The 57,671-nt window shown below is 69.2% G+C and carries 47 protein-coding genes and 5 pseudogenes (1 of these 52 running past the window's edge); 26 read left to right on the top strand and 26 right to left on the bottom strand.

Features of this window, described 5'->3' with window-relative positions; genetic code table 11:
- The 4 genes in view from ACZ52C_RS40340 to ACZ52C_RS40325 are tightly spaced (each overlapping or abutting the next) and all read right to left on the bottom strand, a layout consistent with a single transcriptional unit that may run on beyond the window.
- Positions 1–110 carry the beginning of an FGGY family carbohydrate kinase gene (locus ACZ52C_RS40340; RefSeq protein ID WP_469079528.1) on the bottom strand. 1,360 nt of this gene lie to the left of the window's left edge, so 110 of the gene's 1,470 nt are visible here — the first part of the coding sequence; its start codon is at positions 108–110; its stop codon lies beyond the left edge, outside the window.
- Positions 110–1,063, bottom strand: a complete 954-nt coding sequence (locus tag ACZ52C_RS40335) for a transketolase family protein (protein ID WP_469079514.1) — start codon at positions 1,061–1,063, stop codon at positions 110–112. The genes ACZ52C_RS40340 and ACZ52C_RS40335 overlap by 1 nt, the downstream gene beginning before the upstream one ends.
- On the bottom strand, positions 1,060–1,971 hold the full coding sequence (locus tag ACZ52C_RS40330; RefSeq protein WP_469079513.1) for a transketolase: 912 nt from the start codon (positions 1,969–1,971) through the stop codon (positions 1,060–1,062). Before ACZ52C_RS40330 ends, ACZ52C_RS40335 begins: the two co-directional genes overlap by 4 nt.
- Positions 1,968–2,999 (bottom strand): sugar phosphate isomerase/epimerase family protein, encoded by a 1,032-nt coding sequence (locus tag ACZ52C_RS40325; RefSeq protein ID WP_469079512.1) that lies wholly within the window; start codon positions 2,997–2,999, stop codon positions 1,968–1,970. The genes ACZ52C_RS40330 and ACZ52C_RS40325 overlap by 4 nt, the downstream gene beginning before the upstream one ends.
- A gap of 63 nt (positions 3,000–3,062) precedes the next feature.
- Here ACZ52C_RS40325 and ACZ52C_RS40320 point away from each other — a divergent pair.
- Together ACZ52C_RS40320 and ACZ52C_RS40315 are read left to right on the top strand one after the other, a co-directional pair.
- Positions 3,063–3,191: pseudogene (locus tag ACZ52C_RS40320) on the top strand (hypothetical protein); the annotation flags it as partial.
- Entirely contained in the window at positions 3,146–3,490 is a 345-nt protein-coding gene (locus tag ACZ52C_RS40315; protein ID WP_469079527.1) for an alpha-L-rhamnosidase C-terminal domain-containing protein, read from the top strand. The pseudogene ACZ52C_RS40320 and the gene ACZ52C_RS40315, both read left to right, overlap by 46 nt.
- Positions 3,491–3,515: 25 nt before the next feature.
- Here the strand turns inward: ACZ52C_RS40315 and ACZ52C_RS40310 are convergent, their stop codons facing one another.
- From ACZ52C_RS40310 to ACZ52C_RS40275, 8 genes are all read right to left on the bottom strand, one after another.
- Positions 3,516–5,621, bottom strand: a complete 2,106-nt coding sequence (locus ACZ52C_RS40310) for a beta-galactosidase (protein WP_469079511.1) — start codon at positions 5,619–5,621, stop codon at positions 3,516–3,518.
- Positions 5,618–7,372, bottom strand: a complete 1,755-nt coding sequence (locus ACZ52C_RS40305; RefSeq protein ID WP_469079510.1) for a DUF5605 domain-containing protein — start codon at positions 7,370–7,372, stop codon at positions 5,618–5,620. The genes ACZ52C_RS40310 and ACZ52C_RS40305 overlap by 4 nt, the downstream gene beginning before the upstream one ends.
- Positions 7,373–7,596: 224 nt before the next feature.
- Positions 7,597–9,456, bottom strand: a complete 1,860-nt coding sequence (locus ACZ52C_RS40300; protein WP_469079509.1) for a PKD domain-containing protein — start codon at positions 9,454–9,456, stop codon at positions 7,597–7,599.
- A 230-nt stretch (positions 9,457–9,686) separates the two neighbouring features.
- On the bottom strand, positions 9,687–10,529 hold the full coding sequence (locus tag ACZ52C_RS40295) for an ABC transporter ATP-binding protein (protein WP_469079508.1): 843 nt from the start codon (positions 10,527–10,529) through the stop codon (positions 9,687–9,689).
- A gap of 1 nt (position 10,530) precedes the next feature.
- Positions 10,531–12,303 (bottom strand): dipeptide/oligopeptide/nickel ABC transporter permease/ATP-binding protein, encoded by a 1,773-nt coding sequence (locus ACZ52C_RS40290; RefSeq protein ID WP_469079507.1) that lies wholly within the window; start codon positions 12,301–12,303, stop codon positions 10,531–10,533.
- Positions 12,300–13,226: an ABC transporter permease gene (locus ACZ52C_RS40285; protein ID WP_469079506.1), complete on the bottom strand. Its 927-nt coding sequence runs from the start codon at positions 13,224–13,226 to the stop codon at positions 12,300–12,302. Before ACZ52C_RS40285 ends, ACZ52C_RS40290 begins: the two co-directional genes overlap by 4 nt.
- Before the next feature lie 43 nt (positions 13,227–13,269).
- Positions 13,270–14,757: an ABC transporter substrate-binding protein gene (locus ACZ52C_RS40280; RefSeq protein WP_469079505.1), complete on the bottom strand. Its 1,488-nt coding sequence runs from the start codon at positions 14,755–14,757 to the stop codon at positions 13,270–13,272.
- 430 nt (positions 14,758–15,187) lie between these two features.
- Positions 15,188–16,339: a LacI family DNA-binding transcriptional regulator gene (locus tag ACZ52C_RS40275; protein ID WP_469079504.1), complete on the bottom strand. Its 1,152-nt coding sequence runs from the start codon at positions 16,337–16,339 to the stop codon at positions 15,188–15,190.
- 211 nt (positions 16,340–16,550) lie between these two features.
- On the opposite strand from ACZ52C_RS40275, the gene ACZ52C_RS40270 reads away from it, so the two are divergent.
- From ACZ52C_RS40270 to ACZ52C_RS40240, 7 genes and pseudogenes are all read left to right on the top strand, one after another.
- The gene (locus tag ACZ52C_RS40270; protein ID WP_469079503.1) at positions 16,551–19,382 is read left to right on the top strand and encodes a family 78 glycoside hydrolase catalytic domain; all 2,832 of its coding nucleotides are present in this window, start codon (positions 16,551–16,553) and stop codon (positions 19,380–19,382) included.
- A 172-nt stretch (positions 19,383–19,554) separates the two neighbouring features.
- Positions 19,555–21,960, top strand: coding sequence for a glycoside hydrolase family 3 N-terminal domain-containing protein (locus ACZ52C_RS40265; RefSeq protein ID WP_469079502.1), 2,406 nt, complete (start codon positions 19,555–19,557; stop codon positions 21,958–21,960).
- Positions 21,953–23,476, top strand: coding sequence for a glycoside hydrolase family 43 protein (locus tag ACZ52C_RS40260; RefSeq protein WP_469079501.1), 1,524 nt, complete (start codon positions 21,953–21,955; stop codon positions 23,474–23,476). Before ACZ52C_RS40265 ends, ACZ52C_RS40260 begins: the two co-directional genes overlap by 8 nt.
- Entirely contained in the window at positions 23,473–24,552 is a 1,080-nt protein-coding gene (locus tag ACZ52C_RS40255) for a family 43 glycosylhydrolase (RefSeq protein ID WP_469079500.1), read from the top strand. The genes ACZ52C_RS40260 and ACZ52C_RS40255 overlap by 4 nt, the downstream gene beginning before the upstream one ends.
- Before the next feature lie 100 nt (positions 24,553–24,652).
- The gene (locus ACZ52C_RS40250; protein ID WP_469079499.1) at positions 24,653–25,828 is read left to right on the top strand and encodes an MFS transporter; all 1,176 of its coding nucleotides are present in this window, start codon (positions 24,653–24,655) and stop codon (positions 25,826–25,828) included.
- A 47-nt stretch (positions 25,829–25,875) separates the two neighbouring features.
- Positions 25,876–26,016 carry a hypothetical protein gene (locus tag ACZ52C_RS40245; RefSeq protein WP_469079498.1) on the top strand — a complete coding sequence of 47 codons (141 nt, stop codon included), beginning with the start codon at positions 25,876–25,878 and terminating at the stop codon, positions 26,014–26,016.
- Positions 26,013–26,330, top strand: a pseudogene (locus ACZ52C_RS40240) (DUF5060 domain-containing protein); the annotation flags it as partial. The gene ACZ52C_RS40245 and the pseudogene ACZ52C_RS40240, both read left to right, overlap by 4 nt.
- Positions 26,331–26,332: 2 nt before the next feature.
- Here ACZ52C_RS40240 and ACZ52C_RS40235 read toward each other — a convergent pair.
- The 6 genes from ACZ52C_RS40235 to ACZ52C_RS40210 form a co-directional block, all read right to left on the bottom strand.
- Positions 26,333–26,491, bottom strand: coding sequence for a hypothetical protein (locus ACZ52C_RS40235; protein ID WP_469079497.1), 159 nt, complete (start codon positions 26,489–26,491; stop codon positions 26,333–26,335).
- 219 nt (positions 26,492–26,710) lie between these two features.
- Positions 26,711–28,654: a GMC family oxidoreductase N-terminal domain-containing protein gene (locus tag ACZ52C_RS40230; protein ID WP_469079496.1), complete on the bottom strand. Its 1,944-nt coding sequence runs from the start codon at positions 28,652–28,654 to the stop codon at positions 26,711–26,713.
- A gap of 19 nt (positions 28,655–28,673) precedes the next feature.
- Positions 28,674–30,269, bottom strand: a complete 1,596-nt coding sequence (locus ACZ52C_RS40225; protein ID WP_469079495.1) for a succinic semialdehyde dehydrogenase — start codon at positions 30,267–30,269, stop codon at positions 28,674–28,676.
- Positions 30,270–30,409: 140 nt separating this feature from the next.
- Positions 30,410–31,123 carry an NADPH-dependent F420 reductase gene (gene npdG / locus ACZ52C_RS40220; RefSeq protein WP_469079494.1) on the bottom strand — a complete coding sequence of 238 codons (714 nt, stop codon included), beginning with the start codon at positions 31,121–31,123 and terminating at the stop codon, positions 30,410–30,412.
- On the bottom strand, positions 31,120–32,739 hold the full coding sequence (locus ACZ52C_RS40215) for an AMP-binding protein (RefSeq protein ID WP_469079493.1): 1,620 nt from the start codon (positions 32,737–32,739) through the stop codon (positions 31,120–31,122). Before ACZ52C_RS40215 ends, npdG begins: the two co-directional genes overlap by 4 nt.
- Positions 32,736–33,932 (bottom strand): acyl-CoA dehydrogenase family protein, encoded by a 1,197-nt coding sequence (locus ACZ52C_RS40210; protein WP_469079492.1) that lies wholly within the window; start codon positions 33,930–33,932, stop codon positions 32,736–32,738. Before ACZ52C_RS40210 ends, ACZ52C_RS40215 begins: the two co-directional genes overlap by 4 nt.
- Positions 33,933–34,042: 110 nt before the next feature.
- Between ACZ52C_RS40210 and ACZ52C_RS40205 the strand changes: the two genes are divergently transcribed.
- Complete coding sequence (locus tag ACZ52C_RS40205) at positions 34,043–34,567, top strand: winged helix-turn-helix transcriptional regulator (protein ID WP_469079491.1); 525 nt, start codon at positions 34,043–34,045, stop codon at positions 34,565–34,567.
- Here ACZ52C_RS40205 and ACZ52C_RS40200 read toward each other — a convergent pair.
- Positions 34,559–35,362 carry an alpha/beta fold hydrolase gene (locus tag ACZ52C_RS40200; RefSeq protein ID WP_469079490.1) on the bottom strand — a complete coding sequence of 268 codons (804 nt, stop codon included), beginning with the start codon at positions 35,360–35,362 and terminating at the stop codon, positions 34,559–34,561. The genes ACZ52C_RS40205 and ACZ52C_RS40200 overlap by 9 nt on opposite strands.
- Positions 35,363–35,532: 170 nt before the next feature.
- On the opposite strand from ACZ52C_RS40200, the gene ACZ52C_RS40195 reads away from it, so the two are divergent.
- Genes ACZ52C_RS40195 through ACZ52C_RS40170 form a run of 6 tightly spaced genes read left to right on the top strand, consistent with a single transcriptional unit; the run spans position 35,533 to position 42,391 of the window.
- Positions 35,533–36,576, top strand: a complete 1,044-nt coding sequence (locus tag ACZ52C_RS40195; RefSeq protein ID WP_469079489.1) for an acyl-CoA dehydrogenase family protein — start codon at positions 35,533–35,535, stop codon at positions 36,574–36,576.
- Between the two features lie 24 nt (positions 36,577–36,600).
- Positions 36,601–37,671: an LLM class F420-dependent oxidoreductase gene (locus ACZ52C_RS40190; protein ID WP_469079488.1), complete on the top strand. Its 1,071-nt coding sequence runs from the start codon at positions 36,601–36,603 to the stop codon at positions 37,669–37,671.
- Between the two features lie 4 nt (positions 37,672–37,675).
- Positions 37,676–40,231: a bifunctional FO biosynthesis protein CofGH gene (locus ACZ52C_RS40185; RefSeq protein ID WP_469079487.1), complete on the top strand. Its 2,556-nt coding sequence runs from the start codon at positions 37,676–37,678 to the stop codon at positions 40,229–40,231.
- Position 40,232: 1 nt separating this feature from the next.
- Entirely contained in the window at positions 40,233–40,757 is a 525-nt protein-coding gene (locus tag ACZ52C_RS40180) for an NTP transferase domain-containing protein (protein ID WP_469079486.1), read from the top strand.
- A gap of 51 nt (positions 40,758–40,808) precedes the next feature.
- On the top strand, positions 40,809–41,333 hold the full coding sequence (locus tag ACZ52C_RS40175) for an SRPBCC family protein (RefSeq protein WP_469079485.1): 525 nt from the start codon (positions 40,809–40,811) through the stop codon (positions 41,331–41,333).
- Positions 41,333–42,391 carry an LLM class flavin-dependent oxidoreductase gene (locus tag ACZ52C_RS40170; RefSeq protein ID WP_469079526.1) on the top strand — a complete coding sequence of 353 codons (1,059 nt, stop codon included), beginning with the start codon at positions 41,333–41,335 and terminating at the stop codon, positions 42,389–42,391. Before ACZ52C_RS40175 ends, ACZ52C_RS40170 begins: the two co-directional genes overlap by 1 nt.
- Before the next feature lie 279 nt (positions 42,392–42,670).
- Here ACZ52C_RS40170 and ACZ52C_RS40165 read toward each other — a convergent pair.
- Positions 42,671–42,856: pseudogene (locus ACZ52C_RS40165) on the bottom strand (DNA helicase); the annotation flags it as partial.
- Positions 42,857–43,068: 212 nt separating this feature from the next.
- Here ACZ52C_RS40165 and ACZ52C_RS40160 point away from each other — a divergent pair.
- From ACZ52C_RS40160 to ACZ52C_RS40145, 4 genes are all read left to right on the top strand, one after another.
- On the top strand, positions 43,069–43,617 hold the full coding sequence (locus ACZ52C_RS40160; protein WP_469079484.1) for a replication-relaxation family protein: 549 nt from the start codon (positions 43,069–43,071) through the stop codon (positions 43,615–43,617).
- Positions 43,618–43,875: 258 nt separating this feature from the next.
- Positions 43,876–44,304, top strand: coding sequence for a hypothetical protein (locus ACZ52C_RS40155; protein WP_469079483.1), 429 nt, complete (start codon positions 43,876–43,878; stop codon positions 44,302–44,304).
- Between the two features lie 87 nt (positions 44,305–44,391).
- The gene (locus tag ACZ52C_RS40150; protein ID WP_469079482.1) at positions 44,392–45,450 is read left to right on the top strand and encodes a PIN domain-containing protein; all 1,059 of its coding nucleotides are present in this window, start codon (positions 44,392–44,394) and stop codon (positions 45,448–45,450) included.
- Positions 45,451–45,628: 178 nt separating this feature from the next.
- Positions 45,629–47,224: an ISL3 family transposase gene (locus ACZ52C_RS40145; RefSeq protein WP_469079481.1), complete on the top strand. Its 1,596-nt coding sequence runs from the start codon at positions 45,629–45,631 to the stop codon at positions 47,222–47,224.
- 26 nt (positions 47,225–47,250) lie between these two features.
- Here ACZ52C_RS40145 and ACZ52C_RS40140 read toward each other — a convergent pair whose 3' ends face one another.
- Entirely contained in the window at positions 47,251–47,823 is a 573-nt protein-coding gene (locus ACZ52C_RS40140) for a DUF4240 domain-containing protein (protein WP_469079480.1), read from the bottom strand.
- A gap of 225 nt (positions 47,824–48,048) precedes the next feature.
- The gene (locus ACZ52C_RS40135; protein ID WP_469079479.1) at positions 48,049–48,645 is read right to left on the bottom strand and encodes a TetR/AcrR family transcriptional regulator; all 597 of its coding nucleotides are present in this window, start codon (positions 48,643–48,645) and stop codon (positions 48,049–48,051) included.
- A 97-nt stretch (positions 48,646–48,742) separates the two neighbouring features.
- Between ACZ52C_RS40135 and ACZ52C_RS40130 the strand changes: the two genes are divergently transcribed.
- The 5 genes from ACZ52C_RS40130 (at position 48,743) to ACZ52C_RS40110 (ending at position 54,459) form a co-directional block, all read left to right on the top strand.
- Positions 48,743–49,786: an NAD(P)-dependent alcohol dehydrogenase gene (locus tag ACZ52C_RS40130; protein WP_469079478.1), complete on the top strand. Its 1,044-nt coding sequence runs from the start codon at positions 48,743–48,745 to the stop codon at positions 49,784–49,786.
- 662 nt (positions 49,787–50,448) lie between these two features.
- Positions 50,449–50,604, top strand: a complete 156-nt coding sequence (locus ACZ52C_RS40125; protein WP_469079477.1) for a hypothetical protein — start codon at positions 50,449–50,451, stop codon at positions 50,602–50,604.
- A gap of 371 nt (positions 50,605–50,975) precedes the next feature.
- Positions 50,976–51,530, top strand: a complete 555-nt coding sequence (locus ACZ52C_RS40120; protein WP_469079476.1) for a SigE family RNA polymerase sigma factor — start codon at positions 50,976–50,978, stop codon at positions 51,528–51,530.
- Positions 51,527–52,900, top strand: coding sequence for an outer membrane protein assembly factor BamB family protein (locus tag ACZ52C_RS40115; protein WP_469079475.1), 1,374 nt, complete (start codon positions 51,527–51,529; stop codon positions 52,898–52,900). Before ACZ52C_RS40120 ends, ACZ52C_RS40115 begins: the two co-directional genes overlap by 4 nt.
- Before the next feature lie 758 nt (positions 52,901–53,658).
- A complete protein-coding gene (locus ACZ52C_RS40110; RefSeq protein WP_469079474.1) occupies positions 53,659–54,459 on the top strand; it encodes a restriction endonuclease in 801 nt (266 codons plus the stop codon).
- 11 nt (positions 54,460–54,470) lie between these two features.
- Here the strand turns inward: ACZ52C_RS40110 and ACZ52C_RS40105 are convergent.
- The 4 genes and pseudogenes from ACZ52C_RS40105 to ACZ52C_RS40090 form a co-directional block, all read right to left on the bottom strand.
- Positions 54,471–54,566, bottom strand: a pseudogene (locus tag ACZ52C_RS40105) (VOC family protein); the annotation flags it as partial.
- A 118-nt stretch (positions 54,567–54,684) separates the two neighbouring features.
- Positions 54,685–55,023 (bottom strand): DUF6420 family protein, encoded by a 339-nt coding sequence (locus ACZ52C_RS40100; protein WP_469079473.1) that lies wholly within the window; start codon positions 55,021–55,023, stop codon positions 54,685–54,687.
- 87 nt (positions 55,024–55,110) lie between these two features.
- Positions 55,111–55,758: a hypothetical protein gene (locus ACZ52C_RS40095; RefSeq protein WP_469079472.1), complete on the bottom strand. Its 648-nt coding sequence runs from the start codon at positions 55,756–55,758 to the stop codon at positions 55,111–55,113.
- A 64-nt stretch (positions 55,759–55,822) separates the two neighbouring features.
- Entirely contained in the window at positions 55,823–57,118 is a 1,296-nt protein-coding gene (locus ACZ52C_RS40090; protein ID WP_469079471.1) for a hypothetical protein, read from the bottom strand.
- An 88-nt stretch (positions 57,119–57,206) separates the two neighbouring features.
- Between ACZ52C_RS40090 and ACZ52C_RS40085 the strand changes: the two are divergent.
- Positions 57,207–57,572: pseudogene (locus ACZ52C_RS40085) on the top strand (transposase); the annotation flags it as partial.
- Between the last annotated feature and the right edge of the window lie 99 nt (positions 57,573–57,671).

The following is a 57,671-nucleotide window of genomic DNA, read 5'->3' as shown; positions in this document are numbered from 1 at the left end:
GATTGGGTCAGGGGAACCTCAGCCCGGGCGACCACCTCACCGTAGGCGTCCATCAGCAGGGCCTTGGTGGAGCTGGTGCCCTGGTCGATCGCGAGCACGTGCGGCTTCATCACGGCCGGCCCAGGGCCTTGCGGGCGGCGGCGGCGACACCCTCGGCGTTCAGACCGAAGTGGTCCAGCAGGAAGGACGTGCTGCCGGTCGGGGCGAAGGAGGGCACGCCCAGCATGCGCACGGGGACGGGATGATGCTCGGCCACCACCTTGGCCACGGCGGCTCCCAGTCCGCCCGACACCAGTCCCTCCTCGGCGGTGACGATGGCACAGGTCTCCCGGGCGGCGGACACAACCGCGGACACGTCCAGCGGTTCGACGAACGTCATGTTCAGCACGCGGGCGGAGATGCCGTCCTGCGCGAGGAGGCCGGCCGCGTCCAGGGCGCGGGAGACCATCGTGCCCACCGCGATCAGGGTGACGTCGGCGCCGTCGGCCAGCCGGACGGCACGGCCGATCTCGAAGGACGCGTCGTCGGGGGTGACGGAGGGCACCTTGAACCGTGGCACACGCAGGTAGGTCGGTTCGCCCGAGACCGCGGCCCAGCGTACGGCGGCGCGGGTCTGGGCCGGGTCCGCGGGCACGATGATCTTCAGGCCGGGCACCGCGCGCATCCAGGACAGATCCTCGATGGAGTGGTGGGTGGGCCCGAGCTCCCCGTACGCCATGCCGGGGCTCTGGCCGCACAGCACGACGTGGCGGTGGGAGTAGGCGATGTCGGCCTTGATCTGCTCCAGGGCACGGCCGGTCAGGAAGGGCGCCGCGGCGGAGACGAACGGGATGAACCCGGCGTTGGCCAGCCCGGCCGACACGCCGACCATGTCCTGCTCGGCGATGCCGACGTTGATGAGCCGGTCGGGGAACTCCTCGCGGAACTTCACCAGATTGCTGGAGCCCACCGAGTCGTTGCACACCGCGACGATCCGCTCGTCGGCGCGGGCCAGCGCGATGAGTTCGTCGGCGAAGTCCGCCCGGCAGTCGAAGGTGGGGGCCTGGGTGGCCAGGGTGCTCATCGGTTCAGCTCCTCGAGCGCGAGACGGACCTGTTCGTCGGTGGGCACCTTGTGGTGCCATTCGACGCGGTCTTCCATGAACGACACGCCCTTCCCCTTGACGGTGTCGGCGATCACCGCGACCGGGCGTCCGGTGGTCGACGGCGCGTACGCCTCCTTGATCGCCCGATGGTCGTGGCCGTCGATCACGCGGACCTCCCACCCGAAGCTCGCCCACTTGGCGTCCAGCGGCTCCACGGCCGTGGTGTCCTGGGTACGGGCGCCCTGCTGCAGCCGGTTGCGGTCCACCACAGCCGTGATGTTGGCCAGCTCGTAGTGGGCCGCGGTCATGGCGGCCTCCCAGTTGCTGCCCTCCTGCATCTCCCCGTCGCCCAGCACGACGATGGTCCGCCACGGCTCACCACGCAGCTTCGCCCCGAGCGCGCAGCCGGTGGCGACGGGGAAGCCATGCCCGAGCGGGCCCGTGTTGGTCTCCACGCCGGGCACCTTCAGCCGGGCGGGGTGGCCGTTGAGCGGGGACAGCGGCGCCATGAACTCGCGCAGCCGCTCGCGCGCGAAGAAGCCGCAGGAGGCCAGCGTCGAGTACAGGGCCGCGGCGCAGTGCCCCTTGCTGAGGACGAACCGGTCGCGCTGCGGATGCTCCGGCTCACCCGGATGCAGCCGCAAGGTGCCCCACAGCGCGGTGACCATCAGGTCGGTGACCGACAGGTCACCGCCCACGTGACCCATGCCGGCCGACTGGATGGTGGTGAGGATGTCGCGCCGGACGGCGGTGGAGATCTCGGCGAGTTCCGCGGCGGCAGCGGCCGGCGAAGCACCGCGCAGGAGGGCGCTGCGCTGGTCGTACTGCCGGACGGCGGCCTCGTCGGCCTGCAGGGGAGCGGGGGTCTCCACGAGGGCGGTGGTCACGCGGACTCACTCTCTGCCAGGGCACGGAACAGCGCCCGCTTGGCGATGCTCTGTGCCCCCAGGGCATCCTGCGCCGCCTGGGCGGCGGCCAGTTCGTCCCGGTCGAGGTAGGCGAGCGCCTGGTGAAAGGCGCGCATGGTCCTGATCCCGGTACGGGCGGCCTCGACCGGGTCCTCGCGGAAGGGGAACTGGTCCAGCTGCCAGACGCCCTGCCAGCCGGCGTCGTCGAGTGCGAAGAAGAACTCGAAGGTCTCCAGCAGATGCACCGAGCCGACGACCATGTCGTCGTCCCAGCCACGGAAGTTGTCGTTGACGTCGATCGCGAACAGCTTGTCGCGGGCGATCGCCATCCGCGCCGCCTCGGCCGGGGTCTCACCCCCGTACAGGGAGTGCCCGAAGTCCAGCAGCACGCCGACGTTGTCCACCCCCATGTCCTGGATCGCCAGCAGGGTGCGGGCGACCGAGGAGAAGACCATCCGGTTGCGCGGCTCGCGCGGCTTGTACTCGATTGCGAACTTCAGATCGGGGAAGGCCCGGGCGAGTTCGCGCAGAGCATCGACCGACTTGGCCCACAGGTCGGTGTAGTCGGCCTGGAACGGATAGTCGTAGCCGTCCTGCCCGGGCCACACCTTGACATAGTCCACGCCGAGCTCGCGCCCGACCTCCGCAGAGGCGGCGACCAGGTCGACGGCCTGGCGGCGCACGGCCGGGTCGGGGTTGGTGAAACCGCCCTTGGCGAACTTCCCGGTGTAGATCTCCGGCGTCACGGCAATGGCCCGCAGGTTCTGCTCGGCGAGGGCGGCGCGCACCTCGGCGGTGCTGATGTCGCCGGGCGGGAACGGCCAGTTCAGGTCGAGGACGGACAGGTCACCGACGGCTCCGGCGAGCTTGATCGCATCGAGGATGGTGCGCGGTTCGCCGTATCCGTCCGTGGCGTAGCGGTCGACGTAGGTGGCGAAGTGCCAGACGCCGGCGCCGTAGACCGGCTCGCTCGATTTCTGAATGTCTATTCGTTGTTGACTTGACATGCAGCCAACGTACGAGCGAGGTTCGAGCCCGTCAACCCCTCGCGGCTGCCGAGGGTTCGCGGTGTGGTTGCGAGGGATCGGGGGCGTGTGCCTGGTCGGAGGCATGCCAAAGGCCGCCCGGTCGCCGAAGGCGGTCGATCCACCGTGTGGGAGCACTGGGACGGAGTCTCCGCCGACGGCAAGGCCACCGCGTCCCTGAACCACTACTCCAAGGGCGCGGTCATCTCCTTCCTGCACCGCCACGTGACCGGCCTACGGCTGGTCGAGCCCGGTTATCGGCGCTTCCTCGTACAACCCCGCCCTGCGGCGGGCTCACCTGGGCGGAGACCGTCCACGAGTCCCCGTACGGCCGGATCGAGGCGGCATGGCCACCCGAAGGCGTCCGCCTGCACCTGCGGCTGGTCGTACCGCCGGGCACCGAGACGGCTGTCGTCCTGCCCAGTGGCCGCAGGACGACCGCAGGTCCTGGCATCCACGACTACGTCGACTGAGACTCTGTCTGACGCGGCTTCGTGATCACGTCTCCCGTAGGACCCGGACATCCCAGGGGCCGAGCGGCACCTGGGTACCCGGCTCGTAACCGGCTCCGTCCAGAACGTCGCTCACCGGGACGGGGACGGTCACCGCCGTCTCCTGCCATGACCAGTTGTGCAGGAAACGGACCCGACGGCCGTCCTGCGCAGTCGCGCCGGTGGCAGTGACACTGGCGGGGAGCGACTTCCACGGTCCGGTGTCCGGCAGCAGCCACCGGAACAGGCTCTCGCCGAGAGCAGCGTTGGGGACGGTGCCCACGTATGTGATCCGGCCCTTGCCGTGCGCCTTCGTGGTGATGGCGGCGAACTGCCCGAAGTGCGGGTGGTCGTAGCGGGCGAGCACGGTGGCGGTGTCCGCGTGGAGTCCGTCCGCCCAATGGGTGCCGGCCGCGCCCTCGGGCAGCGGGACGGGCGAATCGTCCCCTGCCCGGACCGCCAAGTCGGCGTCGAGTGTGCAGAATTCGTCGTACCAGGCTCCGGCCGCATCCGCGAGACGGGCGGGCTGGATGTCGCGCCTGGCACGAGCTTCGTGGTCGGCGTAGCACGAGCGCGGACCGAGGACCAGGTGGCCACCGGCATCGGCGTACGAGTGCAGCCAGTCCAGCGTGGCGTCGTCGGCGATATAGAGCCCGGCGGCCACAAGCACCGGATGCTTCCCGGCCAGCTCAGCCGGATTCTCGTCGGTGGCCTGCCCGGCGTGCAGCACCCGGGTTTGCAGGCCGGCGTCGAACGCGCTCCGGTAGAAGGCGCCGAAGATGGTCTCGTACGAGCGTGGTTCCGGACCGCCGTCCGGCGCGCTGATGGCCGGCTGGGCGGTCATGGCCCACTTGCTGGGGTGCGAGTACAGCATCGCGACGTCGGCGTCCGGGACGAGGTTGGCGACCAGACTCCCTGCGCGCTCCAGCTCGGCGCCGATGCGGGCGACCTCCCGATAGGTGCGGCCGGGGCGGCCGTTGTGCGGCAGCACGCCCGCCCAGTACGTCTCGATGCCGAAGGTCAGCGTCCGCCAGTGCCAGTACTCGATCATCGATGCGCCCCGGGCGACCAGGGCCCAGGCGGCCTGGCGCCACTGGCCGTCGTAGGCGGGCTGGTTGAACCAGGACGGGCCGATGGCCTGGGCGTTGGTCTCGGTGACGAGGAACGGCTCCTGGCGGGAGGAGTACATCCGGTCCGCGGTTCGGTAGAACTCCCAGACATCCTGCGCCGTCCAGGTCTGCCCCTCGCCGCGCCGGGGCCGCGCCGGCAGGGACAGACCGTCCTGCATCACGTAGTACGCGTTGCCGGCGGTGACGTCGAGACGCCGGGTCAGGTCGTCGTCGGCGACGGCAGGCCGGCTGTAGTCGATGCAGGTGGTGACGAACTGGTCGGGGCGGGTGTACTCGCGGACGATGTCGGCCTGCCAGCCGATGAACTCGCCGACCTGGTCAGCCTGGAACCGCCGCCAGGCCTGCTCGTACTGCGGCTGGGCATTGTTGTCCGGGGTCCACAGATCGGCCCAGTCCGTGAGCCGGTGCGACCAGTAGACCAGGCCCCACTCCTCGTTGAGCTTGTCGATGTCGCCGTACTGTGCGCGCAGCCGGTTCACGAAGCGCTGGAAGACACCGTGGTTGTGCAGCAGGTGCAGGCCCGGCTCGTTGTCGACCTGGAATCCGATCACGGCTGGGTGGTCGGCGTAGCGTGCGACGACCTTGCGGATGACGCGCTCGGCGTGGAAGCGGAACGCCGCGTGGGTGAAGTCCATCTCCTGGCGGGCGCCCCAGCCCATGCGCCGGCCGCTTTCCAACTCCCCGGCGATCTCCGGATAGAGGCGGACGAGCCAGGGCGGTGCGGCGTAGGTGGGGGTGCCGAGGATGACGCCGATTCCGCGCTCGTGGGCACCGTCGAGCGTCGGCTGCAGCCAGTCGAGGTCGAAGTGGCCGTCGTCGGGCTCCCAGGTGGACCAGACGGATTCGCCGACCCGGATGACGGAGAAGCGTGCCTCGGCCATCAGGTCGAGATCCGTCTTCCTCAGCTCGGCGGGATGGTATTCGGGGTAGTAGGCCGCGCCGAACAGCACGCGTGCCGAAGCGATTCCCTGGCCGGGCGTCATCGGCCCTCCACTGCACGCAGGCGGATAGCGAGGTACGGCCGACCGGGCAGGGACACGGTGCATGTGCCCTCGTAGAGGTCGGGGAGTTCGGTGACGGTCATGTTCCAGGTGTCGATGATGTCGGCCCGGAAGCGGCTTCCCTGCGGAAGATGGAAGGTGCGCAGGCGCGGCTGCATGATGCCGAAGTAGGCCAGGTAGTAGCGCCCCTCGACACCGCCCACCGGGACGTCGAAGTCGGACGGCAGCGGATCGATGCCCGCCGCGTCCGACGGGATGTCCTCCATGATGGTCCGCAGGAACTCCAGCCGGGACGTGCTCTCGCCCTTGAGGACCCCGCCCTTCGCCCACCACAGCACGTCGTCGTCCGCCAGGAAGCACTCGCCGTGGGTGACGTATCCGCCGCGGACGACGCCCTCCCAGCAGCGGCGCACCATCTCCTGAGGGTGGAGGTTGCCCCAGCCCCACTCGATGTCCCCCTCGTAGCCCAGCTCGTCGACGGCGACGGGCTTGCCCCAGCGCTCGCGCCATTCGCGGGTGCCTTCGGGCGTGCGCTGAATGCTGGCGTGCGTGACCCAGTCGGCGTCGTTGTCCCACAGCTCCACCCAGTTGTGCACGCTGATCAGGTGGCCGTGCGGGTCGTGGTCGCCGATCACCGCGGCGATCCGATGCCAGTCGTCGGTCGACTTGGACCACAGCAGGTCGTATTCGTTGGCCAGGGACCACCACACGTTGGGGTAGGCGGCGAGCCGGGCGACCACATAGCGCAGATAGCGGTCGTCCTCGGCCGGGGACATGGTGGAGAAGCCCCAGCGGTCGTACGGGTGCAAGAGGATGAGATCGGCCTGGATGCCGAGGGCGCCGAGCTGGGCGATCTGCTCCTCCAGGTGCTGGAAGTACACGGGGTTGGGCCGCTGGAAGTCCCAGCCCTCCTCAACGGAACCCGCGAAGGGGTAGCGGGGCGGCTCGGTCTCGTTGTGGACGAACCACTTCGGGAAGACGCACATCCGGACCTTGTTGAACGGGCTGCCCGCGAGCGTGGCGAGGGTCTGCTTCTCCAGCTCCGTACCCTGGTGGGTCCAGGCGTACAGGGTGGTGCCCAGCGGGAGGAAGCGCGTGCCGTCGGCGTGCTGGAAGTGGGCGCCCGCGTGGACACGGACCGGACCGTGGTCCTCCGGGTCGGCCGGGCCGCAGTGGAAGGTGCCGGTGACCGAGTCCAGGGAACGGGCGTTGCTGGTCGTCCGGAACGACCACTCACCCTCCGCGTCCGGCAGGAACCGGACGCGGTACACGCCTTCGCCGTCGTAGAAGCCGTGCGCCGTCACCGAGCGGTCACCGTTGCGGAACTCGGCCCGCAGCGTGACGGCGGTGAAGGGGTTGCCGTGCGCCGGGCCGTGCAGTTCCAGCTCGAAGGTCCGCCACAGGGTGCCGTGCGAGGCGGCGACCAGCCGAGCGCTGCCGGAGGGCACGTCTTCTGACTCGTAGTCCGCGGCCGGGATGATCTCCTCGTCGCGGGGCGAAGCCGCCTCATCGTCAGGCTCTACGAGGGTGGCCAGCTCGGCGTAGAGGGCCTCGCGGGCCGCGGGGTCGGTCCGTACCCCCTGCAGCATCGTGGTCACCTGCGCGAGCGTGCCGTACCGCATCTGGACACTCTCGATCTCCTTGTCGAGATGGGGCGCGTACTTGCGGACCACCGCCTCGGCCTGTTTGTTGCGCAGTACCTCACCTAGAACGGACGAGGGGCCGTAAGCCATGACAGACTCCATTGATCTATCGGACATTGGGGTACAAGCGGGCCACGGCTCGCAGACGAGCACGGCGAGAAGAGCGGCCGCACATGCCACGGCCAGCGAGGCGCGGGCGCCGAACTCGGTGATCAGGAAGCCGCTGAGCGCGGTCCCGAGAGCGTTGCCGGCGGCGACCGCACTGTGCCTCCAGCCGAACGCCTCCGTCGCCGACTGGAGGCGAAAGGGGATCTCTAGTGGACGACGACGCGCACCCGGCCGAGGTTCGCCACCTGGGCGAAGGGGGTTGCGGTGTCGCCTTGCCGTTGCGCCGCCACCCTCAGCACCGGGAAGTACGTGCCCGGTTTCGAGTAGGTGAACGTCTGGCTCACCTCGACGGTTCGGCGAGACAGCCCGAAGGACTTGGGCGTGAACGTGCCGGTGCCGGCGAAGTCCCATTCCGTCGTCACAATGCGGCCGGCGGCGGGCGGGACCTCGATCCTGGCCTTGAAGGTGACGGACCGGCCGACGGCCACATCGATCCTGTCGGTGCCGTCGACGGTCAGATCGACGACGGGCTGGATTCCCCGGCGAGCCGTGGCATTTCCTGGCACCTCGACCTGGCTGTCCTCCACGTCATAGGGAGTCGAGCGCGCCGGTGCCACACCCTTCTCCACCCAGCTACTCAGGTCGCGTAGCGCTTGCTGCAGGATGCCGGTGAACTCGACGAGCCGGACCGCGCGGGCGCCGGTGACGGGGCCTTCGAGGTGGTCGGCGTTGTCGTTGAACCAGAGGCGGAAGCTGTCCTCGTATCCCTCGCCGAGGGCTTCCTTGACCCGCGCGCGGTACCAGTCGGCGGGCCAGGGGTAGGCGTCGGTGTCGAGGAGGTTGGCGACGACGATGACCTTGCCGTTGATCCTGCCCGTGTGCGTGCCGCCGCCGCTGGTGGACGCGGAGATGGCGGGGCCGACTTGGACTTTGCGCTGCGGGTAGAGGGGCTGCCCGTCGGGTCCCCGGTATTGGTCCCAGGCGTAGAAGCCGGGACGGGGCGGAACCTGGTAGCGGTGGTAGGCGCGGAAGGCGAGGGACCATCGGTTGCCCATGTGCAGCTTGTCGCCGGTACCGAGGGCGGCCAGCACCCCGGCGTTGTTCCCGCTGTCGAGGGTGAGGACCCGTGTGGTCGGGTCGAGTGAGCCCGAGAGTGTTCCGATGACCGTCGTGCCGTCGCTTTCGTAGGCGGTGAAATCCAGTCCCGTCGTGTCCGGTTGGGAAGGCGCGGTGCCGAGGACAAGGCTCGTCGGCTTGTTCTGGGTGTCCCGGTTGATCTGCTTGACCGTGGTCTGATGGTCGATTCGCGCGGCTCGGATCAGATCGCCGAGGGGTGACTGCTCGGTGCCGAGGTAGCCCGGCGTGCCCCAGAAATCGTCCGCGTAGGTGGGATCCATACTGCGCACGAGGGCCGTGAACCCGAGGAGGCCGTCGGGGGCGGTCAGCCCCAGCACGTAGCGATAGTCCTCCCAGGCCCGGAGCGGAACACCCATTCGCGTGGCTTCTCGCAGCATGGCCCGCTCCACCTGGTTGAGGTGTGCGTACGGGTCGCCGCTGCCCCCAGGTGCAACCGCGTCGGCGATCAGAGGTGCCTTGTCGCGCAGGACGAGCCGGGCCAGGGCGCGGACGGTGAAGCTGTTGGGGACGGCGGTCGGCGTGCCGGGGATGAAGGGCACCGCGCCGTCCCAGACGCCCGAGGTGTTCTCGATGGCGCCGATGGTCTGGTAGGAGCCGCCGCTGCCGCCGTAGACGTAGCCGTAGATCCGTTTCTTCGAGCCGTAGTACCGCGCCGCGTACGTCCGGGAGAACTTGGCCGTGGCCGCGTCCACGCGGTAGCCGATGCCGCCGTTCGTCTGCACGACGTAGGCGCCGCTGTCCACGCCGAAGGCGACGTCGTCGGCGGATGGGTTCTCGTCCTGCAGCGGATACACCTTGTGGAAGAAGCGGCCCTGCCACTGCCTCTTCGAGGGGAGGCAGAGGGTGAACTTCTTGTCAGTGCCCGCGAAGTGGCCCGAGACCTTGCGGTGCGGTACCGGTGTGGTGAGGTCCGTTTCGCTGTCGATCACAGGTTGGTTGTACAGGGGGTCGTCGCAGTCGGGTGTGACCCATACCGGCCCGCCGTTCACGCGCGCCGTGCACTGCGGCCGGGATGCGGCCGCGGCGCGGGGGGCCTGGATCGACGACGCGCCCAGCACCACCACGGCGCCGGCGGTCGCGTTGCGGACGAAATGGCGTCTTGACCATGCCCCTGCCGGGGAACCGTGCGACCTGTCGTCACCGGCCGTTCCGTGTGTCTTCATGAGTTCCCCTTGAGGTCGGAAAGCTCTGCAGTGTCGAGTTGCAGCCGCTTGGCGCGCCGGATGCGTTGTTTCTTCGGATCCGCGACGGGAGCCGCCATCTGCAACTTGCGGGTGTAGGGGTGCTGTGGGTTCGTCGCGACGTCGTGTGCCTTGCCGATCTCCGCGATGCGCCCCTGGTGGAGGACGGCGATCCGGTCGCTCACCTCGTTCACGACGCCCAGGTCGTGGCTGATGAACAGGTAGGCCACGCCCGTCCGGCGCTGGATGTCCTGCAGGAGCGTGAGGACGCGGGCCTGAGTGGTCACGTCCAGAGCGCTGGTGGGTTCGTCGCAGATGATGACCGAGGGATCGAGGGCGAGCGCGCGAGCGATCGCGATCCGTTGCCGCTGCCCGCCGGAGAACTCCCGCGGATACCTCCCGCCGGAGTCGGCCGGAAGACCGACGGCGTCCAGCAGTTCCCGTACGCGTGTCCGGCCGGCCTCGGCCCCGGCTGCGACGAGGGGTTCGACGAGGATGTCCTCGACCTGCATGGACGGGTTGAGTGACGAGTAGGGGTCCTGGAAGATGACCTGGATGTCGCGGGCGACCTTGCGTCGGCGGGCCCGGGAGATGTTGCTGATGGTCTCGCCGCGGAAGGTGATCGAGCCTGCCGTGACCGGCGCGAGCCCGAGGACCGCACGGCCGATGGTCGTCTTGCCCGAACCGGACTCGCCGACCAGGCTCAGTGTCTCCCCGGCGCGCAGATCGAAGGAGACGTCGTCGATCACCGTAGTCCCGGCACTCTTCCGGCCGCCGTAGCGGACGACGAGGTTGTCGACCTTCAGTACCGGCTCTGGCACCTCATACCTCCGCGATCTCGACACGGCGTGCCGACGAGAGCAGTTCCCGGGTGTAGTCCTCGGCAGGGGACTCGAAGAGCGCGTCCACGTCGCTGCGTTCCACGATGCGGCCGTCGCGCATGACGCTGACCGTGTCGCAGATGTCCGCGACGACACCGAGGTTGTGGGTCACGAGGATCACGGCGAGACCGCGTTCGTCGCGCAGTTCGCGCAGCAGCTCCAGTACCTCGGCCTGCACGGTCACATCCAGGGCCGTGGTGGGCTCGTCGGCCACGATCAGGTCGGGGTTCGAGGCCACCGCGCCGCAGATGAGCACGCGCTGTGCCATGCCGCCGGAGATCTCGTGCGGATACTGGCGGAAGACCCGTTCGGGATCCTTGATGCCGACCCGTGCGAGCAGTCTCAGCAGCTCCCTTTCCGCTTCCTGCTTGGACATCTTCTTCACCGCGCGCAGGCCGTGGGTGAGTTGCGCGCCGACCGTGAAGCAGGGGTCGAGGTTCGACATGGGTTCCTGCGGCACGTAGGCGATGCGCCGGCCGCGTGCCGCGCGCAGCTGCTGGTCGTCGGCCAGCAGGTCCTTGCCGTCCAGCACGATGCTGCCGCCGAGGACGACCGCCTCGCGGGGCAGGATGCCCAGGGTCGAGAAGGCGATCTGGGACTTGCCGGAGCCTGACTCGCCCACCAGGCCGTGGATCTCGCCCCGCCGTACGTCCAGGTCGACGCCGTGCACGACCTCGCAGACGCTGTTCTCGCCGTCCGGGTAGCCGATGCGCAGGCCGCGGATCGACAGGACCGCTTCGGCCGGTGCGGCTGCGGGGTCCGCGGTGGTCGACTGGCGTTGCTCCTGTGCCTGCCGGGTCAGTTCGCGGCGCCGGCGCGGGGACAGCGTCCTGCTGTGGGCCGACGACTGGAGCACATCGCGCAGGGCGTTGCCGAGCAGGACGAGCGCCAGGACGGTCAGACTGATGAGGAGGGCCGGCCACAGGACACCGGCCTTGTTGTTGTAGATGTTGCCGAACGCCTCCTGCAGGACGCCGCCCCAGGATGCCTTGGCGGGGTTGCTCAGACCGAGGAAGCCCAGGCCGGCTTCCATCGCGATCCCGGCCGCGAGGACGAACGAACTCTGGATGACGACGGGCGCGCGAACGGCCCACAGTACGTGGCGGCCGACGATCCTCCGATCGGAGAGCCCGACCACCTTGGCCGCGTCCACATACAGCTCGCTGCGGACTCCGAGGACGACGGACCGGACCAGCCGGAAGTACGACGGTGCCACGATGAGGCCGTAGACGGCCATGGCCGCGACGATGTTCGACCCGGTCCGGGCATACAGCGCGATGAGCAGGATGACGCCGGGCGTCGACATGACAACGTCGGAAACCCAGTTCAGCACCGCGTCGACCCTGCCGCGGTAGAAGCCGGCAGCGAGGCCGCTGGTCACTCCGAGTACGACGGAGACGACGAGTACCACCACACAGGCGAGCAGCGTCTGGCGGGCTCCCCACATCAGCCGGGACAGGATGTCCCGCCCCGTCGAGTCCGCCCCGAGGAGGTGCCCGGAACTGAACGCAGACGCGTCCACGGCGCTGAGGTCTGTCACGTTCGGGCCGTGCGGGGCCAGCCAGGAGCAGGACAGGCCCAGGAACACCACAAAGAGCAGGAAGACCAGGCAGACCGCGCCCTGCGGATTGGTGAGCAGTCGCCGGAAGAGAGACCGCCTCTTCGCGGCCGCCTGCACAAGAACGGCCGTCTCCAGCGGGGGAGTGGTGGTCATCGCGTCCTCGCTTTCGGGTTGACCGCTGCCGTGACGAGGTCGCCCAGCAGGTTGACGACGAGCACGACCACGATCGTCACCAGCACGCACCCCATCACCAGCGGCACGTCGCCCTTCTGCGCCGAGGTGTTGCTCAGGTCGCCCAGGCCGGGCAGGGCGAACACCTGCTCGATGACCACCGCCCCGCCGATGAGGCCGAGGGTCTGCAGGCTCAGGGCGGTGAGACCGGGACCGGCGGCATTGCGCAGCACATGCCGGAAGACGACCTGCGATTCCGGGATCCCCCGCGCTCGCAGCGTCCGTACGAAGTCCTGGGAGAGCGTGTCCAGGACCGCTCCGCGGAACTGCGCGGCGGCGTTGGCGATGGATCCCACAAGGAGGGCGATGACCGGGAGGGTGACCGACTTGAGCCATCCACTGAGGCTCTGGTCCGGTGAGACGTACCCCGTCGCCGGGAGCAGCCGGACCGAGACGGCGAAGGCGAAAACGAGCCCGATCGCGATGATGAAGGCCGGCACGGCCGCTCCCAGCACGGACAGGAACTGCACCACTCGGTCCAACCACCCGCCGCGGACGGCGGCGGCGACGCCCAGGAGGACGCTCGCCACCGCTGTCAGCAGGAGCGACAGGACGATCAGGGTGAGGGTCACCGGTACCCGGGAGGAGAGGGCCGAGGTCACGGACTGGCCCGTGAAGAACGAGTCGCCGAGGTTGCCCGTGACGACGCCCTTGAGCCACTCGCCATACTGCACCAGGAGGGGCTTGTCCAGACCGAGTCTGACCACCTCCGCCCGGACGTCGGCCTCGCTGGCCCGCGTGCCCAGGACGGCCCGCGCGATCCCCGGCCCGTTGCCGTACATCAGGACGAACGTCGCGAAGCTGACCACGAGCAGCACCGCCAGTGAGCGGACCAGCTTCTTCATCACAGAACCCAACACCTGTCACTCCAATCGTTCATGCGTGGGGCTACTGGAAGTCCCAAAGGAGCGGGTGCAGGCCGGACGGGTCGGTGGACTTCCGGACCTTGAGCTTGGAGTTGTAGGCGTAGATGGTGCCCGTGGACACCATCGGGACGAACCAGGCCTGGTCGACGACGTAGCGGTTGATGGCCTGCTGATCCTTGGCCGACTGCTGCGGGTTGTCGGTCACGATCTTTTCCCAGAGCCTGGCCACTGTCGGGTCGGTCTGGTGCATGACGTTCCAGATGCCGTCGGGCAGGATGTAGTCGGCGATGTCCAGCCGCGACTCGCCGTAGTTCCCGAGCACCCACATGGGGATGGGGTACTTGCCGCTGAGCAGTTCACTGATGGCGTTCGGGCCGGACAGGGTGACCTGCTTGACCTTGATGTTCAGCAGGCTCAGCTGCTGCTTGACGACCGGCATCAACGCGTCCAGGTTCTGCCCCTGCAGGTACGGGATCTCGATGCTGAAGCCGTTCGCATATCCCGCCTTCTTCATCAGGGCCTTCGCGGCCTCGACGTCGTAGGGGTAGGGGTCCTTGAGGTCCTTGATGTACGCCGCGGAGCCGGGACGGAAGATCTGCGGGGTCGGGGTGGCCAGCCCTCGGAAGAGGTTCTTCGCGATGGCGTCCTTGTCGAACACCATGTTCATGGCGCGGCGGACGTCCACGTCGCCCAAAGCGGGGATCTTCTTGCCCAGGTGGTCGGTCAGCAGGAGCCGGGCCACCTCGCTCGGCTGCATCTGGATCTTCAGTCCGGATGACTTGGCCTGGCTGTACGTCGCCTGCGTGATGAGGGAGCCGTCGATCTGCCCGGTCTTGAGCGCGTTGATCGTCGCTGTCTCGCTGGTGATGACCTTCAGCACGAGCTTCTTGTACGGGAACGACTTGGCGTCCCAGTACGCGTCGTTCTTGACGAAGGTGTAGACCGAGCCACCGGTCGTTGCCGATGCGTCGAGGGTGTACGGGCCCGAGCCGACCGGAGCCTTGTTCCGGTTGCCCGAGGCCAGGTACTTCGGACTGGCTATCGAGAGGTCACACAGGCGTGCGGTGAGCAGCGGGTTCGCCTTCGTGGAGATCGCGGCGGTCAGCTTGTCCGGCGTGGAGACCTTCATGCCGGCGAAGCGGGCTGTGCTGGCGCCGTGTGTCGCCGCGTACTCGACCGACGCCTTGACCGCCGCCGAATTGACCGGGGTTCCGTCGGAGAACTTCATGCCCGGACGTAGGTGCATTGTCACGCCGGTGTTGTCCGACTTGAATTTCCAGGTCTTCGCGGCGGCCGGCTGGGGCTTGCCCAGAGCGTCACACCGGAAAAGCTTGTCGTACACCGCCGAGGCGCCCCAGCCCTGGTAGCTGGGCTGGTTGACCGGATCCCAGCCCTGGATGTCCTGGGTCATGCCGAGCGTGAGTGTGCCCTTGCCGCCGGCGTTCCCCGAGGTGGAACTCGCGTCGGTACAGCCGCTCACGGCGACGAGTGCGGCCAGGGCTGTGGTCATCGTGACTGCCGTGGCGGCAGGTCGGGTGGTGCGCCGCATAATGGACTCCTTCGGACGCGAATGAAGTTGCGGCCTGTTTACATGCGGGCCGACGCAGATCTGTCCAGCGCTCGGTGAGAGACAGCGCGAACTGGACGATGTGATGTGTACAACGTTCTACGCGGCAAGTTACGGAGACGGCCAGAACGAGTCAAGAGATCGCGCCAACCCCGCCGTGTAACAGTTCGGCAACGCGCCAGTAGCGCGATCTTCATTCTCCGATGCCACATCACCACCACCAGCCAAGTCTCGCCCTGACTGACCTTTCCGGCCCCTGCGGCAGCGGGCGTGGGCCGATGTGTCGCGGGTCGCGGCAGTCCACCGGGTCAGCGAGAAGAGTGCACCGATGCACAAGGTGACGAGGGATGTACTGACAGGAACACGGGACGCGCTAGGAGGAGCGCGCCGCTCGTGCGGCGCGGCCGCGCGCCGGAGCCGCGCTCGTCCCGCGGGGCACGAGCCGGGGCGCCACGACGTAGTGGACCGGCTGGGTGCGGCCATTGACCCGCTCCAGGAGAAGCCGTGTGCTCATCTGGCCCGTGAGGTGGCCCGACTGGTCCACCGTCGTGAGCGAGACCCGGCCGATCGAGGAGGCGTTGACGTTGTCGTAGCCGGTCACCGTCAAATCTTCCGGTACCCGCAGACCGCGTTCCTCCGCTGCCCGCAGGGCGCCCAGCGCGGCGATGTCGGCGCCCGCGAAGATCGCGGTCGGCGGTGTCGGCCTGGACAGTGCCTCGGTGGCGGCCCGGTAGCCGCCCTCCTCCGTGTAGCTCGTCTCGATGACGTCAGGCTCGAGGCCGTGGCGCTGCATGGCCCTGATGTACCCGTCGCACCGTGCGGTGTGCGCGAGGACATGCGGGCGTTCCAGGACCCCCGTCGGATGGGTGGTATGCGCGATGCGTCGGTGGCCGAGACTCACCAGGTGGTCGACCATGAGGCGCGCACCCCCCTGGTCGTCGTCGACAACGGTGTCGAAGGAGGTGGCGCCACCATGGCGCGCGACCACCACCGTGGGCAGACTCGCCCCGAGCCGTTCGAGCCAGGCCGTGCTCATCTCCGGCGCGATGATGACGAGCCCGTCGACCTGGCGGTCGACGAGGGCCTCGATGCTGCGTTGCTGGCGCTCGGCCGCGAGGCCGCCGGTGATGAGTATCTCCTGGTAGGGCGTCGGCTCCAGTTCGTCCGTGACACCCTCGACGATCTCGGGCTGGAAGGGATGGGACAGCGCCACGAGCATGACTCCGACGGTGTAGGAGCGGCCCCGCATGGCGCGCGCGCCGGCCTGCGGCCGGTAGCCCAGCTTCTCGATCGCGGCGGTGACCTTGATCCGCATCTCCGGGCTGACGCCGTAGGCGTCGCGCAGCACCTTGGACACGGCCGACACCGAGACCTGCGCTTCCCGGGCCACGTCCTGGATCGTCACGCGGCGCACTCCGGAGGACTGCGCGGTGCCATCGCCGCGCGAGCGGACGGGCCGCTTGTCTGCGTTGCGTGGAGCCGTCATGCCGCCCCGCAGATCGGCGTCAGCAGCGCTGTTGTCCATTCGCGCCATGCTACAAGCGCCCGTTCCGATCGGTACCCCATGGATCGGTCCCTTCCGTTGCCTTGACATGAATTCAGGCAGCTCTCTACGCTCCCTGACGTAGAACGTTATACAACGCCGGCCCCCTCAGGTGGTCCCTTCCCCTGTGTGTGAGGGCGTTCCTGAGCGGAGCCACCCAATGCCCGCCTCGGGCCCGGTCACCCAACGCTCGATGAGTCTGGAGACTTACATGGTCGTGGCTGCCGCTCCCTGCGCCCCCCGGTTCGAGCACCTCACCGATCCCTCACCGGCCCGCGGTGTCGGCACGGGCTCTCCCCGTCTGTCGTGGTCGGTCCCGCAGGCGGACGCGGACTACCGCCAGACCGCCTACGAGATCGAGGTCCTGCGGGGCGGCACCACCGAGACGTTCCGGGCCGACAGCGCCGAGCAGCTCCTGGTGCCCTGGCCGGCCCGACCGCTGGCCTCGCGGGAGTACGCCGCCGTGCGGGTCCGCGTCGCCTGCCGGGACCGGTGGAGCGAATGGAGCGAACGAGCTGTCGTGGAGGCCGGCCTCCTTGACGCGGCCGACTGGACAGCGGATTTCATCAGTCCGGTCGGCATCGCCGGCACGCGTATGCCCGCTCCGGTGCTGAGCGGATCGTTCGAGGTGCCGGGAGAAGTGCGCACAGCCCGCCTCTACGCCACCGCGCACGGCCTGTACGTCGCCACGCTCAACGGCCGGCGCGTCGGCGACCTCGTGCTCGCCCCGGGCTGGACGGCCTACGAGCACCGGCTGCGCTACCAGACGTACGACGTGACGGAACTGGTCCGCAGCGGGGAGAACGTGCTGGAGGTCCTTCTCGGCAACGGCTGGTATCGCGGCCGACTGGGCTTCAACGGCGAGCGTGCCCTGTACGGCGACCGGCTGGCGCTGCTGGCCCAGCTGGAGGTCACCACCACCGATGGACAGGTGCATGTGCTCGCCACGGACGGCACATGGACGGCGCGGGAGAGCGAGGTGCTGGCCGACGACCTCTACGACGGCCAGCGCACCGACCTGCGTCGCCGCGGCCCCGGCTGGCGCCCGGCAGCCGGCGCGGTCGAGGTGGTGGCGGGCGACCTCACCCGCCTCGTTGCCCCGGAAGGACCGCCCGTCCGGGTCAGCTGCGTCCTTTCGGCCGAGAAGGTGTGGACGTCGCCGTCGGGCCGGACTCTGGTCGACTTCGGACAGAACGCCGTGGGATGGGTACGGCTGCGGGTGCGCGGCCTGGCATCCGGCGCCGAGGTCGTCGTCCGCCATGCCGAAGTCTTGGAGGACGGCGAGCTCGGCACCCGTCCGCTGCGCGCGGCCGAAGCCACCGACACGTACCTCGTCGCGGGCACGGGCGAGGAGATCCTCGAACCGTCCCTCACCTTCCACGGCTTCCGCTACGCGGAGATCTCGGGCGTGCCAGGCCTGCGTGCCGAGGACGTCGAGACCGTGGTGATCGGGTCGGACCTGCGCCGCACCGGCTGGTTCACCTCCTCCCACACACTGCTCAACCGCTTCCACGAGAACGTGGTGTGGGGCATGCGCGGCAACTTCGTCGACGTACCCACCGACTGCCCGCAGCGTGACGAACGCCTCGGCTGGACCGGCGACATCCAGGTGTTCGCCCCGACGGCGACCTTCCTCTTCGACAGCGCGGGGTTCCTCAGGTCGTGGCTGGCGGACCTGGCGGCCGAACAGCAACCCGACGGATCGGTGCCCTACGTCGTGCCGGACGTGCTGCGCGACCGCGCGCCGACCGCGGCAGCCTGGGGCGACGCCGCGACGATCGTGCCCTGGGCGCTGTATCAGCGCTCAGGCGACCGTCAAGTCCTGGAGCGGCAGTGGCCGAGCATGCGCGCCTGGGTGGACCGGCTCGCGGACCTTGCCGGCCCGGACCGGCTGTGGTCGGGCGGATTCCAGTTCGGTGACTGGCTCGACCCCACGGCTCCGCCGGAGGCCCCCTCCCGGGCCAAGGCCGACCCCGACGTGGTGGCCACCGCGCACTTCGCACGCTCCGCGGAAATCGTGGCCGAGGCCGCGCGAGTGCTGGGGCGCGAGAACGAGGCTAAGCGGTACGGCGCCCTGGCGGCCGAGGTGCGTGCGGCGTTCGCCCGCGCCTACGTCACCCCGGCCGGCCGGGTCCTCTCGGACGCGCAGACGGTCTACGCCCTGGCCATCGAGTGGGCGCTGCTGCCGGGCGCCGAACAGCGCGAGCGGGCCGGCCGGCGCCTGGCGGACCTCGTACGCGCGAGCGGCTTCCGCATCAGCACCGGGTTCGTCGGTACGCCCCTGGTGACCGACGCCCTGACCTCGACCGGACACGCCCAGGTCGCCTACCGGCTGCTGCTGCAGACCGGCTGCCCGTCCTGGCTGTACCCGGTCACCATGGGAGCGACCACCATCTGGGAGCGCTGGGACAGCATGCTCCCCGACGGCAGTATCAACCCCGGTGACATGACGTCGTTCAACCACTACGCGCTCGGCGCCGTCGCGGACTGGCTGCACCGCACCGTCGCCGGCCTCGCACCCGCCGCCCCCGGCTACCGCGAGATCCTCGTCCACCCGCGACCGTCTGCCGACCTCACGTCCGCCTCGGCGCGCCACCTCACCCCCTACGGCGAGGCCGGTGTCGCCTGGGAGCGGGCCGGCGGGACGTTCCGGCTCGATGTCCGCGTTCCGGTGGGGGCCACCGCGCTGGTGCACCTGCCCGGGACGGCCGAGCCGAAGGCCGTCGGTCACGGTGAGCACCAGTGGGAGGTTCCCGATCCGATGGCAGTCGGTGCCACCCAGCACGCGACGGCCACCGTCCGCGATGTGCTCGACGACCCGGACACTTGGGCCGCCGTCGTTGCAGCCGCCGTCGAGACAGGCGTCGTTCCCGGAGGGGAGGCGCAGGTCGCCGGCCAGCTCGCCGCGTATCTCGACGCACCCGCCGCCGAACTGGTCCTGGCGCTGACACCGCAGGAGTCGCTGGCGGGCTTGGCCTCCCTGGAGCGACGGCTGGAGGCGATCCTCGGTCTGCGCCCTGCCTGACGGCGCTCCTGCGCGAGCCCCGCCCCCGAATCACCCGACGACCAGGAAAGCAGCCGGTCATGAAACACGGCACCCAGCAGGGCAGCAGTTCCTTCAGGCCCGGCCAGGTACGCCGCGACATCCCGGCCGGACTCCCGGCAGCTTCCGGGTACCCCACCGCGAGGAACGAACGTTGAGCAAGCCGACCGACAACCACCGTGACCCCTGCCTGCCCGCCGCCACGCGAGCCGAGCTGCTGCTGCGGGAGATGACCCTTGAGGAGAAGTGCCACCAGCTCGTCTCCGTCATGCCCTGGACCCTGGTCCGCGCCGACGGGTCGGACTCCGGCGAGCTCGAGGAATGGCTCGGGCACCCGCCGGGCCATGTGGCCGGACTGATCGTGGACACCCCGGCCAAGCTGGCACAGTTGGTCGGCAGCATCCAACGGCAGGCAGTCGAACGCACCCGGCTCGGCATCCCCGTGCTGTTCCACCAGGAGGCCCTCAGCGGATTCCTGGCCGGCGGCCACATGGCCTTCCCGACCGGTACCGGGCTCGCGGCCACCTGGAGCCCGGACCTCGTCCAGGACATGACCGAGCTGATCCGCGCCCAGATGATCCGCACGGGTGTCCGCCACGCGCTGTCGCCCGTCATGGACGTCGCGCTCGACCCGAGGTGGGGACGGGTACACGAAACCTACGGCGAGGACCCCTACCTGTCCGCCGCGCTCAGCGTCGCCTTCACGCGCGGCCTGCAGGGCGACGACCTCGCCCGGGGCGTCATCGCGACCGGCAAGCACTTCCTCGGCTACGCCCTCCCGATCGGCGGTTCCAACACCTCGGCGTACGAGGCAGGTGCGCGCTGGACCCGGGACCTGTTCGCCTACCCGTTCGAGGCCGCCATCCAGCTCGCCGGCCTGCGCTCGGTGATGAACTCGTACGCGGACGTGGACGGCATCCCCGTGGGCGTCTCGCGGGAGGTGCTCACCGACCTGCTGCGCGGGGTCCTCGGGTTCGACGGGTTCATCTCGTCGGACTACACGACCCTGGAACAGGTGGTCGACCGCCAGCGCGTTGCGGCCGACGCAGGAGAGGCGGCGTGCCTCGCGATCTCCGCCGGCCTCGATGTGGAGATGCCCAAGCCGTACGCCTACGGCCAGGTGCTCGCCCAACAGGTCGAGCAGGGCAAGGCGGACGTCCGCGACGTCGACACGAGCGTCCTGCGCGTTCTGAAGGCCAAGTTCGAGCTGGGCCTGTTCGAGAATCCCTATCCGGCCGAGCACATCGACGTGACCGCGGTCGCGGCCGAGGGCACGGACCTCTCGCATGAGCTGGCCCGGCGCTCCGTGGTGCTCGCCAAGAACGACGGCATCCTCCCCCTGACCCCCGGGACGCTGAACGTCGCCGTGATCGGGCCGCACGCCAATGCGGCCAGACTCCAATTCCCCACATACACCTATGCCTCATGGCGGGAAGCGACCGACGCCGTCACACGCGGCGAACTCGGCAACATGCTCGGCGCGGAAGACGTCACGACCTCCTGGTACAAGGCGATGTTCGACCCCGTCGACCCGGAGGCGTTTGTCCACGAACGGTTCGGGGCCCGCTCGATCTCGGAGGAGATCGCCGGATTCGCCCAGCAGGTGCGCAGCGAACAGGGATCCACGCTGACCCGCCCGCTGGAGCAGGAGGCCATCGACCGGGCTGTTGACATCGCACGGGAATCCGACATGGTGGTGCTCGCCCTCGGCGGCGGAAGTCTGTGGTTCACCGGAGAACGCACCGAGGGCGAGGCCAGCGATACCGCCGACATCTCCCTGCCGGCCGCACAGACCCGTATCGCCGAGGCGGTGGCAGCCACCGGCAAGCGCCTGGTCGTCGTGCTCGTGCAGGGACGTCCGTACGCACTGCCCGAGGTGGTACAGAACGCCTCGGCGATCGTGATGGCGCCCTACGGCGGACCGTTCGGTCCGAAGGCGATCGCAGAGGTCCTCTTCGGAGTCACCAACCCCAGCGGCAAGCTGCCCTACAGCATCCCCCGCCACTCCGGGCAGGTCCCCGTCTACCACCACCAGAAGGCCGGCTCCGGCTACCGCAACCCGCTGCCCCCGAACGTCACCCAGCACTATCTCGACCTGGAGGCCACACCGTTCCTCCCGTTCGCGCACGGTCTGAGCTACACCGACTTCGACCTCGGCGGCCTGTCCCACGACACCCGGATCGACACCGACGGGACCGCACGGATCACCGTCACCGTTACCAACACCGGCCCTGTGACGGGCGCGACCGTCGTCCAGCTCTACGTCCGGGTCAACACCAAGGGCCTCACCCGGCCCGCGCAGCAGCTGGCCGGCTTCAGCCGCATCGAACTGCCCCGAGGCGAATCCCGCCGGATCACCTTCCGCCTCGCCGCAGCCCAGCTCGGCTACACCAACCTCGCCCGAGACTTCGCTGTCGAGCCCGCGCGCGTGGACTTCTTCCTCGGCTTCGACTCCGACGACCGGCGGGTCGAAGGAGCCTTCGACCTGGCGGGCAAGCCCCGTGTCCTCACGAGCGCCGACCGCGCCTTCCTGTCCGACGTGGAGATCGAGAATGTCTGAGCTGCCCAACCCGCTGATCCCCGGCTTCAACCCTGACCCGAGCTGCATCCTCGTCGACGGGACGTACTACCTGGTGACGTCCACATTCGAGTACCTGCCCGCCCTCCCCGTCTACCGGAGCACGGACTTCGTCACCTGGGAGCACATCGGCAACGTCGCGACCAGGGAGGAACAGGTCGGCGTCGCTCAGGCCACCTCGGCCGCCGGCGTATGGGCCCCGACGATCCGTCACCACGACGGACTGTTCCACGTCATCGTCTCGGTGACCGACAGTCCGCGCGGATGCGTCGTGTTCACCGCCGAAGACCCGGCCGGGCCCTGGAGCGACGGCATCACCATCGCCGGCATCACCGGAATCGACCCCGACCTCGCCTGGGACGAGTCCGGCGCCGCCTACGTCACCTACAGCGCCCTGCACCTCGACGGCAGCGAGCATGTGGCCTTCAACGGCATCCAGCAGGCACGGGTCGACCTCGAAACGGGCAAGACCCTGGAAGAGCCGCGGCCGATGTGGTCCGGCACCGGCCTGATCGCCCCGGAGGCCCCTCACCTCTACCAGCGCGAGGGCTACTGGTACCTGCTCATCGCGGAAGGCGGCACCAGCCAGGGCCACGCCGTGAGCGTCGCGCGCAGCCGCTCCATCGAGGGCCCGTTCGAAGGTGCGCCGCACAACCCCGTGCTGCGCGAGGCGGGTTGGAACCACCCGGTCGAATGCACGGGCCACGCAGACCTCGTCCCAGGCCCGGACGGCGACGATCTCCTCGTCCTGCTCGGCACACGCCGCGCCGGCCACGGCTCGCCACTGGGCAGGGAAACCTATGTCACCGCCGTGGAGTGGCGCGACGGCTGGCCGCAGCCCGCGCACGTTGACCTCAACCTGCGTCCGGAACCGGTGGAGGAGTACTTCGACTTCGCGGACGGCTCCGCCCTGACCGACCCCGGCTGGCTCGCCGTCGGTCGGCCGCCCGCCGAGCTCGCCTCTGTCGGCGAGCAGCCCGGTCGGCTCACGATCCGCGCCGCCGCCGACGGCGGCCTCGACGCCTTCCGCCCCGCCTTCGTCGGGCGCCGCCAGCGCCATATGAACAGCGCCTTCGAGACCCGGATCGACCCGGGAGACGGTCGCGGCGGCCTCGGCCTGCGCTTCGTCGAGGACTTCACCCTCTGCCTCGTCGCAGAGCGCGCCCCCTCGGGAACCGGCACGAAGATCACGGCACGGGCGAGCATCCCGACCCTCAGCCAGTCCTGGAGCACCGAGGTCGCAGGCGACCAGGTCACGCTCCGCCTCACCACGCAGGTACCTCCGCGAGGGCGAGCCTCGTGGTTTCCCCCCGGTGACCGCATCCGGCTGATCGTCGTGGACGACACCGGCGCCGAGACCCAACTGGCCGAAGTGGACGGTCGGTTCTGGTCGGTCGAGACCTCCGCGACGTTCACCGGCCGTGTCACCGGCATGTTCGCCGAGGAAGGCACCGTCCACTTCGCCGACTTCCGCTACCACGGCGAGGGCGGCTCATGACCACCGGATCCACGGGCACACCCAAGGGAACCACCATGTACGACTCCTTCCGGCCCGGCCAGACGTGGCTGGACACGAACGGCCACCGCATCCACGCACACGGCGGGTCCGTGCTGTTCGAGGGCGGCGTCTACTACTGGTACGGCGAGAACAAGGAGCACTCGAAGCCGGGGAGCGGCATCTGGACCTGGGGCATCCGCTGCTACACCTCCACCGACCTCTACAACTGGCAGGACCGCGGATTGATCATCCCGCCGGTCCTCGACGACCGCACGTCGCCCCTGCACCCGTCCCAGATGATCGACCGCCCGCACATCATCCACAACCCGCGCACGGGAACGTACGTCTGCTGGCTCAAGATCATGGGTGCCGGAGGCGAACAGCTCTGCACGGTTCTGACGGCGGACTCGCTCCTCGGCCCCTACGAGATCGTCCGTACGGGGCTCAGCCCGCTCGGCATGTCAGCAGGCGATTTCGACCTGGTCGTCGATCCGGCCGACGGCAAGGCGTACTACTACTTCGAGCGGGTGCACAGCGAGCTGATCTGCGCCGAACTCAACGATGACTACACGGATCTGACGGGGACGCACTCGACTCACTTCCCCCGCCCGCACCCCCCGCTGGTACGTGAAGCGCCCGCCTACTTCCGGCGCGGGGACAAGCACTACCTGATCACTTCGGGTACGACGTGGTACTTCCCGAACCCATCGGAAGCGGCTGTGGCCGACACGTACCACGGCCCGTTCACCGTGCTCGGCGACCCGCACCCCAGAGACCCGAGCGGCACCTCGTTCCGGTCGCAGATCAGCTCCGTCTTCCAGCACCCGGACCACGACGACCTCTACATCGCGATCGCGGACCGGTGGCTGCCCCAACTGTCGGAGGAGGAGTCGAACTGGGGCGAAGCCTTCCAACGGCACTACTCGGCGAAGGCGGAGGGGCGAGAGGCTCCTTCCCTCGTACTGCCCGAGGCCGATACATCGGTCGCGGACCACGTGTGGCTTCCCATCCGGTTCGACGGTGAGATGCCAGTGATCGAATGGCACGACGAGTGGCGTATCGAGGACGCCAAGTGACGGTCACCTGGATGGACTTGGCCCCCAGGGGCTTGCTCGAAGTCACGGGCGGTTGACGATGCCGGCATCCGCCTACCGGGACCTGCTGCGCACGCCGTCGGTGCCCTGGCTGCTCGCGACCTCGGTCATCGGCCGTCTCAACCAGGGCATGACCGGTCTGGCTCTGCTGATGCTCACGACCGAGCATGCGACCTACGCCGTGGCCGGCGTGGTGTCGACGGCCGGTGTGGTGGGAGGCTTCATCGCCGGGCCGGTCCTCAGCCGGTGGGCCGATGCCCGTGGCCGCCGCCGAGTGCTCACTGTCACCGCGGTTCTCAACGCGTTCACCATGGGCGCGCTGGTCCTGGCACCGCCGCAACCGGCCCTGCTGACCGGTCTCTCGTTCCTGTGCGGGCTGTGCACACCTCCGATGACGGCGTCGGTGAGAGCGGCGCTGCCCGCACTCGTCGGCGAGGACCGGCGCCGCACCGTCTTCGCCCTCGAGTCGACGTTGCAGGAACTGATCTTCGTACTCGGCCCGCCCGCCACCGCGATGCTCGCGGTGCTCGGCGGGCCCCGACTTGCGGTGGGGGCCTGCGGGGCGCTCGTGTTCCTCGGAACCCTGGGATACGTGCGCGACCGCAACGCTGAAGCGGGCCGCACCGCAAGAACCCACGCCAAGGGTCGCCGCTCCGTCCTGCGCGCCCCCGGTGTCCTGCGCATCCTCCTGTCCGGAGCCCTGCTGTACGGGGCGCTCGGCTGCCAGGCCATCGGCACGGTCGCGCTGGCGAGCGGCTCGCAGGTGTCCACGGACGCCGGGTTCGTCCTGGCGGCAGGGAGTCTCGGTTCGCTCCTCGGGGGCCTGATCTATGGGTCGCTGACACGCCATCGTGCGGGCCTTCGGCACCTGATGGTGTTCGTGGCCGCGGGTCTGGCCACGTTGCTGCTCGCATCCGATGAGCGCGTGCTGACCGTGCTGGTGTTCTGCTGGGGATGCACGCTGGCCCCGGCGATGTCCCGGCTGTTCGAACGGCTGTCGTCACTGGCACCGTCCGAGTCCGCGACTGAGGCGTTCGGCTGGATGAACAGTTCAGTCGCCGCCGGTAACGCTCTTGGCACCGTACTCAGCGGCATTCTGGTCACTGCGTACGGTGCCCGGGCACCGTTGGTGGTGGCATGTGCCGCGGCCCTTCTCGCAGCTCTGCTCTGCGAGCCGTGGCCCGTGTTCAGCCGCCGATCACGTCGATCCACGGAGCCGGAAGCGGTCGACCACACCGACACCAGAAACTCCTCCTGAGTCGCTCCTCCCGTTCACTTCCACTCCCCGATCTCCTGGAGTCCCTCATGCCATATGGCCCTTCCTCCGTCCTCGGTGAGGTGCTGCGCGATCAGCGGGCCGCCGCAGTGGTCCGCACGTACCTGCCCGGGCTGGACGACGACCCCGTACGCGTGCCGGCACCCACCACCAGGTCACGTCCTTCATGACGGGGATCCGGAGTGACCCCCGCAGCCCGGGAGCGCTCTTCGCCGAACTGGCCACCCTCGAGGAGGCGACGCTTGCCCCGTTGCCTGTCGCAGACGTGGAGGTCGTTCCGGCTGCGGATTACGAGGCGGATGACGTCCCGGTCGGCAGCGCGCGCTCAGTGGCCGAGGAGACCGCCACACGATGGTCGGCCTATGAGCTGGAGCTTCACGGCCCGGGCCACGGCAACCCCTTCACGGACGTTGCCGTGCGGGCCGAATTCACCTGTGGCGAGCGCAGGTTGACCGCGCACGGCTTCTACGACGGCGAGGGTGTCTATCACATCCGGCTCCTGCCGAACGAGGAAGGGGTCTGGACATTCCGTACGTTCAGCAACGCCCGCTCACTGGACTCGATCACCGGCACTTCCACTGCGGGCCCGCCGGCCCCGGCGACCACGGCCCGGTCCGCGTCCACGAAGGTGCCCACTTCCGCCACGCTGACGGCACCCGGTTCCTGCCACTGGGAACCACCGCGTACGCCTGGACACATCAGGGTGACGCGGTGGAGGAACAGACTCTCCGCTCCCTCGCGGGCAGCCCTTCAACAAGATGGACGCGGCGGCGGAGTTCCCGCAGCAGCGGGCCCGGTTCGACCTGTGGGCCGAGGGCCGGGAGAAGCGCACCCCTTCCGCAGAGAACCGGTCGTGACGGCAACTCAGGCCAGCTTCGCGGCCAGCCGTTGCGCGTTCATGTAAGCGATCGACTCGATCGAGATCATCGGGTTCACTCCCGACGCGGTCGGGAAGCAGGATGCGTCCGCGACCACGAGGTTCTTCACGTCCCAGGTCTCGCCGTCCGGGTTCAGTGCGGACATGTCCGGCGCTCCGCCCATCCGAGCGCTGCCCATGATGTGCAGCGAGGCGAGGGACAGGCTCGCCGGGGCCGCTCCCCGCTTTCGGGCCTCCCCAATGAACGAGTCGATACTTCTGCCCCTGCCGGGCTCGTAGCTCAGCGTCCGGTGGTGCGTGGTGAACAGCTTCGTCGCGCCCGCTGCTTCGGCGATCCGGGCGGCGCCCTCGAACCCCTTCATCAGTAGTTCGGTGTCGCCGCGGGAGAGGACGTATCTGGCGACCGGCTCGCCATCCTTGCCGATCTTCACGGTGCCACCGGGTCCCTTGTCCCGAACGATGATGGCGACGCAGAGCATGTTCTTGAGCTCCTGCATGCGCTCGAGGTGCTGGGCTCCACTGCGCCAGTTCACGAACCCGGAGCTGAATGCCGGAGTCATCGGAACGGTCTCGAAGAGAACGCCGTAGCCGTCCCCGTCCAGGTCGGTCCATTCGTCCACGTATCGGGCCTGCATCGCGCCTTCCCATGGGTTCACCAGTTCGGGCATCCGGGCCCAGAGCCCGGTGGCGGGGTGCAGCCGCAGGTGCCTGCCTATGTTCGGGTTGCCGAGGCCGGATCGCTTGAGCAGCGCCGGGGTCTGGATCGCACCCGCCGAGACGACGACTGCGCGGGACTTCACTGTGAGCACATTGCCGCCGGGCGAGATCGCGGTGACGCCGACGGCCTTGCCGTGCTCGATGGTGACCTTCGTTGCCTTCGCGCCGACGTAGATACGAGCACCAGCCTCGGCAGCGTCGGCGAGCCAGGTCTTGGTGACCGATTGCTTCGCACCGATGCGGCAGCCCATGCCGCAGCGCCCGCATTCGATGCCCTGGGAACAGCCCATGACATTGCGCGGCATGGCTCCGCGACTCCAGCCGATCTTCTCGGCACCCCGGTCAAGCAGTTGGTCGCGGATCCCGGCTTCGTTGTGGTCGGTGTTCACTCCGAGGCGGGCACTGACTGCTGCGATTGCGTCGTCGTACTCCGAGGTCGCGAACTGCGGTGTGCCGAGCCTGGCCCATTCGGCCCGGACGTGATCGGGCGTCGGCAAGGACGTCGTGAAGTTGACGACCGTGCCGCCGCCGAGGCCGCGGCCGGCGACCAGGGCCACCTGGCCCTCCGAGGTGATGCCGGGTGAGCCGGCGTAGAGATGGGAGAAGCCAGTGCGCTCACTGCCGTCGAAGTCGCGGTCGTCGTGGTAGTCGCCGGCTTCGAGGATGACCACGTCCAGGCCGGCCTCGGCGAGCGCCCCCGCTGCCGTCCCGCCGCCTGCACCGGAGCCGACGACGACCACGTCGCAGACGATCGTCTCGGTCCGGGTCACCCGCTCGGGCTTGAGCGTCGGGTCTGGTGCGTCCTCGAGTACACCCAGAGGGCCCGGATATCCCATCGAGTCCCACAGGGCCGGGCCGCCGGTGATGTAGTACGGCGCCAGGGACGCGCCCTTGAGGGCACCGAACAGTGCGCGCTTGGCCGCAAGACGGGAGTCCGAGAGTGAGAGCAGCGCCCGCTCACGGCCGGACCTGTCGAGGTCGGAGAACTTCCGTGGACGCCCCGTCAGCAGGAGCCCGAGCAGCCGGGTGTCCCAGAGCCGCAACAGCGTCCTGAGCTGCTTGAGCTCGGCCTCGCGCGGGTTGGTGCCGGCAAACTCGAGCGCGAACTCCGGGGCACCGACGGCGCTGGCAGCAGGGACCCCGGCGCCGTCGCCAGGAGCGAAGGTGTCGCTGATCAGGCGCAGCGCGGCGAGGTGCTGTTCGGTGAACGTCATGACGGGGACACCTCTGTGGTCACTTGACGAACGGGAGTCGGCGAAGACCCCGCTGCATCGTCGTCAACATGGCGGAGTACTTCTCCTCGCTGACGCCTGGAGGCGCAGCCATCGGCGCCAGCCGCTGCACACTGATGGTCTGGGACTCCGCGTACTTGGCAATGCCGTGGTGGCCATTCCGGCGGCCGATGCCGGATGCCTTGAAACCACCCATCGGGGCATCGATGGACGATGCAGCTGCGATCCAGCCTTCATTGACGTTGACCATGCCGGTCTGCAGCTGCGCGGCCACCCTGTATCCGCGACGACCGCTGCCGCTCCACACCGAGGCGCTGAGTCCGTAATCTGAGTCATTTGCCCTCGAGATCGCCTCGTCGATCGTGGCGACCCGCTCAACTGCGACGACCGGTCCGAAGATCTCCTCGCGCGCGCAGGACGCGGTTTCCGGAAGCCCCGTCAGCACCGTCGGCTCGTAGAACGCCGGCCCGATGTCAGGGCGAGCGCGTCCACCCGCTTCGATGCGTGCGCCACGGTGAACAGCGTCATCGACGTACGCGGCCACCATCTCGCAGTGGGCCGGGCTGATGAGCGAGCCCATGTCAGCTGTCCAGTCGAGCTGCCCGTGCATCACCAGGCGCTTGGTGCGTTCGGCGAGACGTTCGACGAATTCGTCGTACACGCGGTCGTGGACGTAGGCGCGCTCGACGGAGAGGCAGAGCTGGCCGGCGTTTGCGAAGCACGCTCGGATCGCACCCTCCGCGGCCTTGTCGACGTCGGCGTCGTCGAGCACGATCATCGCGTTCTTCCCGCCGAGCTCCATCGAGCAATCGATCAGCCTGGCCGACGCGCGGGCCGCCACCTCGCGTCCTGTCTTCGAGCTGCCGGTGAACTGGACGAAGTCGGATTCGTCGACAATCGCCGACCCGACGACAGAGCCCCGACCGGTGACGACTTGGACGAGATCCCGCGGCATTCCGGCTTCGCGCAGCAACTCCACGGCCCAGAGGGCGCACAGTGGCGTCTGGGAGTCAGGCTTGAGTATGGCGGCGTTCCCAGCGGCGATCGCAGGGAGGATGTCGGCGATGGTGAGGATCATCGGATAGTTCCACGGGCCGATGAAGCCGATCAGACCGCGAGCTGGGTGGCGCTCGATCGTCTTCGTCAGGATCGGAACTGCTCCGCGTCGCCGCACGTCGCGAAGGTGGTGCGCCGCGGTATTGGCGTAGTAGCGGGCGGCGTTCGAGGTGCCGAGAACCTCCTCGAAGGCGTGCTTGCGAGCCTTGCCGGCTTCGAGCTGCATCAAGTCCAGCACCTCGTCCTGACGGGCAAGCAGCAGATCGTGGAACCGACGCAACACCCGTGCCCGACCGCGGAAGCCCAGGGCCTCCCAACCGGGCTGGGCACGGCGGGCGCGCGCAGCGGCGGCTGCCACGTCCTCGACACCACACGACGGAACGACCGTGAGTGGCTCACCGGTGAAGGCAACGCGGACAACCATGGTCTCCTGGGGCGCTTCTTGGCGAGCAACCGTTTTGACCAGGTCTTCGAGGCGCGCGTCGGTGGCCCATCCACGTGGGTGGCCGAGGTTGGTGCTGGTGTGTGATTCCGCGGTCATCGTTCACTGCTTCCTGAAGAAGTGCGGGCGAAAAGTTGAGGCGTTGCGATCCGGCGTCGTTGTCACGGGCCGATGGCCCGTCGAGGGTGGAGTTGCCGCGGGTGCCCGTGGCACCTGTGACTGAGCGAGGCGAAGGGTGACTACCTGGCCGCGGGCACCGCCGGCCGGACCGGAGGTGCCGCCGGGACATCGACGGCGTGGTCAAGGCCCGCCACGGAGATGCCCGAGCGCACCTTGTAGCGCCTGTTGATGGAGATGAGCACGGCGGTCAGCGGCTCAAGCTGCCGGGCCATACGCAATGCTCCGGCATCGATGCCAGGTCGGCCGGTGATGGTGGCGGCGAGCTCGATCACCGCGGCCTTCGCGTCGGAGTCGTGCCCGCACACGAGCACGTCCTCGTGGTCCAGCAGGTCCGCACTCCCGTTGAGGGAGACAGCCGAGAGATGGTGGAATGCGCCGATCACCCTTGACTCGGGCAGCAGCCGCTGCGCCTCCTCGGCGGCCGAGGTCGGCCCGAGGTCGAGTCCGTACGGTCCGCGCTTGTCGAAGCCGATGGGGTTCACGCAGCTGATCACCACCTTGCCCGCGAGATGGGGGGCGAGGTCGGCGACCAGGGCGTCGTGGCCGTCGTAGGGGACCGCCAGCAGCACGAGGTCGGCGACCTGGGCGGCCTCGTCGTTCCGGGCGCCGCGCACTGTCGCGGAACCGACGCGCTCGCTGAGTTCCGCTGCCGCGGCGACGGCGCGCTCCTGGTCGCGAGACCCGAGCACGATCTCGTGTCCGCCTCGTGCGAAGCGGTAGGCCAGGCCCTTGCCCTGGGGTCCGGTGCCGCCGATGACTGCGATGACGCTCATGTGAGTTCCTCGGTGGGTGGGAGTGCGGGAGAGGCCTCTCGGCTGCGAAGGGCCCTGCGCAGGATCTTGCCGGCGGGCGACTTGGGGATCTGTTCGAGGAACTCGACGTGCCGGATCTTCTTGTAGTGCGCGACCCGGGCGGCCACGAATTCCTTGACGTCATCGGCATCGAGGTCGGGGTGCGAGTCGTGTCGGACCACGAACGCCTTGGGGGACTCGCCGCTGTCGGCATCGCTCACGCCGATGACGGCGGCGTCGGCGATGCCCGGGTGCGTGAGGAGTACAGCCTCCAGCTCGGCGGGCGCGACCTGGTAGCCCTTGTACTTGATGAGTTCCTTGAGCCGGTCGACGACCCGGAAGACCCCGTCGGCGTCGACCGTCACGATGTCGCCGGTGTGCAGGAAGCCGTCCTGGTCCACGGCGGTCGCGGTCGCGGTCGGGTTGTTCAGATAGCCACGCATGATGTTGGGGCCGCGGCACCAGAGCTCGCCGCGTTCGCCCGGTGCGACGTCGTCGCCTGTGACTGGGTCGACGATCCGCGCCTGGACGCCGGGCATCAGCACGCCGATGGTGCCGCGGTCGATGTCGGGCCGCTCCACGGGGATCCCGTGGGTGCAGGGGCTGGACTCGGTGAGCCCGTAGGCCTGGATGACGGTGGCGCCGAGGCGCTCCTGGAGCCGCTCTGCCAGGCTGGTGTCCAGGGGGGCGGCGACGCAGTCGATCAGCTCGAGGCTGCTCAGGTCGAAGGAGTCGACCAGGGGGCTGTTCAGCAAGGCGACTGCAATCGGCGGAACGATGACGGTGTAAGCGATCCGGAACTGCTCGATCGCCGTCAGGAACGCCTCGATCTGGAACCGAGGGAGGGTGACCAGGCTCCCGCGCTTGTACAGTCCGAGGTTCATGATGCCGTTCAGGCCGGCGATGTGAAAGAACGGAATGGCCGCCAGCATGTTGGGGTTGTCGGTGCGCGGGGCGAGTGGCTCCATCTGCAGCAGGTTGGCGCCGAGGTTGCCGTGGGTGAGCATCACGCCCTTGGGCACCCCCGTAGTCCCTGACGAGTAGGGCAGGACTGCCAGGTCGTCCGCACAGACGCGAGCAGCTCCGGCGGCGGGCGTCGTGGACAGCAGGTTGTCGTAGGGCGTCTCGCGGACGGTCCCCTCCTGCGGGTCTGCGGGGCCGAGGACGACGATCTCCTCCACCTGCACGCCCGGCTCCGTCGCAGCGGCGCGGACGGCTGCGAGCCCCATCGGTGCGACGAAGACGAAGCGTGTGCGGGAGTCGCGGAACTGATGCGCGAGCTCTCGGGCGCCGTAGAGCGGGTTGGCCGGGGTGAGGACGCCTCCGGAACGCAGCACGCCGTGGAAGACGGCGGGGTAGTCGGCGGAGTTGGGTGCGACGAGTGCGGCCACGTCGCCCCGCTTCATGCCCCGCGCGGCCAGAGCGTTCGCGATGCTGCCGGCGGCCGACACGAGTTCGCCGTAGCTGTAGTGGTGCCCGTTGGCAGCGTCGATGGTCGCGGTCTGCGCGAGCTCGGCAGGAGTGAGCCCGCCGAACAACAGATCAGGCAGGGACTCGCGGGGGGGCACCACGTCGGGGTAGGGGCTGCGGAGGATCATCGACGGGGCTCCTTGGGAAGGCCGAGCACCATCTCGCCGATGATGTTCCGCTGGACCTGCGACGACCCGGCGTAGATGGTGCCGGCGCGCGAGTTGAGGTAGACGCTCGTCCACGAGGCCGAGGAGTTCGGCGCCCCGGGGTCGTCGGTGTGGTACCAGTTGGGCGAGGGGCGCCCGCTCGGCGCCAGGCCCTCGAGGCCCAGGACGTCGAGGGCGAGCTCGGTCACCACGCGGTGGTACTCGCTCCACAACAGCTTGAAGGCGGCAGCCCCGGGACCGGGCTCATCTCCCTGGATCAGTTGCGCCGCGATGCGCCGGCCGTGGCAGCGCAGCTGCTCGACCTGGACGTGACACCACGCGAACGCGCGCCGGATGCCAGGGTCACCGACGAGTCCTTGATCGCGGATCAGATCGGCCAGCCGGCTCAGCTCGTTGCGGAACCTGATCGGGGCGTGCAGTGCCGTTTCTCCCCGCTCGAAGCCGAGCAGGGTCATCGCGACCGACCAGCCCCGGTTGATCGGACCGACGACGAGCTCGGCCTGTGTGGTCGCGTCGTCGAAGAAGACCTCGTTGAAGTCGGTTTCGCCGGTGAGGTTCCGGATCGGGCGGATCTCCACACCGGGCTGGTCAAGTGGGACGAGCAGCATGCTGATGCCGCGGTGCGGAGCCGCCTCGCGGTCGGTCCGGGCCAGCACGAACATCCAGTTCGCCACGTGGGCACCCGAGGACCACAGCTTCTGTCCGTTCAACACCCAGCGGTCCCCGTCGAGTTCCGCGCGCAGTGCAAGGGACGCCAGGTCGGAGCCGGCACCGGGCTCGGAGAAACCCTGGGCGAAGACGTACTCGGCCGGCTCGGACCACTGCAGCATCGTGTTGCCGAGCATGCTGATGCCGAAGGAGTCGTTGTCCGAGCCGAAGGGGACGCCGGCGCCGGTCAGCTCCTCGACGAGTACGACGAGCTCGGCGGCGCTGAGCCCGGCGCCGCCGTACTCCTTTGGCCAGGACGGTGCGAGCCAACCGCGCGCGGCGAGCTCGGAGCGGATCCGGCCGCGGAAGGCGTCGTACTCCGCGCCGTCGAGGGTGCCGATGCCGCGCGCGTCAGCGGTCAACTGGCCGGCGACGAACTCCCGCACCTCGGTGCGAAACGACTCGACCTCTGCGCCGAGCCGGGGGCGGGTGAGCTGTGGTTCCACGCTGTGGTCCTCCTAGCGGCCTGCCATTGCGCTGCCGCCCACAAGGTTGCGTAGATAGACTGACCCCGTCAAGTGCTAAGTCTTATTTAGATATCCGCTACGATGGCGTCATGAGGAGAACGTCATTCGCGAACTGGCCGTGCTCGATCGCGCGCACGATGGACCTGCTGGGCGACTGGTGGACGCCGCTCGTGCTCCGTGAGGCGTACTACGGCATCCGCAGGTTCGACGAGTTCCAGCAGGAGTTGGGCGTCGCCCGAAACACCCTTTCGGACCGCCTGCGCAGGCTGGTCGACGAAGGACTGCTGGAGAAGGAGCTCTACAGCACCGAGCCGAAGCGCTACGAATACCTGCTCACCGAGAAAGGACGGGACTTCTTCGGCGTGATCGCGGCGATGTCGCGCTGGGGTGACACCTGGCTGGCGGGGGAGGCGGGCCCGCCGATGGTCTTCCATCACGAGTCGTGCGGCAACGACACGCACGCCGAGGTGGTCTGCGCCGAGTGTCAGGAGGCCTTGCGCTCCGAGGACGTCACGATGCAGATGGGGCCCGGCTATCCGGAGCGGCTCAGGGAGCGACCCGACGTCCAGCGTCGGTTCGCGCGTCAGGCTGGAGCATCTCGGGCGTCAGAATGATCCAAGCTCAGTTTGATCGTCGGCGTCGTCGACGGAGGCCGTCAGTTCGAGGACGGTCCTGACCACAAGCTCCGGATCGTCGTACATGGGCACGTGTCCGACTCCCGGCAGCGTGACCCACTCGGCATCCGGCACCAGCTCGGGGAATCGGGCGCCGTAGGGCCGGCGAGGGATCATGGCGTCCTCCTCGGCCCACGCGATGCGAACCGGGCAATCGACAGCGCCCATCGTGTGCTCGGTTGTCAGGAGCCACTCCTTCAGGGGCTGCCAGATCGTGCACTCGGACATGTCATGGGCGAAGGCGAGAGCAGCCTCGGCCGACATCCGGTCGCCATGAGCGACGGCGAGCTTCAGGCCGATCCTCCGGCCGAATCCGGAACGAAAGAGCACCGGCAGCAGGGGAGCGCCCGCCAGTCGACGTGCCATGGCGAATTTCAGATTCAGCGTCCGAAGGTGCGCGCCTTCGGGCTCCCATCCCAGCGCGGGCGAGATGGCGGTGACCGACAGGGCCCGCCCGCGGGCGGCCAGTTCCAGGGCCAGCCATCCACCCAGGGAGTTGCCGACGAGGTGGGCGCGGTCCACGCCCGCGGCATCGAGGTCCCGCTCCAGCTGGTCCGCCAGGGCCCCAGCTGTCGGCCGGACTCCTGGCTGTAGCGGTGTCCCGCCTGCATGGCCCGCGAGACGAGCCACGTGCACGCGGTGCCGGCGTTGCAGTTCAGGCACCACGGGGTCCCAGTTTCGCCAGCTGGCCGTATAGCCGTGAATGCACAGGAGATCAGAAAAAGCGGGCGGCATCCGGCTACCTCGTCGGGTGGGTGGATTCTGTTGCGGATCGAAGGGTTGCGTAGATAGACGGACTCCGTCAAGACCCGGGACCCTTCTGAACTCAACGGTTGCATATTAAGACGCACTCTGGTCATGATGGCGCCCTCCCTGTTCGGAGATGTCGTCAGAGGAGGACGTCCATGCAACTGTCCGAGGAGCACCACCAGCTGGCCCTCAGCGCCCGCGGGGTGCTCGGCGCTGCGGCTCGCGTCGATCCGGTGCCGCCGACATGGGAAGACCGCGCGGCCGGACTGAACCGGGAGCTGTGGCGGTCACTGGCAGACCTGGGCCTCTTGGGCGTCGGCGTGGCCGAGGAACGCGGCGGATCCGGCGGCGGCATGCGCGAGCTGTGCCTCCTCGCCGAAGAGGTGGGGTCCGCGGTGCCGCGCATCCCGTTCTCCGGGACAGCCGCCGTGCTCGCGGCTACCCGCATCGATGTGTCGGACGTCGTCGACGGGTCGGCGGTGACGGTGCCGGCCTGGGAGACCTTCCCGACCGGACTCGTCCCGCGATCGCGCGCAGACGCGCTGAGACTCCACGGCGACACCGTGGACGGCACTCTCCTGAGCGTCGCCTTCGGCATGGACGCCGAGCGACTCCTCGCGTTCGCCGGCACTGTGCCGGTGATAGTGGACCTTCAGGCGCCCGGCGTTCGCCGGACTCCCGTCGACTCCTTCGACGTCACAGAGCCGTCCGCGGCCATCGAGCTCGCCGGGGTGACGGCCGCGCTTGTGGAGCCGGTCGCGAGCCTGGACCGGGTCCGGGCGGTGCTCGCCGCGGAGCTGATCGGTACGGGCCAACGGGCCCTGAGCGGCGCGGTCGAGTTCGCCGGGCAGCGCCATCAGTTCGGTCGTGCGATCGGATCCTTCCAGGCGATCAAGCACCTGCTGGCGGACCGGCACGTCCAGCTGGACGCCGCACGACTCCTCGTCGAGTGGGCTGCGGCCGCCCTCGACGACGAGCGACCGGACGCAACGGCCGCCGCGCAGACCGCCCTTGCCGCGGCCGTCGACGCCGCCGACTGCGCGACCCGTGATGCCCTGCAGGTGCACGGCGGCATCGGGTTCACCTGGGAGCACCCCTCGCACGTCTACCTCAAGCGCGCACGGGCACGTCGTTCCCTGCTCGGATCGGTCGCGGCCCAGCTCGACGCCCTCGCCGATCAGGTCCTCGCAGCGCACTGACCGCCTGATCTCAAGGAGAACACCATGCAACTCGGCATCAACCTGGGCTACTTCGGCCTCGGAAACACCACCGACGGGTTTGCCGTCGCCCAGGAGGCCGACCGGCTCGGCTACTCCTCCTGCTGGGCCGCCGAGGTGTACGGCTCCGACGCCGCCACTGTCCTGGCCTACGTGGCGTCCAGGACAGAGCGCATCGACATCGGCTCCGCGATCTTCCAGATCCCGTCGCGCACCCCCGCCATGACCGCGATGACCGCCGCGACCCTCGACATGCTCTCCGGAGGCCGCTTCCGCCTGGGCCTGGGCGTTTCCGGCCCCCAGGTCTCCGAGGGCTGGTACGGCGCGCGGTTCGACAAGCCGCTCGCCCGCACCCGCGAGTTCGTCGGAATCGTCCGCAAGGCGCTGGCGCGCGAGCGGCTGGCCTACTCCGGGGAGCATTGGACACTGCCGCTGCCGGACGGCCCCGGCAAGGCGCTGAAGCTCACCATCGGCCCGGTCCGCAACCCGCTCCCGATCTACATCGCCGCCATCGGTCCCAAGAACCTCGAGCAGACCGGCCGGATCGCCGACGGCTGGCTCGGCATCTTCTTCGCGCCGGAACACGCCGAGGTCTCGCTCGCCCCGCTCCGTGAAGGGCGCGGCGGCAGCCTCGAAGGGTTCGACGTCGCTCCAACCGTGCCGGTCACCTTCACCAGGACCGACAGCGAGTCCGACCTCCGCGCCGCGGCAGACGCCCAGCGGGCGTACACCGCGCTGTACGTCGGCGGAATGGGCAGCCGGTCCCAGAACTTCTACAACCAGCTCGCCTGCCGCATGGGCTACGAAGACGCGGCCGCCGAGATCCAGGAGAAGTACCTGGCCGGCGACACGGCCGGAGCACTGGCCGCAGTGCCGCACGACCTGATCGACGCGACCACGCTGATCGGCACCAAGAAACGCGTGGCCGACCGGCTCCAGGCCTACGCGGACGCCGGGGTGACGACCCTGATCGCCTCGCACGGCGGCGCTGCCCCGGGCGGTGTCGGACCAACCCTGGAGGAACGCATGGTCACGTTGAGGACACTCGCCGAGGCGGCCGAGCTGGCCGGCGTCTGATCCGATGGAAGCCACTGGGGTCAGGCCGGCCGAGGTGCGCCGCGCGCTCGCTCGAGCCGAGCGTGGTGCCGCGATCGACGAGAACGAGGCCACCGCGCTGCTGGCCGCGACCGGCCCCGAGCTCGACCGGCTGTGCACGGTGGCAGCCCGCGTCCGTGATGCTGGGCTGGTCGCGGCCGGCCGTGCGGGGGTGGTGACGTACTCGCCGAAGGTGTTCATCCCGGTGACCCGGCTGTGCCGGGACCGGTGCCACTACTGCACGTTCGTGGAGACTCCCGCCCATGGGGCCCGTGACGGCCGGGCGCCGTACCTGTCTCCCGACGAGATCCTCGACATCGCCCGCCAGGGCGCGGAGCTGGGCTGCCTGGAGGCGCTGTTCACCCTCGGTGACCGTCCCGAGGACCGGTGGCCGCAGGCGCGCGCCTGGCTCGACGAACAGGGCTATGATTCCACGCTGGCCTACCTGCGGGCGATGGCGGTGCGAGTCCTGGAGGAGACCGGGCTGCTGCCGCACCTCAACCCCGGGGTGATGTCGTGGACGGAGATGAACCGGCTCAAGCCGGTTTCGCCATCGATGGGCATGATGCTCGAGACGACATCGCGGCGGCTGTTCGAGATCAGGGGCGAAGCGCACTACGGCTCACCGGACAAGGACCCCGACGTGCGGCTCCGGGTGCTTCAGGACGCCGGCCGCCTGTCGCTGCCGTTCACCACGGGACTGCTTGTCGGCATCGGCGAGACGCTCCGCGAGCGGGCGGCGACGATCTTCGCGCTGCGGCGTACCTCGCGCGCCTTCGGCGCTGTCCAGGAAGTGATCGTCCAGAACTTCCGCGCCAAGCCGGACACCGCGATGCGGCACGTCGACGACCTCGGCCTCGAGGACTACCGCGCCGCGATCGCGGTCACCCGTCTCGTGCTCGGTCCGAAGGTGCGGGTCCAAGCGCCTCCCAACCTGGTCGACCTTGGCGAGTGCCGTCTCCTGCTCGAGGCCGGCATCGATGACTGGGGCGGAGTGTCGCCGCTGACCCCCGACCACGTGAATCCCGAGCGGCCGTGGCCGTCACTGGACGGGCTGCGCTCGCTCACCGCTGACGCCGGTCTGGAACTGCGGGCGCGACTGACGTTGCACCCGGAGTACGTCATCGGCTCCCTGCATCGAGGCGAGCCGTGGCTGGACCCCCGGCTCATGTCGCACGTCGCGGCGCTGGCTGGGGAGGACGGCCTGGCTCTCCCGGGCGTGCGGCCCACTGGCCTGCCCTGGCAGGAGCCGGATCCAGCACTGAAGGACCACGGGCGCACCGACCTGCACAGCGACATCGACACGACGGGACGCGCCCACGACCGACGAACCGACTTCGACACCGTGTACGGCGACTGGGAGGCGCTGCGAGAGCAGCTCGCCGGTCGCCAGGCCGGACAGGGCGCGCCGCGGAAGCTGCCGCCCGACGGCAGAGCGGCGCTGGCCGCTGCCGAGTGCAACCCCGCCGGGCTGACCGATGTGCAGGCCCTGACGCTGATGACCGCCGACGACGAGCTGCTCGACCAGATCTGCGGCCTGGCAGATGACCTGCGGCGGGACGTCGTCGGTGACGAGGTCACCTACGTGGTCAACCGGAATATCAACTTCACCAATGTCTGCTACGTCGGGTGCCGGTTCTGTGCGTTCGCCCAGCGGCGTTCCGACGCCGACTCCTACTCGCTCTCGCTGGAGCAGGTGGCCGATCGGGCCGAGGAAGCCTGGAGGCTGGGCGCGACCGAGGTCTGCATGCAGGGCGGGATCGACCCGGAGTTGCCCGGCACGGCGTACTTCGACCTCGCCGCGGCTGTGAAACAACGCGTGCCGCAGATGCACGTCCATGCGTTCTCTCCGATGGAGATCGTGAACGGGTCCTCGCGCACGGGCCTGAGCTTCGAGGACTTCCTGATCCAGGCCCGCGAGGCTGGACTCGACACGATCCCGGGTACCGCAGCGGAGATCCTCGACGACGAGGTGCGCTGGATCCTGACCAAGGGCAAACTCCCCACTGCCACGTGGATCGAGGTCGTCAGCACTGCCCACAAGGTCGGCCTGCGGTCGAGCTCCACGATGATGTACGGCCACGTCGACGATCCCCGCCACTGGGTCAGCCATCTGCGCGTGCTCGGCCGGATCCAGGACGAGACCGGCGGGTTCACCGAGTTCGTACCGCTGCCGTTCGTGCACACCAGCTCACCGATCTACCTCGCCGGCCTCGCCCGCCCGGGCCCCACCATGCGCGACAACCGGGCCGTTCATGCCATGGCCCGGATCATGCTGCACGGGCGGATCGACAACATCCAGGCCTCCTGGGTCAAGCTCGGTGTCGAGGGCACCCAAGCAATGCTCCGAGCGGGTGCCAGCGACGTCGGCGGCACACTGATGGAGGAGACCATCTCCCGGATGGCCGGCTCCGAGCACGGCTCGGCCAAGACGGTCAGCGAGCTCACCGACATTGCGGCGGGCGTCGGGCGAACCGTCCGCCAGCGGACAACGGCCTACGGCTTCGTCGCTGCGGACGGCCACCATCGGCTCTCGGACTGACGTGAACGGCCATCCCTGGCGAGTGGTGATCTGTGCGCGCCGGCTCGATGTCGCCAAGAGCCGGCTCCGGCCGCTGGGCGAGGCAGCGCGCCGAGGCCTGGCGCTGGCAGGGCTCGGCCTGAATGGGGCCTTCTTGCACGGCATGGGCGCCGGCAGGTCAGGCGACACCTGGACGGCGACGTTGATGGCAGACCTGCCGTGCCTGACCTCCCACGTTCTGCAGCGTGTGCTGGACGCCGCAGCCCGGCACCGCACCGCAGTGGTCGCTGACCGTGGGGGCATGGGATCGACCCTGTTCACCACTGCGCCCGACTGCCCCGCGCGGCCCCGGTTCGGAGACGGTTCCCTCCGTCAGCACGTTGCGGCCGGTGCCACGCCGGTCGCCGCGGACGAGCCCCGTGCTCGATGCGACGTGGACACCCAGGCGGATCTTGGCATCGCGCTCGGCCTCGGAGTGGGGACACACACGACGCGAGCTGTCGAGGACTTCGGCCTTGACAGAGATGGTCTTAATAAGCAACTTTAGAGGTCATAGCCTCAGTTCGGCTGTTCTGACGTCTAGAAGGAGGCTCTGCTTGTGGAGTGGACGGGCGCGCGTTATGCGGACAAACCGACGGTCGAGGTGCCGATCTGGATCGATGCCCCGCCGGAGCGGGTGTGGCAGCTGGTCTCGGACGTCGGACTGATGCCGGCCATGAGCGCGGAGCTTCAGTCGGTGGAGTGGCTCGACGGGGTCACCGGGCCCGCCATCGGCCACAGGTTCATCGGTCGCAGCAAGCACGAGTCGCTGGGCGAGTGGCAGACCACGTCGTATGTCGTCGAGTACGAACCGCCGCGGGTTTTCGCCTGGGCGGTCGAGGACCCCGAACTCCCCTCCGCGATCTGGCGCTTCACGGTCGAACCGCAGGACGGCGGGACGCTGCTGCGGGAGTGGATGCAGATGGGGCCGGGCCGCTCGGGTCTTTCCTTCGCCATCGACCGTATGCCGGAGAAGGAGCAGAAGATCGTCTTCGTGCGCATGCGTGAGTTCGAGACCAACATCACCACCACTCTCGAAGGAATCAAGAAGTTGATCGAAGAACCCGGAAAGGCGCGTGGATGATGCGTACGGCGACCACGATCGAGGCGTCCACGAACTGGCCGGAGACGGTGGACTTCGTCACTGAGGCGGAAAAGCTCGGCATGGACATCTGCTGGGTGGCGGAAGCCTGGGGCGCTGAGGCGCCCTCACCGCTGGGCTACCTCGCCGCGCGCACGGAGCGCATGCTTCTCGGCTCCGCGATCATCCAGCTCGCCACGCGCACCCCCATGGCCATCGCCCGCGCCGCGATCACCCTCTCGAACATCTCCGAAGGCCGCTTCCTGCTGGGACTGGGCCCGTCCGGACCCCAGGTGATCGAAGGCCTGCACGGCGTCCCCTTCGCCCGGCCCCTGTCGCGCATGCGGGAGACGGTCGAGATCGTGCGGCAGGCCGCCACGGGAGAGAAGGTCTCCTACGCCGGGCGGGAGTTCCAGATCCCCCTGCCCGACGGGGAAGGCAGGCCGATGCGCCTGTCGATGCGCGCCGAACACGACATCCCGATCTACCTGGCCACCCTCTCGCCGAAGATGCTGCACCTGACCGGGCAGATCGCCGATGGCTGGCTGGGCACCAGCTTCGTTCCTGAGGGCGCCAAGGAGGCGTACTTCGACCACCTGGACGCAGGGCTTGCCGCGTCCGGTCGTACCCGCGCCGACTTCGACATCTGCCAGGGCGCGGAGGTGGCCTTCGCCGAGGACGAGGACGCGTTGCGCGCGATGGTGGCCGGCCGGAAGAAGGAGCTGGCCTTCAGCCTCGGCGGTATGGGTTCGGAGCGTACGAATTTCTACAACAACGCCTACAGCCGCCAGGGTTGGGCGGAGATCGCGGCGGAGGTCCGTGAGCGCTGGCAGGCCGGCGACAGGGACGGCGCGGCCGGTCTGATCACCGACGAGATGGTGCTGGCCACCACGCTGATCGGCACCGAGGACATGGTGCGGCAGCGGCTGCGGGTGTGGCGCGACGCCGGAGTCGATATTGCCCGCTTCTACCCCGCCGGCGACACGCTGGACGCCCGGCTCACCAACCTCGGCCGGGCCATCGACCTGGTCCGCGAAATGGAGCGTGACGCCGACCGGTGACCAGCCGCGGACCCACAGGTCACGCCTGGGACAAGGGCCATGGGCCTGACCCCGCACGCGGAATCCGAGTGACGGCCAGGGAGCCTCGACCACTGACTTCGTGGTAATTCCGGCGGATGGGTCAGCGTCGAGCCAGGCCTTCGCGCCGGGCGGCGGCCGCCATGGCCTCAGCGACCGCGGGGGCCACCGGCGGGTCTAAGGGGAGGGGATGATGTGGTCGGGACGGAGTTCATCAACGCTCACGGGGGCGAGGGCGTCCGCTGCGGCGGGTTTCATGCCGGGGGTGATGCGGGAGGCGGTCAACCGGATGGGGGCCTCGGCGAGTTCGAGCCAGCGGTTGGCCTGTTCGGCGAGGAGGGGGCCGAAGCGGAAGGAGCGGGTGAGGGTGAGTGCGGTGGCGTCGGTGAAGTCGGTCATCACGTCCCGGGAGCCGCGCCAGCCGTAGATGGCCTGTGCGGAGTCGCCACCGGTGGCAGTACGCCTCCGGCTGCCCGCCCCGGCCGCGCAACCAGCCGGGCACCGGCAGCAGCGGCCGGGCCCCGGCCCACTCCGCGTCCGTCATGTCCGTGGGATACCGCCGAACACGTTCCGGGCGATCGGCCGCATTCCCCAACAGGTGAGCGACGCAATCACACGTCGGCTCCACCGGCGTAAGCGCGTACAACTGCGGCAATAGGGTGAAGGCCGGGTTCGGTCCGCACGGCGTCGCGGTGACGGACATGATCCTGGCCTTCGGCGGCCGCGAGCATCTGACCGGCTGGCAGGTGGAGGTCAACCACGCCATCAAGGAGACCGGCCTGACCTTCAACACCGACGCAGTCCTGGCCCTGCCGACGAAGACCAGCGAGGTGCGCCTCTTCGAGCTCGACAACGGCACCATGTCCCAGGCCCGGCTCGCCAAGGAGGTCTGGGACTACGAGCGATACGCCGGGCACCGCGTCTGGGAGGGCGCCCGCGGCACGATCGGCGGGACGTTCCCGTTCTGGCAGCGCCACCGCTACACCCGCTCCCAGACCTTCCCGCGGCTGCACGTCGTGCTGGCGGGCAAGGAGGAGCACCTGCTCGACAACCGCCTCCAGGCGCTCACCGACGACGTGAAGGGCATCGCCGTCGCGGTGTGGGTGAACACCCTGCCCCGGCTCCAGCGGGGCGAGCCCTGGTACGAGATCGGCGTCGACGACCCGGGACGGCGCCGCGACCGCTACCCGGAGCCTGTAGGCCGCTGAAGGGGCGGAGCAGGCCCGCCGGAGACGACGATGCTCCCTCACCAACAGCCGTAGGGAGCGTCGTTCTGCGGGCCTGCTCTACCGAAGCCTGACGGCGGCGCGGCCCGGCCCGGTTCGCCCGGAGTCCCCATCACAGCCGATCAGGGGCCGATAGGGTTTCCAACGCCGCAGACCCCGTGGGCGATTCGTGTGAGGCCGCGCAGCTGCACCACCAGCGGTGCCAGGACCTGTGACTCGGCTGTTCTGAAGGAGATTCTGGTGACCGAGGTCCCCCGAGAGGAACGCTGCCCGTACTTCGCCTGCACCGCGTGCGGGCTGATCGGGGAGCCGGATTCCGCGGACTACGTCCTCACGGGCGACCGAGGACACGTCGACTGGACCCGGCCGGTGACCGTGGGTTGCGGCTTCTGCCGTACACACACCCAGATCACCAGCAGCGACATCCTGGACCGCGACACCGAGCATGCCTGCTCCCGGTGCGGAACCCGCACCGCCTGCCCGGCAGACGCCGATCGGGTCATCTGTTGGGGCTGCGGCCTCAACGAACCCGGAGCCGCGTCTGTGGGAGCCCGCGCCACCTACCGGCAGGACGTTGAGCGCGGCGCCGATCAGTGGGCCACCGCCCGTGTCCGCGTCGCCAAGGAGGATGCACGCGCCCGTGGGGCACTGCCCGGCTGGGCTTCGTAGCCTCCGCCGTTTACAGCCGCCCGAGCGCACTGGCACCCGGCCCGAAAAATCTGCCTCAATGTCAGTGGCGGCGGCCACACTTGATCCATGACGTTCGATCGTGCCGACGCGGCACCGCCGCTGCTGATCCCCTCCGGATCGGCGATCAACCCGATGGTGCTGGACCGGCCGATGCTGCTGCCCATCCTCGACGCCAACGCCCTCCTGGTCGAAGCCTGCGCACTGGCCAAGAACGACGGCCGACGCAACAGCGTCACCGGGCTGGCCGCGACCGGCCGCGCCACCCCGTACATTGCCGCGCACGTTCCTGGCGAGGTCGACGAACACCTCGCCAAGATGGCCGCCCACTTCGAGGTGCCCGAACGCCAGGCGCGGCACGTGCTCAACCGGCAGATCCTGCCCGCCCTCCGAGTGGTCGACCTGGAGATCCGCGACCACCTGTCCCCGCGGACCCGGCACATCCTGCACGTCGACCCGGACATGCCGCGCAAGTACAGAGGCGATCCGGACGACGCGCCCACGATGGCGCTCGCAGAGTTCCTCGGACCGTGCGTCATCGTCACCCAGGACAGCGTCTTCCACCACTTCGGGTTCGCCGTCATCGACTGGATCCCGGTCGTCCAGAGCATGATGCGGGTGGCAGGTCTGGAGGCCACCGCCGCGAACGCGCTGACCGTCATCGACTGGGCATCGCGGCTGTCCGGCGCGGGCGCGCACCGCCTGGTCGTCCTCGCCGGACGCAACCCGCTGCTCGCGACGGCCGCTGTGGCCGGGCTGCTGGGGTGGTGCTACCGAAACGGCTACCTGACCCGCGACAACTGGCGACGGCGCCTTGCGCGGGCCGGGGAGGCGACGGTGCCCCTGCTGGAGTTGGCCGACGCGGCGATGACCGAGTACCGGGCGCTCAGCGACTCGCTCCTGGTGGTGGAGCCCCCGGCCTATCCCACCCGCGAGCAGCTGGCCGCCCGGCACCTCGCGCGCTGCGGACGGCCCCTGACGCCCGGCGATCTGCGCGACGCGCTCGCTCGGCGCGGCCACATCATCTCCGCCGCACAGCTGAAGCGGGACATGCAGACCCACGGCGCGTTCGTCCGCGCTCCTGGCGACCTGTGGACCATCGGCCGTCCGGTGCGACAGCAGACCTGACCCGGGCACCCCGAGACGCAGCCGCAGGACCGCCTGGCGGGACAGCTCTCGAAGTCGGGACGCCACTGCCCGGGACAGAAGATGATGAGGATCTCTGGAATCGGCTCTGTCCGCAGTTTCGTGAATCCCCAGGTCAGGGAGGTGAGCAAGGGATCGTTTCGGCAGAGTATGTCCCGGCATGGCAAGCAAGACGGTCGAGGCTGTGCTGTTTCCCGGGATCGATGTGCGAGTGGAGAGCGTCAGCGACTTCTCCGGCGTCCTCGTGGTGGAGGCCGTGTCCACCGCTCGCCCGGGCCGATGCCCGGACTGCCGGAAACAGGCGAGGCGCATACATAGTACGTATCAACGAACCCTGGATGAAAGGCCATTGGGGTCTCACCGGGTCATAGTCCGGCTGCGGGTCCGCCGGTACTTCTGTGACCGGAGGAACTGTTCCCGTAAGACGTTCGTCGAGCAGGTGCCGGGCCTGTCCGAGCGGCACCGCCGCTCCAGCACCGGGCTGACAGGCTGGCTGCGGTCGATCGCGATCGAGCTCGGCGGCCGTCCGGCCGCGCGGTTGTGCCGCCGCCTGCGGCTGGTCGCAGGTCGGACCCGGCTGCTCAGGCTGCTGACGGCGCCGACGGTGCCGGACCGTGCGCCGCGGGTGCTGGGGGTGGACGAGTTCGCCTTCCGCAAGGGCTGCACCTACGGCACCGTGCTGGTCGACGTCGAGGCCGGCCGGGTCGTGGACGTGCTGTCCGACCGCACCTCGGAAACGTTCGCGGCCTGGCTCACCGAGCATCCTGGAGCCGAGATCATCTGCAGGGACCGGGCCACCGCCTATACCAAGGCGGTCAAGGAAGCCGCCCCTCATGCCCTGGAAGTCGCTGATCGCTGGCACCTGTTGCAGAACCTATCCGCCGCGGTGGAGAAGACCTGTCGCCAGCACCGCGACTGCCTGCGCAAACGTGCCGAGGAGGAGACGGTGACCGAGGCGTCGGAGCGGTCCCCAATGCTGTTACCGCCCGCGGAACTGCCCCGCACCCAGATCATCGAACGCACCCGCCACCGCTACGAGGACATCCACCGCCTGCTGGAGAAACGCTGGACGATCAGCGCCATCGCCCGCCGTCAGAACCTCGACCGCAAGACCGTGCGCCGCTTCCGCGACACCGACCTCGACGAGTTGCTGGCCTCCGCGCGTGAGCGCCGCCCCAACGGCGTCCTGGAGCCGTTCAAGCCGTATCTCAACGCCCGCTTCACCGAGGCACAAGGCCAGGTCAGCGGCACCCGACTGTTCCTGGAGATCCAGGCTCGCGGCTACCGCGGCAGCCGCCAGGTCGTCCGCAAACACCTCGCCACCCTCCGCGCGGGCACCGCCGAACCGGTCCGGGCCGACATCCCGAGCCCTCGCAAGATCACCTCGTGGATCATGCGGCCCCGGGAAACGCTCACCCAGAGCCAGGATGAGCGGCTCCTACAAGTCCGGCTCGCCTGCCCCGACATCACCCAGGCCTGCGACCTCGCTCGGGCGTTCGCCGACATGGTCCGTCACCAGCGCGGATACCTGCTACCGGAGTGGATCCGGCAGGCCGAGCAGGACGCGCCGAAGCCCATGAAGGGCTTCGCCGGCTTCCTCCGCCAGGACCTCGACGCAGTGACCGCCGGCCTGACCCTGCCCTGGAGCTCTGGAGCCGTCGAGGGAAACGTGAACCGGGTGAAGACACTCAAGCGGGCTATGTACGGCCGAGCCTCGTTCGAACTCCTCCGGACCCGCATCCTCACCCAGTCTTGAGCATCACGGACCTGTGGGAGCCCCTTTCAGGGGCTGGTGCCAAGGAACAGGGCGGCCAGACATGGAAGTCGACGGCTCATCTCGTTGTCGTCGTCGAAGTCGAAATCCTCACCCATATCAACTGTGTTGTCGCTCTCTGTATCGGCCCTGCGGAAGCTGCGCCATGCTTCGTAGAAGGCATCCGCATCACCTGTGACCCGTTCGAACGCCCCGCTTGCTGCATAGTTCACGTCCTCGTAGAACAGCGCCTCGGAACGGGCCCGGACGTTCGCAGCCTGAACGACATCAGGGTGCGCAGCGAGGCTGTCGGGGTCAGTGGCCACGCGCTGGTACCACTGACAACCCAAGGCGATCACACCGGCGCGGAAGTCCATGAAACTGTCGTCGGAGCATCCGCCCCCGATGAGGTAGGCAGCTGCCCACACATCCCAGCGATACAGGGCGTCGTGCAGCTCATCGAAGCGTTCCGCGTACTCCAGGATCTCCTGCCGCGGTTTCTCAGCGAGCTGCTTGACGAGGACCTCGTCAAAAGGCTCGCCCGTTGCGGCAGCCCCGGCTTGCGCGGCTTCGATGACGTCCCAGAACGTGTCGATCTCCATGACCGCGCACTCTGCCACGACCCGATGACAATCGATCCTGGCCACCTGCCGACGTCTGGCCGTTTCACGGAACTGCGGCCAGAGCCCTGGAATCGGCCAGGGCTACTCGTCGCTCCACTCGTTTTGCCCCTCAACCGATTGGGGAGCAAGACGAGCGCCTCGCAGGTGAAGGCCGCGGCCGCCCGCTCGTGCTGTGTGGGTCGAACCGAGCCGTCGTTGGTGTGCTCAGGGTCCCCGGTCCGGGGCGACGGCGCGGCTCACGCAGTCCCGGAGCAGGGTGCGCCGCTGGTCGTGCACGCTCGCGGGCTCCTGTGCGGAGGCGGCGTAGACGTTGCTCACCGGAGACCAGGTCATGGACATGGCGATGACCATGGCCATGACGTCGAAGGGGTCTCCCTCTCTGATGCGACCGGCAGCCTGGGCCTCTGCGATGACGCGGAGTTTGTGGTCGTCGTAGCGGTCGTTGTCCGCGACGAGATGCCCAGTTGGGCGCCGCTCCAGGCGCGCCCATGTCGCGAGCCGGATCAGATCGGGGCGGCTGAGGTACTCGTCATAGAGGCGCACCGCCCAGTCGGCGAGGTCCTTGGCGTCGATGGGGACGACATTGGTGATCCGCTCCAGTGAGGCGAAGAAGATCGCGTCGAAGAGCTGTTCCTTGTTGCCGAAGTAGCCATAGAGCTGCGCCTTGTTGGTGTGTGCGGCGGCGATGATCCGATCGATGCGCGCGCCGGCGATGCCGTACTGGGCGAATTCCTGGGTGGCGGCGTCGACGATGCGCTGGTACGTCGCGGCTCCGCGGCTGCTGGATGGCTGGTCAGGCATAACTCCGCACCTTAACAGACAAACTCGTCTGTTTGTTTTTCGGCTCGTATGTGCCTACTGTTTAGATAGACCGAACAGTCTGTCTAAGAAGATAGTGATGCGTTCCACGACCGGATGGCAGGCCGACAGCGCGACGGGGACCTTGCGCCGCGCGGCGCTGGAGCGCCGGGACCTGCGCCCGGAGGACATCGCGGTACGCGTCGAGTATTGCGGCGTCTGCCACACAGACCTCCATGCGCTGCAGGCGCACAAGAGCGACGCGAGCGGCGTCCTCGTACCCGGGCATGAGTTCACAGGCGTGGTGACCGAGGTCGGCAGCGCGGTTTCCGACTTCGCCCCGGGCGACCCCGCGGCCGTCGGCAACATCGTCGACTCGTGCGGCACGTGCCGCACGTGCCAGATCGGGCAGGAGAACTTCTGCCGTGAGTTCCCGACACTGACCTACGGCGGAGCCGACCGGCAGGACGGGTCGACCACGCTGGGCGGGTACTCCCGCGAGTACGTCGTGAGCAATCGGTTCGCCTACCACCTCCCTGCGGGCCTCGACGCGGCCGCCGCAGCCCCCCTGCTCTGCGCCGGTGTCACCGTCTGGGAACCGCTGCGGGCGCTCGGAGTGAGCCCAGGCAGCACCGTCGCCGTGGCCGGACTGGGCGGCCTGGGACACCTCGCGGTCAAGATGGCGATCGCGCTCGGCGCTACGACCTCCGTCATCAGCCGGACCATGGACAAGGCCGACGAAGCGCGCGCCCTGGGGGCGCAGGGATTCGTCGTCTCCACCGACCCCAGGCAGATGGAAGCGGTCCGCGACCACTTCGATGTGGTCATCGACACCATCCCCGCCCCCCACGACCTGGCTCCGTACCTGCGTGCGGTCGCCATGGACGGCACCCTCAGCCACCTCGGCCACCTCGGACCGCTCACCGTGGAAACCATGGACCTGCTCATCGGCCGCAAGAAGCTCAGCTCCGCCGGCAGCGGCGGCCGCCCGTCCACCGCCGCCATGCTGCGATTCTGCGCTGAACACGGCATCACCGCCGACATCGAACTGCTGCCGTCGTCCCAGGTGAACAGGGCTCTCGAACGCCTGGAGCGCAACGACGTCCGCTACCGCTTCGTACTCGACATGTCCGACCTGGACTGACCGACAGGGCGGCCTGTCCAACAGCAAGCCCGGCGCCAACCACGAGGGCCGCCCGGACACAGGTCAGGTGCCGCTTGGGTGGGGAGATCCATCGAGCAGGTACAGGGTCACCCCCGAGCAGGGAGTGGTCGCTTTCAACGAGCGCCATCAAAGAGGCCGAACACGGCTGCACGCGTGTGCCGGACCGTAGACAGGGCTCATGAGACGCAGCAGAGAAGAAGAACCCGCCCTGGACCTGCCGGGCAGCATGTGGCACGCCCTGGCCCGGCTCCAGCGCACGCATCCCGACCCCGTGGGTCGGCTCGGGCCGCTCTCCCGGCCGGCCGCGTTGGTGTCCTTCGCCGCGGTCATCGACGTCGTGCTCTCGGCCCGCATACAGGTGTCCGACGCGGAGACGATGCCAACTGCACGAGACGATCCGCACACTGACCCACGGTTTCTCCTGGGACACCCGGTACACCGGCCCTGGCGTCGCGCTGGAAGTCACGCTCGGCAAACGCCACGAACTCCCGATCCACGCGGAGCACACCATCGGCCGCACCCGTCTTTTCCAGAATGCTGCTGGCACCATCGGCGGCTGCAACACACCAGGTGGCGGCCAGTGCTTCCACTGCGAGGGGACCGGGCTTGCCCTCCCACTCCGGATCACAATCGCACGGCACGTGCTGTGGTGCAGCCCGACCAAGCCCGCGAGCTGCGCGGACATCACCCACGCACGCCAGTTGCCGCTGGTCGGGTTCCGGGCCGACGGACCGCCGGTCGAGACGCTCGCCGATGCTGGCTACCAGGGGCCGGCGCACAGACTGGCGGACGTGTAGTGACGCCACCGCACCGCAAGTTCAAGAAGAACGCCCCGGACTGGTACGCGGAGATGGACGAGCCCAGCGCAAGGCACATTTCTCCCGCCGTACCCCAGTCGAGCAGGCCAGGCCGGCATCGCCCATGACGTCGCCCGGCCCGTCCTCTACGCAACGGTCGCCACGGTCGCCGGCATCCTCGTCGTCGGTGTCGGCGGCGGCCTGATCGGGCCGGTGCGACAGCGCTGGGAGCGGATGCTGACGACGGCGGCGACCCGTACGTCGCGGCCGCGTACCTCTCTCCCCCGCGGTGGACGCACAATCTTCCTCGACGAGGGATAGCAGTGCGTGGCTCAGCACGTCGTGAGGGGTGCCGAGAAGGGGGAGGGTTGATGAAGGCGTCGAGTCACGACGAGTTCCGGGAGTTCGTAGCGATGCGCTCCACCGCGCTGTTGCGGCTCGCGGTGCTGCTCACGGGCGGGGACCGGCATGGAGCCGAGGATCTGCTGCAGATCGCGCTGATGAAGGTCTACGGACGCTGGTCGAGCATCGAGCAGCCCGAGGCGTATGTGCGCCAGGTCATGTACCGCCAGCAGGTCAACCGCTGGCGGCTGCGCGGACACCGTGCGGAGACGACAGTGCCCGTACTGCCGGAATCGGGCACCGACGCCGACGCCGGGGCCGAGTCCGAGCTGCGGATCGCGCTGTGGGCGGCGCTCGCGCGACTGACCAAGCGCCAGAGGGCCGTGGTCGTCCTGCGCTACTTCGAGGACCTACCGGAGGCCGAGGTCGCCGCGCTGCTGAGATGCCCGGTCGGCACGGTGCGCAGCACGGCATACAGATCGCTCGCCAAACTCCGGGCCCTCGTCCCGGAACTGGGGCCCGCCGGGCCCGCGGACGGACAGGCACAGCAGCTCAGCCTTACGCCGAAGGGGGTTCAGGGATGACGACGGAACAGGTGGAGCAGAAGGTCCGGGAGACGCTGCACGCCGTCGACCTGGATCGCGTACGGGCACCCGGGGACTTGGTCGAGAAGGTGGTGCGGCGGCACGCCCGGCGCCGCTTCTCGCAGGTGGCGGGGACGGCGGCGGCCGTGGCCGCGATCACCGTGGGGGTGGTGTTCGGTTCCGGGGGCGGCGGGGTGAGCGACCAGGACCGGCCGGCGCGGCCGGCGCAGTCGCCGGAGGGCTGGCAGCCGTGGCGTACCGACGCGCGGGGCGCCGTCGAGCGGGGCTGCCTGGTGGACGGCTCGGCGCTGTACTGCGCCGGGTCCAAGTACGACGCCGCGAAGTTCGACGCGAACACCGGGGAACGGCTGTGGACGGTCAAGGTCAACGGCGACGGCGGCTTCGGGTCCGACCATCCGGTCGCCGTGCGCGACGGCGTGTTCTACGGCTACCGCAACCACACCGCCGAGAAGGGGCCGAACGGGAACTACGCCCCCGGCACCGACCTGATGGCGGTGGACACCGACAGCGGCAAAGTGCTGTGGACGGTGACGCTGGCGAGCGACAACCGTGACGACCAGGCCGTCCTGCTCATCGACGGCGCGGTGCTGGCCAACGCTCCGAAGGACCGGACGCTGTCGGCCGTCGATCCGGGCACCGGCAAGGTGAAGTGGCGCCACACCTGGGGCAAGGGCATCTGGTGCGACCGGGTGGTGCTGAGCGGTGTCCCCTACCTGCTCTGCGCGCCGGAGACCAAAAAGCCCGGCCCGACCGACGTCCTCCGTCTCGACCCCACCACCGGACGGACCACCAAGATCACGTCCCTCCCCGGCAGGCAGCAGATCGTCGGGACCTGGGGGGACCGGATCGTCCTGACCAGGACGCCGGAGCGGACGAGCGTGGTCTTCGAGAAGGAGGAGCAGAAAGCGAGGACCGAGAGGCTGACCGTCATCGACAGCTCGGGCAGGCAGACCCCGCTGTCCTACCCGGTCCGGGGAACCCCGGCCGCCAAGGCCCTCGTCGGCGACCGTCTGATCTCCGTGTCCCGTGCGGGCCAGGCGTCCTCCTACTCGCTCACGACAGGAAAGACCCTGTGGACCGCCCCGGTCGGCATCAAGGTGCCCGACAGCGAGGCGAACTGGCCCGAGCTGGCGAAACCGGTGGTGTCACCGCACCGGAACGTCGCGTACTTCTTCGGCCCGGACGGCGATCTGTCCGGCCTCGACGCGAACACGGGCGAGCAGATCTGGCGCGGTCACGTCGACGCCGGCAAGCACGGAGCCATGCCCCAGGCCCTGCTCCACGGGGACGTACTGATCGCCCGGAGCGGCAGCAGGATGGTCTCCTTCCTGCCCAGCCTGGGCGACTGACCGCCCGCCCCCGGCCCGGACGGTGACCACCGTCCCGGTCGGGGGCATCGCGCCCCCGGGCCCGGAGACCGGCCCGGCCCGTCCCGTCACGCTCGGGTCAAGCGCGGCGCCTTCACCGCGCCGATCCGGCCCAGGCCAGAAAGGGTCGCGCTGAGCGAACGGCTTCCTCAGCACTCCGAAGCCCACCTGAACTGGTGCGACGCGGCAGATCAGTGACGAGGTTGTCTCCCCTTGCAGAAGAGCGGTTCGCAGTAGGCCGGGATGATGGGTCCCTCCACCACGGTCTCGTGTGTGCCGTCCCCGGGCGGGCGTTTCGCAGTAGCTGATGGGCTTCTCGGAGGCCCGCAGAGCCAGGCAGTCGCTCGAGGCCACGATGCAGCCAAGCTCGGTTCCGCACCGCACGATCGGAGGCGCCCTTGGCTGCCAGAGCGCTCCCAGGATGACGTCCCGCTCCAACAGTCCTGCGCTGCTCAGGTCCTGCAGGATGCGCTGGGCTTGCTGCTTGCCGAACTGGTCACCGAAGTCGTTGTTCTTGTAAAAGTCCAGTCGGCGGCTCAGTGTGGTTGCTCAGTCCTGCGGGCCGGCGTCCGGTTACCTCCGACACCGGCGACACCGTCCGTATATGGGCGCTGAGTTGACTCGGAGACGAGGCCGGAGGAGCACCCGCCGTCGCCCGGTGCGGCGGCGGAACGGTGAACTTCTCGATCTTGGGCACACGGTGAGTTGATCTTCCCATCGGTCCTACGAGGGGGCATGCCGTGACCACACCCGCGCGACGTACAGCGCCTGCGAACCGCCGACGAGGGTTCGACCTCCGCTCCACCGCCCTATTCTTCGTCCTTCTCGCCATGGTCGTCAGCATGGTGGGCTTCGCGGTCCACACCGTGGCCGGCGCTCTGGAGCGGCGCCCCGCCTGGGTGTTCGTCCTAATCGTGGTGGCTGTCGCGGGTCTCGCGGGTTCCCTGCGCCTGCGGCGCCGGTGGCACGTGGCGAGCGCGGCACGCCGAGCGGCGGCGGCACTCGACCGGGCGGCGATGGAAGCGGCCGACTGCCTGGAGGCCGAGGTCGAAGCCCGGGCCGAAACCGGGACCGAGGCGCCGACGGTTCCCCGTCCGCGTCCGGCCGCCGACCACACCGTCGAGACCGTCGATGCCGACTACGACGCCCTGACACCCGAGGAGTTCGAGGAGGAGGTCGCCGCCCTCTGCGAACGTGACGGCTGCACCGCCGTCGAGGTCGTCGGCGGGGCAGGAGACCTCGGCGCCGACGTGGTCGCCGCGGCACCCGACGGGAGCCGGATCGTCGTCCAGTGCAAGCAGTACGGCGCATCGCACCGGGTCGGTTCGCAGGATCTGCAGCGCTTCGGCGGGACCTGCTTCACCGTCCACGAGGCCGATGTGGCCGTACTGGTCACCACCAGCGACTTCACCGCGCCGGCTCTGGAGTACGCCGAACAGTGCGGGATCGTCTGCATGGGCGGGGAGGCCCTGCGCGCATGGACGGACGGCACCGGCCCCCGCCCCTGGGAGGTTCCCCTCGCGGAAGGGGCTGCCGGGTAGGCGAGAACGACTCAGTCGAGACAGAACTCGGTGCCCTCGATGTCCTGCATCACGATGCACGCGTCGGTGCCGTCGTAGAGGAGTCGCACGCGGACCGCGCCCCGGGGAGCCCGCCGAGCCACTCGTGGCCGGGCGTCGACGAGTCGCCGAGCACGATCAACAGGGGAGGTCCGTTGAGGATTTCCGTACTCCAGCGCGGGATTCCCACTCAGCAGAGGTCGAGTTTCAGCAGTTCCTGAGCCCGGTGTCACCCAGCTCAACCGCGAGTAGCGCGCGTACGAACGCGGTCAGATCGATAGCGTCCTTCCACACCTCGAAGCAGCGGAACACGCCAGGCGAGAACCGGGCCCGGTGCCTGCACCCCGCCTCAAGGCAGCGCCCCTCCGCTCGGCGCGGGTGGAACTGTTCGAGGATGAGCCGGTAAGCCGTCTTCACGACGTGATCGAATCGGTGTCGCGCCGCCTCGCCGGGGACGGCGGGCTCGGCGAGTAGGCGCTCGTGCCCGACGTCGCGCTGGAGCTCATGATCGGCGTGCGGCAGGAACTGCCGCTGCACAACGCCCACGTCGAAGGCCTCACCCGGCTCCTGCGGGACGCCATCGGCACCATCGGCGCGGGCAGCGGTGGACGTGGTGTTTCTGCTCGCCGTACGTCAGCCAGGTGTCCGACCGCTTGCCCTCGGGGAGGCGTTCCATGAGGGCGTCGGCGAGCGCCTGGCGGGCCTGCTCGCTCTGGTGGTCGAGGGCGTAGGCGCGGGCGGCGCCGCGGCCGCCAGCGTCGCCGCAGCGGTCGGCCGGGTACCGGCGATGCGGCGGGCCTGTTCGGCGAGGCTGGCCGCTGCCCTCGGAGCGCCGTAGTTGAGCGGCACCATCGCCTCACGGGCGAGGACCCAGGCGTGCAGATGGCCGTCGCTGGATTCGGCGGCGGCCCGGGTGGCGGTGGTGAACCAGGCGCGGGACTCCCGGCGGCTGCCCAGGTCGTGTAAGACGATCGCGGTCATCCCGGCCATCTGCCCGGCCGTACGGCACAACCTGGCCCGGACGGGTGCGGACTGCGGGACGGTGAGCAGCGGGCGCAGGGTCGTGAAGTCGGTGGCCAGGTCGGCCAGGACACGGGTGGGTGCTTGTCCGTGGTAGCCGTATCCGTAGCTCTCGGCTGCGGCCTCGAGGTCGGCCAGGTCCTGAGGCGTGTCGGGGGAGAGGGTCTGGTCTACGTCGGTCCGGGCGGCGGTGAGCGCGGCGAGCGCCGGAGCGGTGAAGCCGGCGGCCAGGGCGCCGCGCAGCAGGTTGCGGCGCTTCATGGGGCATCTCCACGATGAGGCTGAGAGCGATGGTGTCTTCGGCGTTGTCGGAGTACGGAAGCCGTCAGGCTGTCTTGAGAGCGGCGATGTGCCGGGCGCGTTCTTCCAGTTCCCGGACTCCGGCGACCTGGCGGTAGGCCGGAAGTGCCTTGAGCATGGTCTTCAGGTGCTCGTCTCCTCGGGCGGAGGAGATCGTGACGTGCTGGTCCAGGAACGTTCCCCAGGTCTGGCAGGCGGCCTCGATATGCCGCATGCGGAACTGGCGTTCGGCGGTCACACCGAGGCAGTGGAGGTGGCCTTGCCGCTCCAGTGGGGAGCGTGCGGTGTTCGAGCGGCGCAGGGAGGCGATGGAGCCGTCCTTGTCTCCGAGGTGCCAGCGCACGTGGGCCTCGTGGAAGAAGTAGGCAGCCTGGTCGTATCCGCCTACGGCATCGCGGCGGTCGTCAGCGCGTGACAGCGCGGCTTCCGCCTCACGGAGTCGGGCCAGGGCAGTGTTCCGGCTGTTGGTCATCGCAGCGGCGGCGGCTTGCTGGCCGCGCAGGAAAGCCACCAGGCGGGGCCCTGCGGAGGGCGCGGCCTCGGCGGCGGCGTCGGCGAGTTCCAGGCCCTTCTTGCCGTGCCCCAGATGCGTGGCCTGCAGGCTCATGCCGCGCAGGGTGCGGCAGTAGGTGATGTGGTCCTCGGCGGCGCCGGCGAGTTCGAGGGCGCGCAGGTAGTACTTCTGGCCCAGGCCCTGCTGGTCTTCGTACATGGCCATCCAGCCGGTGAGGTACACGAAGTCCGCGACGGCGGCGCGCATGTCGCGGGTGACGTCCTCGGTGCCGCTGGCGCGCAGGTAGGGGCCAGCGGTGTTGACCAGGAAGGCAGCGGCCATCGGGCGGGCGTGGCCGGCCCCCACCTGGTCCAGGATGTCGGCGATCTTGTCGGTCATGGTGCGGACGGTGTCGACGTCGGACCGGCCGATGTGCACGGTCCGCCCGGCCGCCACCGCCTCCGCCCGCCCGGCCACGTCCTCGAACCGCGGCACGGCCAGGGCCGCGGCGTACATGCCGGTCTTGAGCACTCCGCGGCGGGTGGGATCCATGTCTGCCCGGCTCAGGTCGATCACTCCTGCCACGAAGTCGCTTTCTCCGGTCGGCTTTTGGCTGCTTTCCCAGCCGGCTTCCGCGCTCGTTACGGGCCGTCCGAGCAGCCGGGAGAGCGCCTCGGTGACGGCGGGCTGGGCTTCGGGCTTGGGGACGGATCCGGCGAGCCAGTGGGACACGCTGGTCTTGTCGTAGTGCAGGCGGAGCCCCAGTTCGCGGCCGGCGGCGTTCACCCGGCGCGCGAGCTGAGCGTTTCCGATGCCTCCTGACTGCATCAGGGCCGCTTAGAGAGCATCTGATCTAGGTAGTTGGTGTTCTGAGGTGATTTTGTGACTGGCGTCGTTGGCGGTCGTTGGATGAGGCGTGAGTGCTCGTCGCCCGTACCGCAGTGACGTGTCCGACGCCCGCTGGGCCTTGATCGAACCGGTCTTCACCGCTTGGCGGGCGAGACGGACAGGCCCCGGCACGGCGGCCCGGGTGCACGACCTGCGAGAGATCGTCAACGCGATCCTCTACGTCAACCGCACCGGCATCCCGTGGGAGTACCTGCCGCACGACTTCCCGCCCTACAAGACCGTCTACGACTACTACGCGAAGTGGGAAGCCGACGGCACCACCCAGCAAGTCCACGACCTGTTACGCGACAAGACCCGCCGATTCCATGGTCGCCGTGCGGAGCCCACCGCGGCCGTGGTCGACGCCCAGAGCGTGAAGACCTCGGCAAACGTCGCCGGGGCCTTGACCCTTGATCCTGGACACGCGAGACACTGGATCCTGAGGATCTGAGAACGGACATCTCGTGGTCATGAAGAACTATCCGCCGCAGTT

Source organism: Streptomyces sp. NPDC034049, from assembly GCF_055575575.1.
This window is presented reverse-complemented; position numbering and strand designations above follow the sequence as displayed.

Coding starts and splice junctions, on each gene's coding strand:
- ACZ52C_RS40335 (WP_469079514.1), bottom strand. CDS start 1,063: ATGAGCACCCTGGCCACCCAGGCCCCCACCTTCGACTGCCGGGCGGAC.
- ACZ52C_RS40325 (WP_469079512.1), bottom strand. CDS start 2,999: ATGTCAAGTCAACAACGAATAGACATTCAGAAATCGAGCGAGCCGGTC.
- ACZ52C_RS40310 (WP_469079511.1), bottom strand. CDS start 5,621: ATGACGCCCGGCCAGGGAATCGCTTCGGCACGCGTGCTGTTCGGCGCG.
- ACZ52C_RS40305 (WP_469079510.1), bottom strand. CDS start 7,372: ATGGCTTACGGCCCCTCGTCCGTTCTAGGTGAGGTACTGCGCAACAAA.
- ACZ52C_RS40290 (WP_469079507.1), bottom strand. CDS start 12,303: ATGACCACCACTCCCCCGCTGGAGACGGCCGTTCTTGTGCAGGCGGCC.
- ACZ52C_RS40285 (WP_469079506.1), bottom strand. CDS start 13,226: ATGAAGAAGCTGGTCCGCTCACTGGCGGTGCTGCTCGTGGTCAGCTTC.
- ACZ52C_RS40280 (WP_469079505.1), bottom strand. CDS start 14,757: ATGACCACAGCCCTGGCCGCACTCGTCGCCGTGAGCGGCTGTACCGAC.
- ACZ52C_RS40275 (WP_469079504.1), bottom strand. CDS start 16,339: ATGGACAACAGCGCTGCTGACGCCGATCTGCGGGGCGGCATGACGGCT.
- ACZ52C_RS40270 (WP_469079503.1), top strand. CDS start 16,551: ATGAGTCTGGAGACTTACATGGTCGTGGCTGCCGCTCCCTGCGCCCCC.
- ACZ52C_RS40260 (WP_469079501.1), top strand. CDS start 21,953: ATGTCTGAGCTGCCCAACCCGCTGATCCCCGGCTTCAACCCTGACCCG.
- ACZ52C_RS40255 (WP_469079500.1), top strand. CDS start 23,473: ATGACCACCGGATCCACGGGCACACCCAAGGGAACCACCATGTACGAC.
- ACZ52C_RS40245 (WP_469079498.1), top strand. CDS start 25,876: ATGCCATATGGCCCTTCCTCCGTCCTCGGTGAGGTGCTGCGCGATCAG.
- ACZ52C_RS40230 (WP_469079496.1), bottom strand. CDS start 28,654: ATGACGTTCACCGAACAGCACCTCGCCGCGCTGCGCCTGATCAGCGAC.
- ACZ52C_RS40225 (WP_469079495.1), bottom strand. CDS start 30,269: ATGACCGCGGAATCACACACCAGCACCAACCTCGGCCACCCACGTGGA.
- npdG (WP_469079494.1), bottom strand. CDS start 31,123: ATGAGCGTCATCGCAGTCATCGGCGGCACCGGACCCCAGGGCAAGGGC.
- ACZ52C_RS40215 (WP_469079493.1), bottom strand. CDS start 32,739: ATGATCCTCCGCAGCCCCTACCCCGACGTGGTGCCCCCCCGCGAGTCC.
- ACZ52C_RS40205 (WP_469079491.1), top strand. CDS start 34,043: ATGAGGAGAACGTCATTCGCGAACTGGCCGTGCTCGATCGCGCGCACG.
- ACZ52C_RS40200 (WP_469079490.1), bottom strand. CDS start 35,362: ATGCCGCCCGCTTTTTCTGATCTCCTGTGCATTCACGGCTATACGGCC.
- ACZ52C_RS40195 (WP_469079489.1), top strand. CDS start 35,533: ATGCAACTGTCCGAGGAGCACCACCAGCTGGCCCTCAGCGCCCGCGGG.
- ACZ52C_RS40190 (WP_469079488.1), top strand. CDS start 36,601: ATGCAACTCGGCATCAACCTGGGCTACTTCGGCCTCGGAAACACCACC.
- ACZ52C_RS40185 (WP_469079487.1), top strand. CDS start 37,676: ATGGAAGCCACTGGGGTCAGGCCGGCCGAGGTGCGCCGCGCGCTCGCT.
- ACZ52C_RS40170 (WP_469079526.1), top strand. CDS start 41,333: ATGCGTACGGCGACCACGATCGAGGCGTCCACGAACTGGCCGGAGACG.
- ACZ52C_RS40150 (WP_469079482.1), top strand. CDS start 44,392: ATGACGTTCGATCGTGCCGACGCGGCACCGCCGCTGCTGATCCCCTCC.
- ACZ52C_RS40145 (WP_469079481.1), top strand. CDS start 45,629: ATGGCAAGCAAGACGGTCGAGGCTGTGCTGTTTCCCGGGATCGATGTG.
- ACZ52C_RS40140 (WP_469079480.1), bottom strand. CDS start 47,823: ATGGAGATCGACACGTTCTGGGACGTCATCGAAGCCGCGCAAGCCGGG.
- ACZ52C_RS40135 (WP_469079479.1), bottom strand. CDS start 48,645: ATGCCTGACCAGCCATCCAGCAGCCGCGGAGCCGCGACGTACCAGCGC.
- ACZ52C_RS40130 (WP_469079478.1), top strand. CDS start 48,743: ATGCGTTCCACGACCGGATGGCAGGCCGACAGCGCGACGGGGACCTTG.
- ACZ52C_RS40120 (WP_469079476.1), top strand. CDS start 50,976: ATGAAGGCGTCGAGTCACGACGAGTTCCGGGAGTTCGTAGCGATGCGC.
- ACZ52C_RS40115 (WP_469079475.1), top strand. CDS start 51,527: ATGACGACGGAACAGGTGGAGCAGAAGGTCCGGGAGACGCTGCACGCC.
- ACZ52C_RS40095 (WP_469079472.1), bottom strand. CDS start 55,758: ATGAAGCGCCGCAACCTGCTGCGCGGCGCCCTGGCCGCCGGCTTCACC.
- ACZ52C_RS40090 (WP_469079471.1), bottom strand. CDS start 57,118: ATGCAGTCAGGAGGCATCGGAAACGCTCAGCTCGCGCGCCGGGTGAAC.